The sequence below is a fragment of the Methylobacterium sp. E-012 genome, from assembly GCF_057836545.1.
This window is the reverse complement of sequence record NZ_JBYQEY010000001.1, coordinates 2597298-2652770: the sequence shown is the minus strand read 5'-3', so window position 1 is coordinate 2652770 and position 55473 is coordinate 2597298. Positions and strand designations below refer to the sequence as shown.

Annotated in this window: 54 protein-coding genes and 1 tRNA gene (2 of these 55 running past the window's edge); 18 read left to right on the top strand and 37 right to left on the bottom strand. The window is 70.7% G+C overall.

Features of this window, described 5'->3' with window-relative positions:
* Positions 1–1135 carry the 3' portion of a putative bifunctional diguanylate cyclase/phosphodiesterase gene (locus AC3IF1_RS12630; RefSeq protein ID WP_243967152.1) on the top strand. It extends 536 nt beyond the left edge of the window, so the window shows 1135 of its 1671 coding nt (coding positions 537–1671); its start codon lies off the left edge, out of view; the stop codon is at positions 1133–1135.
* A gap of 157 nt (positions 1136–1292) precedes the next feature.
* Here the strand turns inward: AC3IF1_RS12630 and AC3IF1_RS12625 are convergent.
* The 3 genes from AC3IF1_RS12625 to AC3IF1_RS12615 form a co-directional block, all read right to left on the bottom strand.
* A tRNA-Gly gene (locus AC3IF1_RS12625) sits at positions 1293–1367 on the bottom strand.
* 108 nt (positions 1368–1475) lie between these two features.
* Positions 1476–1940: an NUDIX domain-containing protein gene (locus AC3IF1_RS12620; protein WP_489217795.1), complete on the bottom strand. Its 465-nt coding sequence runs from the start codon at positions 1938–1940 to the stop codon at positions 1476–1478.
* Between the two features lie 20 nt (positions 1941–1960).
* Positions 1961–2656, bottom strand: a complete 696-nt coding sequence (locus tag AC3IF1_RS12615) for a fumarylacetoacetate hydrolase family protein (protein ID WP_489217793.1) — start codon at positions 2654–2656, stop codon at positions 1961–1963.
* A gap of 136 nt (positions 2657–2792) precedes the next feature.
* Between AC3IF1_RS12615 and AC3IF1_RS12610 the strand changes: the two genes are divergently transcribed.
* The 3 genes from AC3IF1_RS12610 to AC3IF1_RS12600 all read left to right on the top strand — a co-directional run bounded on the left by AC3IF1_RS12610 (position 2793) and on the right by AC3IF1_RS12600 (position 6474).
* A complete protein-coding gene (locus tag AC3IF1_RS12610) occupies positions 2793–4244 on the top strand; it encodes an FAD-binding oxidoreductase (protein WP_489217792.1) in 1452 nt (483 codons plus the stop codon).
* A 256-nt stretch (positions 4245–4500) separates the two neighbouring features.
* Positions 4501–4794 carry a DUF2218 domain-containing protein gene (locus tag AC3IF1_RS12605; protein ID WP_243967148.1) on the top strand — a complete coding sequence of 98 codons (294 nt, stop codon included), beginning with the start codon at positions 4501–4503 and terminating at the stop codon, positions 4792–4794.
* Positions 4795–4881: 87 nt separating this feature from the next.
* Positions 4882–6474 (top strand): ABC transporter substrate-binding protein, encoded by a 1593-nt coding sequence (locus tag AC3IF1_RS12600; RefSeq protein ID WP_489217791.1) that lies wholly within the window; start codon positions 4882–4884, stop codon positions 6472–6474.
* A gap of 15 nt (positions 6475–6489) precedes the next feature.
* Here AC3IF1_RS12600 and putA read toward each other — a convergent pair whose 3' ends face one another.
* A complete protein-coding gene (putA, locus tag AC3IF1_RS12595; RefSeq protein ID WP_489217790.1) occupies positions 6490–10161 on the bottom strand; it encodes a trifunctional transcriptional regulator/proline dehydrogenase/L-glutamate gamma-semialdehyde dehydrogenase in 3672 nt (1223 codons plus the stop codon).
* A 111-nt stretch (positions 10162–10272) separates the two neighbouring features.
* Positions 10273–11082, bottom strand: a complete 810-nt coding sequence (locus tag AC3IF1_RS12590; RefSeq protein ID WP_489217789.1) for a polysaccharide deacetylase family protein — start codon at positions 11080–11082, stop codon at positions 10273–10275.
* A 107-nt stretch (positions 11083–11189) separates the two neighbouring features.
* Here AC3IF1_RS12590 and AC3IF1_RS12585 point away from each other — a divergent pair, with 107 nt between their 5' ends.
* The 3 genes from AC3IF1_RS12585 (at position 11190) to AC3IF1_RS12575 (ending at position 13825) form a co-directional block, all read left to right on the top strand.
* Positions 11190–12236 carry a saccharopine dehydrogenase family protein gene (locus tag AC3IF1_RS12585; RefSeq protein ID WP_489217788.1) on the top strand — a complete coding sequence of 349 codons (1047 nt, stop codon included), beginning with the start codon at positions 11190–11192 and terminating at the stop codon, positions 12234–12236.
* 111 nt (positions 12237–12347) lie between these two features.
* Positions 12348–12998: an RraA family protein gene (locus AC3IF1_RS12580; protein WP_489217787.1), complete on the top strand. Its 651-nt coding sequence runs from the start codon at positions 12348–12350 to the stop codon at positions 12996–12998.
* Positions 12999–13003: 5 nt separating this feature from the next.
* Positions 13004–13825: a YdcF family protein gene (locus AC3IF1_RS12575; RefSeq protein ID WP_489220385.1), complete on the top strand. Its 822-nt coding sequence runs from the start codon at positions 13004–13006 to the stop codon at positions 13823–13825.
* Here AC3IF1_RS12575 and AC3IF1_RS12570 read toward each other — a convergent pair.
* The 6 genes from AC3IF1_RS12570 to AC3IF1_RS12545 all read right to left on the bottom strand — a co-directional run bounded on the left by AC3IF1_RS12570 (position 13768) and on the right by AC3IF1_RS12545 (position 16828).
* Positions 13768–14070, bottom strand: coding sequence for a DUF3253 domain-containing protein (locus AC3IF1_RS12570; protein WP_489217786.1), 303 nt, complete (start codon positions 14068–14070; stop codon positions 13768–13770). The two genes, AC3IF1_RS12575 and AC3IF1_RS12570, sit on opposite strands and share 58 nt — an antisense overlap.
* Positions 14067–14828, bottom strand: a complete 762-nt coding sequence (locus AC3IF1_RS12565) for a DUF599 domain-containing protein (protein ID WP_489217785.1) — start codon at positions 14826–14828, stop codon at positions 14067–14069. Before AC3IF1_RS12565 ends, AC3IF1_RS12570 begins: the two co-directional genes overlap by 4 nt.
* A gap of 84 nt (positions 14829–14912) precedes the next feature.
* Positions 14913–15197, bottom strand: coding sequence for an acylphosphatase (locus AC3IF1_RS12560; protein WP_489217784.1), 285 nt, complete (start codon positions 15195–15197; stop codon positions 14913–14915).
* Between the two features lie 53 nt (positions 15198–15250).
* Positions 15251–16099 (bottom strand): formate/nitrite transporter family protein, encoded by an 849-nt coding sequence (locus AC3IF1_RS12555; protein WP_243967138.1) that lies wholly within the window; start codon positions 16097–16099, stop codon positions 15251–15253.
* 144 nt (positions 16100–16243) lie between these two features.
* Complete coding sequence (locus AC3IF1_RS12550; protein WP_243967137.1) at positions 16244–16675, bottom strand: gamma-glutamylcyclotransferase family protein; 432 nt, start codon at positions 16673–16675, stop codon at positions 16244–16246.
* 30 nt (positions 16676–16705) lie between these two features.
* On the bottom strand, positions 16706–16828 hold the full coding sequence (locus AC3IF1_RS12545) for a hypothetical protein (RefSeq protein WP_279598232.1): 123 nt from the start codon (positions 16826–16828) through the stop codon (positions 16706–16708).
* Positions 16829–16834: 6 nt separating this feature from the next.
* Between AC3IF1_RS12545 and AC3IF1_RS12540 the strand changes: the two genes are divergently transcribed.
* Entirely contained in the window at positions 16835–17044 is a 210-nt protein-coding gene (locus tag AC3IF1_RS12540) for a hypothetical protein (protein WP_489217782.1), read from the top strand.
* A gap of 28 nt (positions 17045–17072) precedes the next feature.
* On the opposite strand, the gene AC3IF1_RS12535 is transcribed toward AC3IF1_RS12540, so the two are convergent.
* The 3 genes from AC3IF1_RS12535 to AC3IF1_RS12525 form a co-directional block, all read right to left on the bottom strand.
* Positions 17073–19076 (bottom strand): acetyl-CoA carboxylase biotin carboxylase subunit, encoded by a 2004-nt coding sequence (locus tag AC3IF1_RS12535; protein ID WP_489217780.1) that lies wholly within the window; start codon positions 19074–19076, stop codon positions 17073–17075.
* Positions 19077–19176: 100 nt separating this feature from the next.
* Positions 19177–19617, bottom strand: coding sequence for a hypothetical protein (locus AC3IF1_RS12530; RefSeq protein WP_243967134.1), 441 nt, complete (start codon positions 19615–19617; stop codon positions 19177–19179).
* Between the two features lie 161 nt (positions 19618–19778).
* Positions 19779–20357 carry a L,D-transpeptidase gene (locus tag AC3IF1_RS12525; RefSeq protein WP_243967133.1) on the bottom strand — a complete coding sequence of 193 codons (579 nt, stop codon included), beginning with the start codon at positions 20355–20357 and terminating at the stop codon, positions 19779–19781.
* A 182-nt stretch (positions 20358–20539) separates the two neighbouring features.
* Between AC3IF1_RS12525 and AC3IF1_RS12520 the strand changes: the two genes are divergently transcribed.
* Positions 20540–21469 carry a histone deacetylase family protein gene (locus tag AC3IF1_RS12520; protein WP_489217778.1) on the top strand — a complete coding sequence of 310 codons (930 nt, stop codon included), beginning with the start codon at positions 20540–20542 and terminating at the stop codon, positions 21467–21469.
* 150 nt (positions 21470–21619) lie between these two features.
* Positions 21620–22237 carry a LysE family translocator gene (locus AC3IF1_RS12515; RefSeq protein ID WP_489217776.1) on the top strand — a complete coding sequence of 206 codons (618 nt, stop codon included), beginning with the start codon at positions 21620–21622 and terminating at the stop codon, positions 22235–22237.
* A 10-nt stretch (positions 22238–22247) separates the two neighbouring features.
* Here the strand turns inward: AC3IF1_RS12515 and ribB are convergent, their stop codons facing one another.
* The 5 genes from ribB to AC3IF1_RS12490 form a co-directional block, all read right to left on the bottom strand.
* The gene (ribB, locus tag AC3IF1_RS12510) at positions 22248–23324 is read right to left on the bottom strand and encodes a 3,4-dihydroxy-2-butanone-4-phosphate synthase (protein WP_243967180.1); all 1077 of its coding nucleotides are present in this window, start codon (positions 23322–23324) and stop codon (positions 22248–22250) included.
* A 34-nt stretch (positions 23325–23358) separates the two neighbouring features.
* The gene (gene aroC, locus AC3IF1_RS12505; RefSeq protein WP_489217775.1) at positions 23359–24459 is read right to left on the bottom strand and encodes a chorismate synthase; all 1101 of its coding nucleotides are present in this window, start codon (positions 24457–24459) and stop codon (positions 23359–23361) included.
* A 213-nt stretch (positions 24460–24672) separates the two neighbouring features.
* On the bottom strand, positions 24673–24942 hold the full coding sequence (locus AC3IF1_RS12500; protein ID WP_243967128.1) for an amino acid transporter protein: 270 nt from the start codon (positions 24940–24942) through the stop codon (positions 24673–24675).
* An 83-nt stretch (positions 24943–25025) separates the two neighbouring features.
* Positions 25026–25655, bottom strand: a complete 630-nt coding sequence (locus AC3IF1_RS12495; RefSeq protein ID WP_489217773.1) for a DUF3578 domain-containing protein — start codon at positions 25653–25655, stop codon at positions 25026–25028.
* A complete protein-coding gene (locus AC3IF1_RS12490) occupies positions 25652–26785 on the bottom strand; it encodes an anhydro-N-acetylmuramic acid kinase (protein WP_489217772.1) in 1134 nt (377 codons plus the stop codon). Before AC3IF1_RS12490 ends, AC3IF1_RS12495 begins: the two co-directional genes overlap by 4 nt.
* A 124-nt stretch (positions 26786–26909) precedes the next feature.
* On the opposite strand from AC3IF1_RS12490, the gene tyrS reads away from it, so the two are divergent.
* Positions 26910–28181, top strand: coding sequence for a tyrosine--tRNA ligase (gene tyrS / locus AC3IF1_RS12485; protein WP_489220384.1), 1272 nt, complete (start codon positions 26910–26912; stop codon positions 28179–28181).
* Positions 28182–28221: 40 nt separating this feature from the next.
* Positions 28222–28908, top strand: coding sequence for a response regulator (locus AC3IF1_RS12480; protein ID WP_489217771.1), 687 nt, complete (start codon positions 28222–28224; stop codon positions 28906–28908).
* 12 nt (positions 28909–28920) lie between these two features.
* On the opposite strand, the gene tatC is transcribed toward AC3IF1_RS12480, so the two are convergent.
* From tatC to AC3IF1_RS12445, 7 genes are all read right to left on the bottom strand, one after another.
* On the bottom strand, positions 28921–29721 hold the full coding sequence (gene tatC / locus AC3IF1_RS12475; RefSeq protein WP_489217770.1) for a twin-arginine translocase subunit TatC: 801 nt from the start codon (positions 29719–29721) through the stop codon (positions 28921–28923).
* Entirely contained in the window at positions 29718–30275 is a 558-nt protein-coding gene (tatB, locus tag AC3IF1_RS12470) for a Sec-independent protein translocase protein TatB (RefSeq protein WP_243967123.1), read from the bottom strand. The genes tatC and tatB overlap by 4 nt, the downstream gene beginning before the upstream one ends.
* Before the next feature lie 119 nt (positions 30276–30394).
* Complete coding sequence (locus AC3IF1_RS12465) at positions 30395–30667, bottom strand: twin-arginine translocase TatA/TatE family subunit (RefSeq protein ID WP_489217768.1); 273 nt, start codon at positions 30665–30667, stop codon at positions 30395–30397.
* A gap of 147 nt (positions 30668–30814) precedes the next feature.
* Entirely contained in the window at positions 30815–31819 is a 1005-nt protein-coding gene (nagZ, locus tag AC3IF1_RS12460; RefSeq protein ID WP_489217767.1) for a beta-N-acetylhexosaminidase, read from the bottom strand.
* A 280-nt stretch (positions 31820–32099) separates the two neighbouring features.
* A complete protein-coding gene (locus tag AC3IF1_RS12455; protein WP_489217766.1) occupies positions 32100–33461 on the bottom strand; it encodes an SPOR domain-containing protein in 1362 nt (453 codons plus the stop codon).
* Positions 33462–33512: 51 nt separating this feature from the next.
* Entirely contained in the window at positions 33513–35264 is a 1752-nt protein-coding gene (argS, locus tag AC3IF1_RS12450; protein ID WP_489217765.1) for an arginine--tRNA ligase, read from the bottom strand.
* A gap of 112 nt (positions 35265–35376) precedes the next feature.
* The gene (locus AC3IF1_RS12445) at positions 35377–36624 is read right to left on the bottom strand and encodes a deoxyguanosinetriphosphate triphosphohydrolase (protein ID WP_489217764.1); all 1248 of its coding nucleotides are present in this window, start codon (positions 36622–36624) and stop codon (positions 35377–35379) included.
* A 154-nt stretch (positions 36625–36778) separates the two neighbouring features.
* Here AC3IF1_RS12445 and AC3IF1_RS12440 point away from each other — a divergent pair, with 154 nt between their 5' ends.
* Positions 36779–37105: a HesB/IscA family protein gene (locus tag AC3IF1_RS12440; protein ID WP_243967117.1), complete on the top strand. Its 327-nt coding sequence runs from the start codon at positions 36779–36781 to the stop codon at positions 37103–37105.
* A gap of 169 nt (positions 37106–37274) precedes the next feature.
* On the top strand, positions 37275–39206 hold the full coding sequence (locus AC3IF1_RS12435; protein WP_489217763.1) for a hypothetical protein: 1932 nt from the start codon (positions 37275–37277) through the stop codon (positions 39204–39206).
* 61 nt (positions 39207–39267) lie between these two features.
* Here the strand turns inward: AC3IF1_RS12435 and AC3IF1_RS12430 are convergent, their stop codons facing one another.
* Genes AC3IF1_RS12430 through AC3IF1_RS12420 form a run of 3 tightly spaced genes read right to left on the bottom strand, consistent with a single transcriptional unit; the run spans position 39268 to position 41755 of the window.
* Positions 39268–40002, bottom strand: a complete 735-nt coding sequence (locus AC3IF1_RS12430; protein WP_489217762.1) for an ABC transporter ATP-binding protein — start codon at positions 40000–40002, stop codon at positions 39268–39270.
* Complete coding sequence (locus AC3IF1_RS12425) at positions 39983–40714, bottom strand: ABC transporter permease (RefSeq protein WP_243967114.1); 732 nt, start codon at positions 40712–40714, stop codon at positions 39983–39985. Before AC3IF1_RS12425 ends, AC3IF1_RS12430 begins: the two co-directional genes overlap by 20 nt.
* A 57-nt stretch (positions 40715–40771) precedes the next feature.
* The gene (locus AC3IF1_RS12420; protein ID WP_489217761.1) at positions 40772–41755 is read right to left on the bottom strand and encodes an ABC transporter substrate-binding protein; all 984 of its coding nucleotides are present in this window, start codon (positions 41753–41755) and stop codon (positions 40772–40774) included.
* A 187-nt stretch (positions 41756–41942) separates the two neighbouring features.
* Between AC3IF1_RS12420 and AC3IF1_RS12415 the strand changes: the two genes are divergently transcribed.
* Positions 41943–42320 carry a 4a-hydroxytetrahydrobiopterin dehydratase gene (locus AC3IF1_RS12415; RefSeq protein ID WP_243967111.1) on the top strand — a complete coding sequence of 126 codons (378 nt, stop codon included), beginning with the start codon at positions 41943–41945 and terminating at the stop codon, positions 42318–42320.
* 8 nt (positions 42321–42328) lie between these two features.
* Here AC3IF1_RS12415 and AC3IF1_RS12410 read toward each other — a convergent pair whose 3' ends face one another.
* From AC3IF1_RS12410 to AC3IF1_RS12395, 4 genes are all read right to left on the bottom strand, one after another.
* Positions 42329–42550, bottom strand: coding sequence for a hypothetical protein (locus AC3IF1_RS12410; protein WP_243967110.1), 222 nt, complete (start codon positions 42548–42550; stop codon positions 42329–42331).
* Between the two features lie 176 nt (positions 42551–42726).
* Positions 42727–45786, bottom strand: a complete 3060-nt coding sequence (locus tag AC3IF1_RS12405; RefSeq protein WP_489217760.1) for an efflux RND transporter permease subunit — start codon at positions 45784–45786, stop codon at positions 42727–42729.
* Positions 45787–45808: 22 nt separating this feature from the next.
* Positions 45809–46906, bottom strand: coding sequence for an efflux RND transporter periplasmic adaptor subunit (locus tag AC3IF1_RS12400; protein ID WP_489217759.1), 1098 nt, complete (start codon positions 46904–46906; stop codon positions 45809–45811).
* Positions 46903–48033, bottom strand: a complete 1131-nt coding sequence (locus AC3IF1_RS12395) for an efflux RND transporter periplasmic adaptor subunit (RefSeq protein WP_489217758.1) — start codon at positions 48031–48033, stop codon at positions 46903–46905. Before AC3IF1_RS12395 ends, AC3IF1_RS12400 begins: the two co-directional genes overlap by 4 nt.
* Positions 48034–48103: 70 nt before the next feature.
* On the opposite strand from AC3IF1_RS12395, the gene AC3IF1_RS12390 reads away from it, so the two are divergent.
* Positions 48104–48667: a TetR/AcrR family transcriptional regulator gene (locus tag AC3IF1_RS12390; RefSeq protein WP_489217757.1), complete on the top strand. Its 564-nt coding sequence runs from the start codon at positions 48104–48106 to the stop codon at positions 48665–48667.
* 9 nt (positions 48668–48676) lie between these two features.
* Here AC3IF1_RS12390 and AC3IF1_RS12385 read toward each other — a convergent pair whose 3' ends face one another.
* The 3 genes from AC3IF1_RS12385 to AC3IF1_RS12375 are packed head-to-tail and all read right to left on the bottom strand — an operon-like array spanning position 48677 to position 52079.
* Positions 48677–49741: a sensor histidine kinase gene (locus tag AC3IF1_RS12385; protein WP_489217755.1), complete on the bottom strand. Its 1065-nt coding sequence runs from the start codon at positions 49739–49741 to the stop codon at positions 48677–48679.
* Entirely contained in the window at positions 49738–50190 is a 453-nt protein-coding gene (locus AC3IF1_RS12380) for a response regulator (protein ID WP_243967105.1), read from the bottom strand. Before AC3IF1_RS12380 ends, AC3IF1_RS12385 begins: the two co-directional genes overlap by 4 nt.
* Entirely contained in the window at positions 50187–52079 is a 1893-nt protein-coding gene (locus AC3IF1_RS12375) for an MHYT domain-containing protein (RefSeq protein ID WP_489217754.1), read from the bottom strand. Before AC3IF1_RS12375 ends, AC3IF1_RS12380 begins: the two co-directional genes overlap by 4 nt.
* 1009 nt (positions 52080–53088) lie before the next feature.
* Here AC3IF1_RS12375 and AC3IF1_RS12370 point away from each other — a divergent pair.
* Positions 53089–53790 carry a hypothetical protein gene (locus AC3IF1_RS12370; protein WP_489217753.1) on the top strand — a complete coding sequence of 234 codons (702 nt, stop codon included), beginning with the start codon at positions 53089–53091 and terminating at the stop codon, positions 53788–53790.
* Positions 53791–53796: 6 nt separating this feature from the next.
* On the opposite strand, the gene AC3IF1_RS12365 is transcribed toward AC3IF1_RS12370, so the two are convergent.
* Positions 53797–54081 carry a hypothetical protein gene (locus tag AC3IF1_RS12365; protein ID WP_489217751.1) on the bottom strand — a complete coding sequence of 95 codons (285 nt, stop codon included), beginning with the start codon at positions 54079–54081 and terminating at the stop codon, positions 53797–53799.
* A gap of 440 nt (positions 54082–54521) precedes the next feature.
* Between AC3IF1_RS12365 and frc the strand changes: the two genes are divergently transcribed.
* On the top strand, positions 54522–55473 hold the 5' portion of the coding sequence (frc, locus tag AC3IF1_RS12360) for a formyl-CoA transferase (protein WP_489217749.1). The gene runs 326 nt beyond the window's last position; the window shows 952 of its 1278 coding nt (coding positions 1–952); its start codon is at positions 54522–54524; its stop codon lies off the right edge, out of view.

Here is a 55473-nt window from a genome sequence, read left to right as displayed (position 1 = left end):
CGACATGCTCGCGCGCATCGGCGGCGACGAGTTCGTGCTGCTGCTCAACCCGGTCACCGACCGGGACGCGATCCTGGCGGCGGTGCTCGACATCTCGGAGCGCCTGAAGCAGCCGTTCTTCATCGACGACCACGAGATCTTCGCCTCCGCGTCGATCGGCCTGAGCCTGTTTCCGGAGCACGGGACGACCTACGAGGTCCTGCGCCGCCAGGCCGACAACGCCATGTACCGGGTGAAGGGCGGCGTGAAGGGCGGCGTCAGCGTCTTCGAGGAGACGATGAGCCACGCCGCCACCGCCCGCATGGCGGTGGAGCAGCGCCTGCGCCTGGCGATCCGCGACCGGTGCTTCTGCTGCGCCTTCCAGCCGAAGGTCGACATGCGCACGCACGCGGTGGTGGGCGTCGAGGTGCTGCTGCGCTGGCGGGACGAACTCGGGATGATCCAGGCGCCGGGCGACTTCATCGAGCTGGCCATCGAGCTCGGACTGATCAACGAGATCACCCTGCAGGTCCTGAGCGAGACCGTGCGGACCATGCCCGACATCGACGAGGTGTTCGGGCCGGAGGTGACGGTGAGCCTGAACATCGCCGCCAAGCAGGCCTGCGACGTGCCATTCATGTCGGCCTTCTGCGACGCCCTGGGCGCGACGGGTCTGGCGGGCCGTTTCGTGCTGGAACTCACCGAGGAGGCGTTCTTCACCAAGGGCCGGTTCCAGCGCGAGGTGCTGCCGCGCATCCGAGCCATCGGCGCGCGGGTCTCCATCGACGATTTCGGCGTCGGCTACTCGTCGCTCGCCGCGCTGGCGGAGATCACCGCCGACGAATTGAAGATCGACCGCTCGTTCATCACCGACATCGACAAGCGGCCGCGCAGCCAGATCGTCCTGAAGGCGATCGAGTCGCTCGGGCTGGCCCTGGGCATGTCGGTGGTGGCCGAGGGCGTCGAGACCTTCGAGGAGGTCGCCTACCTGCTGGGCGCGACCCAGATCCGCTGCGCGCAGGGATTCTACTACGCCAAGCCGCTGCTGATCGAGCAGATCCTCAAGGCGGACCAGCGGGTGTCGGCGCCGCGCGCGGCCGTCGCCCAGAGCCGCGGCTCGGATTTCCGCTCACCGAGCCTGCTGAGGCGGGCCTAGCACACCAGGGGACTCGCTGCGGTCGTTCCATCGGACGGCCGCGCCCGAGCGACCGCGACGCCGCGGTCGGGTCCGGCGAACGCAGCCGCCAGGGCAGCGCGACGATCCGCACGGCCCTGGAGGGGTCCGTCCATATCGGAAGAAGAATTGGGAAAACTGGAGCGGGCGAAGGGATTCGAACCCTCGACCCCAACCTTGGCAAGGTTGTGCTCTACCCCTGAGCTACACCCGCTCACTAGTGCCGCGCCGCCTGGACTTTCGTGCCGGCGGCCCCGGCGGCGCTCTCTAAACACCATTCCGCCGGGCGACGCAAGCGTCTCTTTTGCCCGCTCAGGACGATTCACCAGTTCGGGTCCGGCGGGAGGCTCCGGCGGATCTCGCTCAGGCGGGCGCGGGTGCCACGGGTCGTCCCCTCGGGGAGCGCATCCGCCGGAAAGAACGCGCAGGCGGCGATCTCCCGGTCGGGTGCCTTCGGACGCAGCACCGTGAAGGCCGGCAGGACGAACAGCGCCACGTGATCGCGCGGCGCAGCCACGACGTTCCGAAAAAGGCCGAGCAGGCGCGGCGGCGCGTCCGGGACGATCTCCGCCTCCTCGCGGAACTCGCGGATGATCGCCTCGGCCGCGGTCTCGCCCCGCTCAACGCCGCCCCCCGGCAGGTGCCAGCCGCTGACATAGGTGTGGCGCACCAGGGCCACGCGGCCCTGCGGGTCGATGGCGACCCCGCGGACGCCCAGGGTCATCCCCCTTGTCGCGAGGGCCCCGAGGTGAAACAGGCGCCGCAGCAGCCGCCGGTCGAGGAGCATGACGATCGCCGCCGCCCGGATCAGACGACGTCGAGGGTGATCGCGCCGAGGCCGGCGATCGAGGCCACCATGCGCTGGCCGCGCTCGACCGGACCGACGCCGGACGGGGTGCCGGTGAAGATGAGATCCCCCGGTTGGAGCGCGAAGTATCCCGAAAGATAGGCGATCTGCTCGGCCACCGACCAGATCATGTCGCCGAGGTCGCCCCTCTGCCGGGTCTCGCCGTCCACCGACAGGGTGATCGCGCCCCGCGCCGGGTGGCCGATCAGCGACACCGGGTGCAGGAGACCGATCGGTCCGGATCCGTCGGCCGCCTTGGCGGTATCCCAGGGGCGCGACAGCTTCTTGGCCTCGTCCTGGACGTCGCGCCGGGTCATGTCGAGGCCGATCGCGTAGCCGTAGACGTGGTCCAGGGCGCTCTCGGCCGGAATGTCGCTGCCGCCCTCGGCGAGCGCGGCGACCAGCTCGACCTCGAAATGGTAGTTGCTGGTCTTGGACGGATAGGGGTGGGCCGTCGGCTCGGAGCCCACGATCTGCAGGGCGTCGGCGGGCTTCATGAAGAAGAACGGCGGCTCGCGGTCCGGATCGGCGCCCATCTCGCGGGCATGGGCGGCGTAGTTGCGCCCCACGCAATAGACGCGGCGGACGGGGAAGAGATCGCCGCTGCCGGCGACCGGGAGCGCGATGCGGGGCGGGTTCTGGATGACGGAGAGCATCTCAGCCTCTGCGATGGAACGTCCGGGGGTCGGGCATTGGGAGACCCGGGATCGACGCGACCGTTGTAAGGTCCATGGTGCCGCGCGCCATACTGTCGGTTGCTGTTCGCGCCCTCTGGTCTACAAAATCTTCGCGATGATCCCGACCGCGCCCGCCCACGACACCCTCCTCGCCGCGCTCCGCGACGGACTCGGCCCGCGCCACGTGCTCACCGAGCCTGAGGATCTCGCGCCTTATCTGGTCGAGAGCCGGAAGCTGTTCACGGGCACGGCCCTGGCGGTGCTGCGGCCCGGCTGCACCGCGGAGGTGGCGTTCGCCCTGCGTGCCTGCACGCAGGCGGGCCTGCCGGTGGTGCCGCTCGGCGGCAATACCGGGCTCACCGGCGCCGGGATCCCGCAGGGTGGATTCGTCCTGTCCCTGGAACGGATGACGCGCCTGCGCGCCGTCGACCCGGTGGATGCCACCATCACCGTGGAGGCCGGGATGATCCTCCAGGACGTCCAGGACGCCGCGGAGGCCGCCGGTCTGCTGTTCCCGCTTTCCTATGCGTCGCGCGGCTCGGCCCGGATCGGCGGCGGGATCGCCACCAATGCCGGCGGCATCGCCGTCCTGGCCTACGGCAATGCCCGGGATCTCGTCCTCGGACTGGAGGTCGTCCTGGCGGACGGCCGGGTGTGGAACGGCCTGAGAGCCCTGCGCAAGGACAATGCCGGCTACGACCTGAAGCAGCTGTTCATCGGCTCGGAGGGGACCCTCGGCATCGTCACCGCGGCGGTGCTGAAGCTGTTCCCGCGGCCGCGCGCCACGAGCGTCGCCTTCGTGGGGCTGGATTCGGCCCGCGCCGCCCTCGACCTGTTCGTGGCCCTGCGGGGCCGGATGGACCGGGACCTGACGGCGTTCGAGTACCTGCCGCCCTTCGCGCTGGAGATCGTCCTGCGCCATGTCCCGGGTACGGTCCCGCCGCTCGCGGGCACGCACGGCGCCTACGCGCTGATCGAGGTCGCCTCGGCCCGCCCGGACGCGGACGTGCGGGGCGCGCTGGAATCGGCGCTCGGCGTGGCGCTGGAGGACGGGCTGATCGCCGATGCCACGATCGGCGCGAGCGGCGCGCAGAACGACGCCCTCTGGCGGCTGCGCGAGGGCGTCCCCGAGGCGCAGACTCGCGAGGGTGCCTCGATCAAGCACGACGTGTCGGTCCCCCTGTCGCGCCTGCCCGAATTCCTGGAGCGGGCCGGCGCGGCCTGCACGGCGGCGATGCCGGGCCTGCGCCCCTGCGGCTTCGGCCATTTCGGGGACGGCAACATCCACTTCAACCTGTCGCAGCCCGTCGGCATGGCGCCCGCGGACTTCCTGGCCGAATGGGGTCGGTTCAACCGCATCGTTCACGACATCGTGCACGGGCTCGGTGGCTCCATCGCGGCCGAGCACGGGGTCGGTCTGATCAAGCGCGACGAACTCGAACGCTACGGCGATCCGGTCGGCCTCGACCTGATGCGCAGGCTCAAGGAAGCCCTCGACCCGCAGCACCGCCTCAACCCCGGAAAGGTCATCGCCGGGCGCACCCGCGAACCGGACTCACAGGGATGAGGATTTTGTGCAGCGCGCCATAATTCGGCACCGAGGCCGGTGCAGGACAGCCACGCCCCGCCGCCATCCGCGGCGCCGGCCCGTCGCGTTAAGCCCCTGCTAACGCGGCGGACACACCCTTCTCGACAACGGCGCGGACCGGTGCGTCGGAGCCCGGCATAGCAATTGCTCTGGACTCTTCCTATCTCGCAGATGCGAGATCGACTGACGAACCGTCAACGACAGGCTGTATCACACCCATCTGGAGATCGACGGAATGCCTACCTCACTGGCCCGCGTGCAGACCACGGAAGCGAGCCGCTACCTGCAGCAGCTCTGCCGGCACTGGAGCCACAAGTTCAAGGTCGAGGCGACCCCCGAGCACGGCACCGTGCCGTTCGGCGAGGATCGCGTCTGCACCTTCGACGCCGAGCCGGACGCCCTCGTGATGCGCATCGACAGTTCCGATCCGGTGAATCTCACCCGGCTGGAGAACGTCGTGGCCGATCACCTGGCCCGCTTCGCCTTCCGCGAGAGCCTCGGCGACATCCGCTGGTCGCGTGCGGCCTGATCGGCCCCCCGCCCCGTTGCCCCGCCTGATCGCGCCGATGGCGTACCCCTTGCAGGGGTCGCCGGCCTAGGCGACGGGAACTGGCTGATGGAGCGACGCAGGCTGCTCGGAGGCGCCGGGGCCCTGATGGCCGCCTCCCTGGCGCGGCCGGCGCTGGTCCGGGCGGCCTCGGCCACGACGCTGCGCTTCGTGCCCTACGCCGATCTGGCGCTGCTCGATCCGATCATCACCACCAACTACGTCACGCGCACCCATGCGCTGATGGTCTTCGACACCCTCTACAGCCTCGATGCCGCCTATCGCGCCCAGCCGCAGATGGTCGCCGGGCACGCGGTTGCAGATGACGGGCTGACGTGGCGCCTGACGCTGCGGGACGGCCTGCGCTTCCACGACGGCACCCCGGTCCTCGGCCGCGACGTGGTGGCGAGCCTGGCGCGCTGGTCCAAGCGCGATGCCTATGGCGGCGCCCTGTTCGCCGCGGTGGACGAGCTGTCCGCCCCCTCCGACACGGTGGTGCAGTTCCGGCTCAACCGGCCCTTCCCGCTGCTGCCGGACGCCCTGGCGAAGCCGACCTCCTACATCCCGGTGATCATGCCCGAGCGGCTGAGCACCACCCCCGCCACGCAGGCGGTGCCGGAGATCGTCGGCAGCGGGCCGTACCGCTACGTCGCCGCCGAGCGGGTGCCCGGCGCGCTCAACGTCTACCAGCGCTTCGCGGATTACCGGCCCCGCCCGGAGGGCCGCCCGAGCTTCACGGCCGGCCCGCGGATCGCCCATTTCGATCGCGTTGAGTGGCGTACCATCCCGGACGGCGCCACCGCCGCGGGCGCCCTGCGCTCCGGCGAGGTCGATTGGTGGGAGCAGCCCCTGGTCGATCTCGTCCCCGACCTGATGCGGCAGCCGTCCCTGCGGGTGGAGCTGGTGGAGACCGCCGGCCTGATCGGCCAGATCCGCCTCAACCACACGCTGCCGCCCTTCGACAACCCGGCGATCAGCCACGCCCTGCTCACGGCCATCGACCAGACAGAGATGATGGATGCGGTCGCCGGCAGCGATCCGTCGATCCGGCGCGGCCCGGTGGGCGTCTTCACCCCCGGCGGCCCGATGGCCTCGGAGGCCGGGATGGCGGTGCTCACCGGGCCGCGCGACCTCGACGCGGCGAAGCGGGCTTTGTCCGCGGCGGGCTATCGCGGCGAGCGGGTCGTCCTGCTCTCCGGCACGGACGTGCCGCGGATCAACGCGCTCTGCGAGGTGATGGCCGAGCTCTGCCGCAAGCTCGGGATGAACCTCGAATTGGTGTCCACCGACTGGGGCACGGTGAACCAGCGGATCCTGAGCCCGAAGCCCCTCGATCAGGGCGGATGGTCGATGTTCGGCATCTTCTCCGGCGGCCTCGATCACCTCTCGCCGGCCTACCATCTGGCGATCCGCGGCAATGGCCGGGCCGGCATCCCGAGCTGGCTCACCGACGCGCCCCTGGAGGCCTTGCGCGCCGATTGGTTCGCGGCGCCGGACCTCGCGGCTCAGAAAGCGCTGGCGGCCCGGATCCAGGCCCGGGTCCTCGCGGTCGGCGCGTATCTCCCCTGCGGCCAGTATTTTCAGCCGACCGCCTATCGGCGCGACCTGGAGGGCATGCTGACCGGCCTGCCGCTGTTCTGGAACCTGCGCCGCTCGGCCTGACGGGGACACCCGCGCTCAGCCGACGCTCATCAGGCTGGCATTGCCGCCGGCCGCGGCCGTGTTGACCGAGGTCGAGACCTCCCCGACGAGGCCGGCCACCCCGTAGAGATCCCCGGCCGCCAGCGCGTCCGGCCGGCAGGCCTGGACCGTCAGGATCGCCCCCGGCCGGGCCGCGACCGCCCGGACCAGGGCCTGCAGCCCCGCCGCCTCGCCCTCGTACAGGATCGCCCCGAGCTCGCCCGCTGCGTCGAGGTCGGGCGCGTGCCCGATCCGCGCCGCCAGCTCGGCCGGAAGGTCGCGCAGGACAGCGCGGCTGACCTCGGCGCCGATGACGACCGCGCGGTTCCCGCAGGCGAGGATGGCGCCGAGCTGGAGCAGGAGCCCCGCCTCCGTCTCTGCAACGGCGGCGACGCGTCCGCGCGGCCGCAGGGCGTAGAGGTTGCGCTCGCCGACCGGACCGGCCAGGGCGATCTCCGCTAGGGCGGGGGAGCGCGCCGCCGCGAGGCGCGCGGCCAGGGGGCCGTGCCGGTGTGCTCTCAGCCATTCCAGATAGGAGGGGACCGGGAACGCGGCCGCCGCGATCCCGTCCAGGGCGGCCTCCGGCGCCCTCCGGACCAGCCGCCCGAGATAGAGCGGCCCGCCGGCCTTCGGGCCCGTGCCCGACAGGCCGGAACCGCCGAAGGGCTGCACGCCCACGACGGCGCCGATGATGCTGCGGTTCACGTAGCGGTTGCCGGCCGGGACGCCAGCGAGGGCCTGGGCAATCGTCTGGTCGATGCGGCTGTGGACGCCGAAGGTCAGGCCGTAGCCCGTGGCCGCGATCGCCTTGAGGAGGCGGCAGAGATCCGCGCGCCGGTAACGCAGCACGTGCAGCACCGGTCCGAAGACCTCGTGCTCGACATCGGCCACGCCGTCGATCTCGATCAGGGTCGGCGGCACGAAGGTCCCGGTGCCGGTTTCGGCCGGGAGAGCGCAGTGATGGACGGCAAAGCCCCGGGCGCGCATCGCGGCCACGTGCGCGTCGATCCGCTCGGCGGCCGCGGCGGTGACGACCGGGCCGATATCGGTGGCGAGGCGGCGGGGATCGCCGACCGCCAGCTCGTCGAGGGCGCCCTTCAGCATGTGCAGGGTCCGCTCGGCGATCTCCTCCTGCAGGCACAGGATCCGCAGGGCCGAGCAGCGCTGGCCCGCCGAGTCGAAGGCCGAGGCGATCACGTCCGCCACCACCTGCTCGGACAGGGCGGAGGAATCCACCACCAGGGCGTTCTGGCCGCCGGTCTCGGCGATGAGCGGCACGGGCTCCCCGTGCCGGTCCAGGCGCTCGGCGAGGCAACGCTGGATCGCCTGGGCGACCGCCGTCGAGCCGGTGAACATCACCCCCTGCACCCGCGGGTCCGCCACCAGGGCGGCGCCGACCGCGCCGTCACCCGGGAGGATCTGCAGCACGGCGTCCGGAATCCCCGCCGCGTGCAGCACCCGCACCGCCTCCGCGGCGGCGAGCGGCGTTTCCTCGGCGGGCTTGGCGAGGACCGGGTTGCCCGCCGCCAGGGCGGCCGCCACCTGCCCGACGAAGATCGCCAGCGGAAAATTCCAGGGCGCGATGCAGGCCACGGGGCCGAGCGGCGCGTGTCCCGGGCCGAGCGTCCGCTCGGCCTCGGCCGCATAATAGCGCAGGAAATCCACGGCCTCGTGGATCTCCGCGACCGCGTTCGCATACGACTTGCCGGCCTCGCGCACGATCAGTCCGATGACCGGCGGCATCCCCGCCTCGAAGGCGTCGGCGGCGCGCCGCAGGGCGGCGGCCCGCCCGGCCGGCGCCGTGTTCGCCCAGGCCGGGGCCGCGGCATCGGCGCGCGCGAGGGCCCGCTCGATATCGGCGGGCGCCGCCGCGCGGACATATCCGACCACGTCCCGGTGATCGGCCGGGTTGCGCACTGGCGTCCCGGCCGGGTCCGCATCGCTCTCCGGGGGCATTGCCCGCCACGCGGTCCGGCCGCTCGCCGCCAAGCCATCCCCCAGACGGACGAGCGCCGCCTCGTCGGCGAGATCGAGGCCGGCGGCGTTGACGCGGGCGGATCCGTAGAGGGCGCCGGGCAGGGCGATCCGCTCGTGCGGCGCCCCCGGCACCGGCATCGCCTCCACCACCGCGACCGGATCGGCGATCAGCGCCTCGACCGGCACCGAGTCGTCGGCGATCCGGTGGACGAAGGAGGTGTTCGCTCCGTTCTCCAGGAGCCGGCGCACCAGGTAGGCGAGCAGGGTCTCGTGCGTCCCCACGGGCGCGTAGATCCGGCACGGGCGCTGGAGGGACGCGCCGGACACCACGGCCTCGTAGAGCGGCTCGCCCATCCCGTGCAGGCACTGGAACTCGTACTGGCCGAGCCGGAAATCCGGCCCCGCCATCTCCACGATGGTGGCCAGGGTCTGGGCGTTGTGGGTGGCGAATTGCGGGAAGACCGCGTCGGGGGCGTCGAGGAGCCGGCGGGCGCAGGCGAGGTACGACACGTCCGTGTGGACCTTGCGCGTGAAGACCGGGAAGTCGGAAAGCCCGTCGACCTGCGCGCGCTTGATCTCGCTGTCCCAGTAGGCGCCCTTGACGAGGCGCACCATCAGGCGCCGGCGGCTGCGCCGGGCGAGGTCGATCAGCACGTCGATCACGACGGGGCAGCGCTTCCCGTAGGCCTGGACCACGAAGCCGAGCCCGTCCCAGCCGGAAAGCTCCGGATCCAGAGCGAGCCGCTCTAGGATATCCAGGGACAGGTCGAGCCGGTCGGCCTCCTCGGCGTCGATGTTGAGCCCGATCCCGTAGCCCCGGGCCAGCCGGCAGAGGTCCCGGACCCGGGGCAGCAGCTCCGCCAGGACGCGGCCGCGCTGCGACCGGACATAGCGCGGGTGGAGCGCGGACAGCTTGATCGAGATGCCCGGCCCGAGCAGCCATCCCCGCCCGGCCGAGGCCGCCCCGATCGCCCGGATCGCGTCCACGTAGGCGCGGAGATAATGCGCCGCATCCTCGGCGGTGACGGCGGCCTCGCCCAGCATGTCGTAGGAATAGGTGTAGCCCTTCGCCTCCAGCCGCCCGGCGTTGCGCAGGGCCTCGGCGATGGTCCGGCCGGTCACGAACTGCTCGCCCATCAGGCGAACGGCGAGATCCACGCCCTTGCGGATCAGCGGCTCGCCGCCGCGGGCGATCAGGCCGGTGAGCGCGTGGGAGAGGCCCGCCTCGTCCCGGGTGGCGGCGAGGCGACCGGTGACCAGCAGGCCCCAGGTCGCCGCGTTCACGAAGGGCGACGGGCTGTGGCCGAGATGGGCCGCCCAGTCCCCGCCGGCGATCTTGTCGCGGATCAGCGCGTCGCGGGTCGCCGCGTCGGGGATGCGCAGCAGGGCCTCGGCGAGGCACATCAGCGCGACGCCCTCCTGGCTCGACAGGGCATATTCGTGGATGAGCCCCTCGACCCCGCCGCGGCGGGCCTTGCTCCGGAGCGCCTCCACGAGCTGCCGGGCCGTGGCCGCGACACGCGCCGCAGCTTCGGCGGGGAGCCGCGCCCGATCGAGGAGCGCGGCGACGCAGTCCGCCTCGGGCTGCCGGCAGGCCGCGACCACGGCCCTACGCAGGGGCGACAGGCTCGGCCGGTCGGCCCAGGATCCGAACGGGTCGGCTGCGTTCGCGGCGCTGCGAGATGCGGGCAAGGATCATCCCCCGGGGATGCCGGGCCGGCTCTTACGCCAGCCATGGCGCACGCTACGCCCTCCGCCGCCGCGGTTGAAGTCACGACGACCACATGCCCGCCCTTCAGGCGCTCACGGCTTGGCATGCGCGGCGTCGAGCGCGTCCGTCAGAGCCGGCTTGGCGCCCTCGCGGCGCAGCACCGCGGTGGGAATCACCACCGTGTCGGCGCAGGCTTGAACGACGTGCGCCAGGTCGAAATGGACGGCGAGACCGCCCGCCCCGGCATCCAGCCATGCCATCATGGCCGGTGGCCCGTTGAGGGACGTATCCGACACGGTCTCCCGGCATTCGTCGTCGTCGCCGTCGCGCTTCGCATCGCCCGTCTTCGGGCGATACCCTTTGAGGTACAGGGCGTGCAGCCTCTCGGAGGCGAGCGTCACCATCTTGGTCCCATCCGCACCTGTCTCGAGGGCGGCCTTGCCGGTCAGGGACGGCGGCAGTAGCGCGGCCCAATCCACCGGCGCTCCGGCCGTGAGATCGTAGACGATCGCCATGAGCGCGGCATTCGGGTGGGGCCCGCCGCAATAGGTGCTGTCGGCGATCTCGACGCTCAGGAAGCGCGGGCCGCGCATCGGGGTCGTCACGGTCCGCCCCCAATCGCTGTGCGTCCCCCCCTCGGCCCGACAGGCCTCGGCGGCCTTGCGGACTTTCTCGTCGAGCCGCCGGAGCGCGGCGTTGATTTGCCGCTCCGCGTCGTCGGCGGGCGCCTCGATCTGCGGCATCGCCTCAATACCCGGCATCAATTCGGGCTGCGCCTTCAGGCCGACCGTCCGCTCGGCCGCCGCGGCCGGGCCTGCCAGGGCGACGAGGAGCGCGCCGACGCAGGCGCCGCGCCGACGTACCGCCCGGTCGGCTGGCGTGGGTCGAAGGACACGGTTCATCGTCTCATGGCTCCTGAGCCAAGTCCCGGCTGGGCAAGCGATGCCGCGAACCCGCCCGGCGCGCAGCGCGCTTTGACACCCGCGGAGGCGGTGGCAGAAGCCCGGTCATGAGCACGATTCTTATCTACGGCGCCACCGGCTATACGGGCCGGCTGATCGCCGAGCACGCCATCGCGCAGGGCCTGCGGCCGATCCTGGCCGGGCGTGATCCGGAGAAGCTCCGTCCGCTCGCCGCGCGGCTCGGCCTCGAATCGCGGGCCGCGCGCCTCGACCAACCGGGTCCCCTGCGGGCCGTGCTGGCGGGCGTCGCGGCGGTGATCCACGCCGCCGGCCCGTTCTCCCGGACGGCCCGACCCATGGCCGAGGCCTGTCTCGCCGCGGGCGCGCATTACGTCGACATCACCGGCGAGATCGACGTGCTGGAATCGCTCGCCGCCCGGGACGCGGACGCGAAGGCGGCGGGCATCGTCCTGCTGCCGGCGGCCGGGTTCGACGTTGTGCCGAGCGACTGCCTGGCCGCCCACGTGGCCGGCCGGGTGCCCGGGGCCACGCATCTGCGGATCTCGATCGGTGGCTTCGGCGGCTTCAGCCGGGGCACGGCCCGCACCATGGTCGAGGGCATCGCCTGGGGGACGCGGGTGCGCCGGGCCGGCCGCATCGTCGAGTTGCCGAGCCCGCCCCGCGGCCGCGCCGATTTCGGCCGGGGCCCGCGGCGCACCGTCGGGCTCGGCTGGGGCGACGTGTCGAGCGCGTGGTACTCCACGCGCGTCCCGAACATCGCGGTGTATTTCGAGGCCTTCCCGGCCATGGCGGCGGCCGCGGGCCTGCCGGCGGGGATCCGGCGGCTCATCGCCGGCGGGACGGCGCAGCGCCTGATCAACCGCGGCATCGACAGGCTGCCGGAAGGCCCCTCGGACTCGGCCCGGGCGTCGGCGCGCAGCACCTTCCTGGCCGAGGCCTGGGACGGTGCCGGCGCGCGCGCGGCGAGCCGCATGGAGACCCCCGAGGGCTACAGCCTCACGGTCCTGACCGCCCTTGAAATCGCCCGGCGCGTGGCATCGGGCGCGGTCCCGGCCGGCTTCCAAACTCCGGTCACCGCCTTCGGGGCCGATTTCATCCTGGGGTTTCCGACCGTTATCAGGACGGACCTCTGAGCTTCCCGGCGACGGATCTCTATTCCGGGACGAACGGTTGCCGTCCGGCGCCCGGGATCCACTTGGCAGAACGCGCGGCGCGGATTGGACCGCCGCATCGAGGAAGCCCAGATGGCGATCGACCCGACCTTGCGCGACGCGCTCTCCGCCGTGACGCCGGCGAGCCTCGCCCGCGCTCTGACGCGGGCCGGCGTGAAGGCCTTCAGCCCCAGGGGGCTGTCCCCGGGCGCCAGCGGCAGCGCGATCGGCATCGCCTACACGCTGCGGATGATCCCGGCCCGCGACGATGCCGCGGGCGACCTCGCCGCCGCCATCGACGCCGTTCCCGAGGGGTCGCTGGTGGTGATCGATGCCGCCGCGACCGGCCTGGTTCTGCCGTTCGGGGCGATCCTGGCGGCGCGGCTCGATCAGCGCGGCGCCGCCGGGCTGATCACCGACGCGGCTCTGCCGGAAGCGATCGGCCTGCCGAGCTGGAGCGCACCGCAGGGGGCGGGCGGCGCCCTCGCGCTGGTCGGCACGCAACAACCCGTCACCTGCGGCGGGGCGGCGATCCATCCGGGCGACATCGTGGTCTGCGCGGGCGACGGGATCGTTGCCCTGCCGGCCGGGATCGCCGAGCGGATCGCCCTCGAAGCCGTGGAGCAGCAGCGCCTCGACCTCTGGATCCAGCGCGAGGTGGAGCGGGGCGAGAGCCTCGCGCGCCTGCTGCCGCCGGATGCCGCCGCCCTGGCCCGGTTCCAGGCCGAGACGAAGCCGGCGTGAGCGCCGTGTTCTTCCCGCTGTCGAAGCTGATCTACTTCCTGATCACCCCGTCGAACTTCCTGATCTTCCTAGTCCTGGTGGGGCTGCTCCTGCTCTCGGCGACGCGGCTGCGCCGGACCGGGACCGGCCTCGCGCTCCTCGGCGCCGTGGGTCTCGGCGTCGGCGGCCTGTCGCCCCTTGCGGAGACGATGCTCCTCCCCCTTGAGCAGCGCTTCGCGCCCTTCCCGGCGGACGGTCCGGCGCCCGCGGGCATCATCGTGCTCGGCGGCGGGATCGAGGCCGGCCTGTCCGAGGCGCGGGACCAGATCATCGTCAACGATGCCGGCGAACGGCCGATCTATTTCGCGGATCTGGCCCGGCGCTTCCCGGCGGCGCGACTCGTTTTCTCGGGCGGGAGCGGCTTCATCGGCGGCGGCATCGCGGAGGCCGACATCGTCAGTCGCCAGGCGGACACGATCGGCGTTCCCCGCAGCCGGCTGATCCTGGAGAACCGGTCGCGCAACACCCACGAGAACGCGGCCTTCACGGCGGCCCTGGTCCACCCGAAGCCCGGGGAGCGCTGGCTCCTCGTCACCTCGGCCTGGCACATGCCCCGGGCCGTCGGCTGTTTCCGGCAGGCCGGCTTCACGGTCGATGCGGTCCCGGTGGATTACCGGACGCGCGGCTGGGGCGACGTGACCCGGTTCAACGGCTTCGCCTCCGACGGCCTGTTCCAGCTCGATCTCGCCTTGAAGGAGTGGATCGGCCTCGCGGTCTACCGGTGGGCCGGCTACACGCCGGACTGGCTGCCGGGCCCCGAATCCCCCGCGGGCAGCGCCAGCCGGTAGATGCCGCGGAAATCGTCCGGATCCACCGGCTTGCCCTTGCGCAGGATCGCGACACGGCCCGCATGGGCGAGGCGGACCGCGACCCGCCGCACCGGCTGCATCAGGGGCCCCCAGCCATCCGGATGCGGGCCGCCCAGTGCCCGGGCGACCTCCGACGGGCAGACCGTCTTGTCCGCACCGCGCGCGGCGACGAGGCCGAGCATCGCCGTCTCGATCGCCGCATCGTCGGGTCTCGTGTCGGTCATGTCCTCGCCTCTTCCAGGGGAGGCAGGAGCGGACCCTCGTGGGGACCCTCCCCCGCTTCGAGCAGCGCCGCGCGGATCTCGGAGGCGAACTGCCGACGCCACATGATGATCACCACCGCCGATGTCGAGGCGATGAGCACGTAGGGGCTCACGAACCAGCCGAGATAGGCGAGCGCGAAGAAGAACGCCCGCTGCCCCCGGGCGAAATGCCGGCCGGCGCTGACGTTCATCGCCGCGAGCCGGCGCACCGCCCGCATCATCTCGGCCTCGCTGGCCCCGGACCCCTTCGGCGGCACCGCGCCGAGGAGAATCGCCGCGTAGTTGAACAGTCGATAGGCCCAGGCGAACTTGAAGAAGGCATAGACGAACACCAGCGCGAGCCCGGCGACCTTCAGCTCCCAAGTCAGGCGGGTCGCCACGGTGCCGAAGGGCAGGGTCGCGAACAGGTTCAGCACGTCGTCACCCGAGCGCGACAGGGTGAGGACCGACCCGAGGGCGATCAGGGAGGTCGAGGCGAAGAAGGCGGTCCCGTTCTGCAGGGAGGCGTTGATCTGGGTGTCGACCACCCGGTTGTCGCGGCCGATCACCTGCCGGGCCCAGTTGGACCGATGGCCGTTCATGATCTGGCTGAGGGGGACCATCCGGCCCCGCAGCCGCCCGACCGACAGCCCGTACGCCACCCAGGCGACGATGAAGTAGAGGAGGGCTCCGAGATCCAGGGGCGAGAACGCGGCCTGGCCGGCGGATAGGTCGTTCATGATCGACGAGAGGCGGCTTCACGAGGGCCGCGATGCCATAACAGCCCGACGGCCGCCGCAGAAGCCGTCCGCCCGTCCGCCACCTCAGCCGCGCAGGATCTCGAAGCCGGGCAACGCGGGACCGTCGTCAAGCGCGCGGATGGTGATGTCGGAGACGCGGGCGCCCGGCGGCCCGGATCGGCACAGGACCACCATCCGGTCCACGGCCTCCGGACTGCCGCTGAACACCGCCTCCACCGCGCCGTCGTCGCGGTTGCGCACGGAGCCGGCGAGGCCTTGGGCCCGCGCCTGATCCCGCGTCCAGGCGCGATAGGATACGCCCTGCACCCGCCCCTCGATGAGGAGGGAGACCGTCCGTCGCTCGCTCATGCCGTCCACACGCGTCGATCGGGCCCGCGCGTGCGACGCGGGCCCGGTTCGCCTCACTCGGCCGCGATCGGGCGACGCACGCCCGCGTCGACGGCCGCGATCCGGGTCGCCCCGGTCCGCACATGGGTCGAGTAGAGCATGAGACCGGTGAAGGCGAGGCCGCCGACGATGTTGCCGAGCAGGGTCGGGATCTCGTTCCAGAGCAGGTAATCCATCACGGTCAGGTGGCCGCCCATCAGGATCGCCGAGGGGAACAGGAACATGTTCACCACCGAATGCTCGAAGGTCATGAAGAAGAACACCGTGATCGGCATCCACATGGCGATCACCTTGCCGGGCACCGAGGTCGACAGCATCGCGCCGATCACGCCCGTCGAGACCATCCAGTTGCACATCATGGCGCGGACGAAGAGCGTCAGCATGCCGGAGGCGCCGTACTTCTCGTAGCCGAGGGTGCGCGCCTCGCCGATGCCGGCGATCAGCTTGCCGACGGCGTTCGGCTCGGTGGCGAAGCCGAAGGTGAACACGATCGCCATCATCACCGCGGTGGTGAGCGCGCCCGCGAAGTTGCCGAAGAAGACCAGCACCCAGTTGCGGGCGACGCCGGCCACGGTGACGCCCGGCCGCTTGTCGATCAGCGCCAGAGGCGTGAGCACGCAGACGCCCGTGAACAGGTCGTAGCCAAGCAGGTACAGCATCGAGAAGCCGACGGGGAACAGCAGCGCCCCGATCAGCGGCTGGCCGGTGGTCTGGTTGATGGTGACCGCGAAGGCGGCGGCGAGCGCCAGGATCGCGCCGGCCATGTAGGCGCGGATGAACGTGTCTTTGGTGGCCATGAAGACCTTCGATTCACCGGCATCGACGGCCTTCTTCACGAAATCGGCGGGCGCCAGATAGGACATGCAAACCTCTCCCTCGCAGGCCGCCGCCGATCGCCGTTGACCGTAGGGCGCGCCGCGCAATCACGACAGCTGGCCGGGGCGCCTGTCGATGTCGCGGCCCCGGTCGGTCGCGAGCAAGCAGGTTGCGTACCAGTTGCCGGCCGTTCAGACGGGCTGGCCACGCGTCCAGGTACTGATCTCGCGGATATAGGCCGGCGGCAGCTGGGCGGCCCGGGCGGCCGCCAGCACGGCGTCGAGGTAGCCCGGCCGTGGCCGGCCCGGCGCGGTCGACCGTCCGAGATAGATCAGGGCGCGCTTGACCCCGCCGGCAGTCGTGACGGGAAGCGTCGCCTTGGCGTAGAGGCCGCCGGCGACGCCCTCGTAGCGGTCCAGCGCCGGGATATCGTCGAGCGCCAGGTCCCACAGCACGCCGTGGACGATCCGGACGGGATCGCGCACCACCGAGGCATAGCCTTCGCGCATGATGATGAAGCGGTGCCGGGGCAAGTGCCCGCCGCCGATCAGCCGCGAGACCGGGCAGCGCAGCGCCATCGCGGCGGCATCCATGTTGGCGCCGTAGGCGAAATAGAGGGGCATGGTGCCGAGCTCAGCAGCCGCTCGGCGCTGTCACTTGCCCGCTTTGCGCTCCTCGCGCTGGATCGCCCATTCGTTCGCGCGCATCGCTGCGTAGGCAACCGCCAGGGTTACGGCGGGTATCACAAAGGTGACGAAGATCTCGCCCGAACTCATGGCCTGATGCTCCGCAGCACGCGCCGCCCGATCCAATGTAATCCGATCGCCGCGCAAAGCCAGATCACCACGAAGAAGGCGGTTGCCGACTGCAATGCCGGCGCGCTCGCGACCCCGAAACTCATCGCGGTGATCGGCGTCACGAAGCCGATCACCGCGAACGCCACTGCTACGTTGTTCACCGCAGTGGCCAGCAGCTTCGTCTGCTCGTTGTGAACCGCACTCACGACGAACGCGATTTGGCTCAGGCGAATTCCAGGATCACCGCGTCGACCGCGAGGCTGTCGCCCTCTTTGGCGTGGATCTTACCCACCGTGGCGTCGCGCTCGGCCCGGAGCATGTTCTCCATCTTCATGGCCTCGACCACGGCGATCGGCTCGCCGGTCTTCACCTCCTGGCCCTCGGTGACCAGGATCTGCTTCACGAGGCCCGGCATCGGGCAGAGCACCTGCTTGCCCGAGCCGGCCTGCTCCTTCACCGGCATCAGCGCGGCGAGTTCGGCCTCGCGGCGGGTGTAGACCCGCGCCTCGGCCGCCGCGCCCGCGTGCTGCAGGAACACGCCGTTCAGCAGGCCGCGCACCTGGAGGGCGACCCGCTCGGATCCGATCGTGCCGATCCAGACCGGCTCGCCGGGACGCCACCCGCTCGCCACGGTCACAGACGTCCCGCCGTCCTGGGTGACCAGCAGATCCTCGCCCTCCGGCGCCACCGTGACGGGATAGGATTGACCGGCCAGGACCACCACGCGGTCGTGCTCGAACGCGAACAGGCCCGGCGCCCGCATCTGGCCGGAGATGCCCCGCTTGCGCTGGTTGAGCTTGTGGTCGATCGCCGCCGCGGCCGCCATCATGCGGAGGGCCACCGCCCCGGCCGGCTCCGGGGCGACGAAACCGTTCGGAAATTCCTCGGCGATGAAGCCGGTGGACAGGTGGCCCTCCTGCCAGCGCGGATGCGCCATCAGCGCCGACAGAAACGGGATGTTGTGGCGGATGCCGTCGATGGCGAAGGCGTCGAGCGCCTCGGCCTGCGCGGCGATCGCCTCGGACCGGCTGGGGGCCCAGGTCACCAGCTTGGCGATCATCGGGTCGTAGTGGATGGCGATCTCGCCGCCCTCCTCCACGCCGGTATCGTTGCGTACGATCGCCTTGCCCTGGCGCCCCTCCTCCGGCGGCCGGTACGTGGTCAGCCGCCCGATCGAGGGCAGGAAGTTGCGGGTCGGATCCTCGGCGTAGACGCGGCTCTCCACCGCCCAACCGTTGAGCTTCACGTCGTCCTGGGTGATCGGCAGCTTCTCGCCAGCCGCGACCCGGATCATCAGCTCGACGAGGTCGAGGCCGGTGATCATCTCGGTCACCGGATGCTCGACCTGGAGCCGGGTGTTCATCTCCAGAAAGTAGAACGACTTGTTCTGCCCGGCGACGAACTCTACCGTGCCGGCCGAGTCGTAGTTCACTGCCTTGGCGAGCGCGACCGCCTGCTCGCCCATCTTGCGGCGCGTCTTCTTGTCGAGGAGCGGCGACGGCGCCTCCTCGATCACCTTCTGGTTACGACGTTGGATCGAGCATTCGCGCTCGCCGAGGTAGACGACGTTGCCGTGCTTGTCGCCGATCAGCTGGATCTCGATGTGGCGCGGATCGGTGATGAACTTCTCGATGAAGACGCGGTCGTCGCCGAAGGAGGAGGCCGCCTCCGAGCGGGCGCGGGCGAAGCCCTCGGCCACCTCGTCGCCCGAATGGGCGATGCGCATGCCCTTGCCGCCGCCGCCCGCGGACGCCTTGATCATCACCGGGTAGCCGATCTCGTCGGCGATCGTCTTCGCGTGCTCCGGCGATTCGATCACGCCGAGGAAGCCCGGGACCGTGGAAACGTCGGCGGCGGCCGCCGCCTTCTTGGATTCGATCTTGTCGCCCATCGCGGCGATGGCGGCCGGGTTGGGGCCGATGAACACGATGCCGGCGGCTTCGAGCGCCTTGGGGAAGGCCTCGCGCTCGGACAGGAAGCCGTAGCCGGGATGGACCGCCTGGGCTCCGGTCTGCCGGCAGGCCTCGACGATCTTGTCGATGACAAGATAGGACTCGGCCGCGGCGGCGGGCCCGATATGGACCGCCTCGTCGGCCATGGCGACATGCACGGCGTCGCGATCGGCGTCCGAGTAGACCGCAACGGTCCTGATGCCCATCTTCCGAGCGGTCTTGATGACCCGGCAGGCGATCTCGCCCCGGTTGGCAATCAGGATCTTGTCGAACATAGCTGGCGCACTGCTTTCGAGATCGCCGGATTGCAAACCGGCTTGACGGTCCCGATAGATCAGATGCGTCGCGGACGGAAGCTGCGCCTGTGTCGAACGCTCAGGCCGCCAGCGCGAAGCTCGTGCGCGCGGGCTGGACCGCGTCGCGGATCCGGCGGTTGGCGTCGAGGGCGAACACCATCAGCGATTCGGCGCTGCCCTGGGCCTCGCGGACGATCGCCATGGCGATCCGGGTGCCGACCGGGCTCGGGCCGTCCCGGCCGCTGAGAGAGGCGGCGAGCCAGGCGGCGGTGTCCCGGTCGATATAGCCGGTCGGACGGCTGCCCCACACGGCGAAGTCGACGACGGAGGCCACCAGGAAGTCGGCATAGGCGTCGGAGCCGATCACCGCCCGCTCCAGGGCGATCAGCAGATCGGCATCCTCGCGGGTCATGAGGCCGTCCGGGACAACCTCGCGCTTGAGGACGAGCAGGTCCTCGTCGCTGATCGTGCCGGCCGAAACCGCATGGTTGCAGAATTGTTGAACGGTGATCACGGTCATGGTTGCCTGCCTCCCCGACCTTTCTGCGGTCGGCGCTAGTCCCTGTGTGTCTTCAACTTACGGGACGGCTTCCCTGCCGGAAGTTAATGGCCAGATCTGAACGAGAGTTCAGGTAAACACGCGGCGAGCAAGCAGGCTTATTGGGACGTTGACCGGTTGCGTTACCGGACGATGACCGTGGCGCCCACGGGGACGCGGTTGAAGAGGTCGACCACGTCGATGTTGCGCATGCGGATGCAGCCCGACGAGACCGCCTGCCCGATCTTCTCGGGCTCGTTGGTGCCGTGGATCCGGTAGAGCGTGTCCTTGCCGTGGTCCGACAGGTACAGGGCCCGGGCGCCGAGCGGGTTCATCGGCCCGCCCTGCATGGCGTGGACATGCGGCCAGCGCTTGATCATCTCGGCCGGCGGGTTCCAGGCCGGCCATTCGGCCTTGCGGTCGACCGTGGCGTTGCCGGTCCAGCCATAGGCCTCGTCGCCCACGGAGACGCCGTAGCGGATCGCCTTCCCGTTCGGCAGGACGAGGTAGAGCTGGCGTTCCTTGGTCTCGACCACGATCGTCCCGGGCGGCTGCCGGGTCGGGTCGCTGATCTCGTAACGGGCGAAGTGGGGATCGAACTCGGCATCCGGCACGAGCGCCATGAAGGCCGTGTCGCGGGCCGAGAGCGCAGGGTCGGGCACGCCCTTGAAGGTGCAGCCCGCCAGGAGACCTACACTGGCGATGATCGGGATGATGCGCATGTCGCTAATCTCGATAGGCAATCCCGACCCGAAGACCGGACCGGCGACCGGGACATTCACCGGAAGATCGGGACAAGCCTAATCGCGGTGGGCACGCCGCCGTAGTCCACGCGTTGCGCCCGTGGCACATTGCCGGCTCCTGTTGCAGGCGCGCGACAGGATCGGACCCGGGAGCGACCGTCGTGACCACTCTGTACGTCAGCCATCCCGCCAGCTTCGATCACGCGGTGCCCGAGGGTCACCCGGAGCGACCGGCCCGGATGCGGGCCGTGGAGCGTGCGCTGGAGGACGAGCGCTTCGCCAACCTCGTGCGGGCCTCGGCGCCCCGGGCGGAGGTCGAGACCGCCACGCTCGTCCATCCGCGCAGCTACGTCGACGCCCTGGTGGCGGCGGTGCCGGAGCAGGGCATGGTCGGGATCGATTCGGACACGATCCTGTCCCCCGGCAGCCTGGAGGCGACCCTGCGGGCCATCGGGGGGGCGACGCACGCCATGGACGCCGTCGTCGCGGGCGAGTGCCGCAACGCCTTCGTGGCCATGCGCCCCCCCGGCCACCACGCCGAGCGGACGCGGTCCATGGGGTTCTGCCTGTTCAACCACGCCGCCATCGCGGCCCGCTACGCCCGGACGCGGCACGGTGCGGAGCGCGTGGCGCTGGTCGACTGGGACGTCCACCACGGCAACGGCAGCCAGGACATCTTCTGGGACGACGGCTCGGTCCTGTACTGCTCCACCCATCAGATGCCCCTCTATCCCGGCACCGGCTCCGCCTCTGAGCGGGGCGACAAGGACACGATCGTCAACGTGCCCCTGCGGCCGAACGACGACGGGGCGGTTTTTCGCGAAGCGTTCGAGGTCGGCATCCTGTCGCGCCTCGAGACCTTCCGGCCGGACGTGATCGTGATCTCCGCGGGGTTCGACGCCCATCGCCTCGATCCGCTCGCGAACCTGCAGCTCGAGGCGGAGGATTTCGGTTGGGCGACGCGCCGGTTGATGGAGCTGGCGGACCGCTGCGCGGGCGGGCGCATCGTCTCGGTGCTGGAGGGTGGCTACAGCCTGGAGGGCTTGGCCAAGTCGACCGCCGCGCATGTGGACGCGCTGATGGGGCGGTAAGCTTCCTTCCGGTTCTCCCGATTGCCGCCGGTGCCAGAGCGGACATAATCGGCGCGTTCACTGAGCATCGAGAATCATGCGAGCGGGCGGGCGGGTGAATCTGATCAACCGGGTTTGGGCCCGCGCGGCGGTCGCCCGGAATATGGCGCGATGACCCTCGCCGGCTTCCTGACCTACGCCCTGGCGCTCGGCGTCGCCGCCGCCGTACCCGGTCCCGGCGTCGTCGCCCTGATCGCGCGCGCCCTCGGTTCCGGCTTCAGGGCCGCCATGGCGTTCTCGGCCGGGTTGATCCTCGGCGATCTGACCTTCCTGTCGGCCGCGGTGTTCGGGTTGGCCCTGATCGCGGAGACGTTGGGCGAGGTCTTCATCCTGGTTCGGCTCTGCGCCGGCCTGTATCTCGCCTATCTGGCGGTGCGTCTGTGGCGCTCGGCCGGGCAGACCGATCGGGTGGAGGGCGGCCCGGCCGACCGGCCGCTGGCGAGCTTCGTCGCCGGGCTCACCATCACCCTGGCCAACCCCAAGACGATCGTCTTCTATCTGGCCGTGCTGCCGACACTGGTCGACCTTCGCGCCGTCACGCCCGGCGATTACGCCACCCTCGTGGGCCTGACCGCGTCGGTCCTCGTCCTGGTGATGACGCCCTATGCCGCCCTGGCGGCGCGGGCGCGGGACTCGCTGCGCAAACCCCGCTTCCGGGCGCGGCTGAATCGGAGTGCGGCCGCCATCATGGCGGGCGCCGCGATCTGGACCGTCGCGCGGCGCGCCTGACGCGCGTCGCTCACCCCTCCAGAGGTTCGTCGCCCAGGAGCTCGATGCCGAAGCCCGAGAGGCCGACATACGCCCGCGACGACGTCGCGAGGTTGCGGATCGAGACCACGCCGAGGTCGCGCAGGATCTGGGCGCCGAGGCCGACCTCGCGCCATTGGCGGGCGCGCTGCGCCTCCGTCCCCTCCTCGGTCACGCTCATCACCGGCACGCCCGCGGTCCCGTCGCGCAGGTAGACCAGCACCCCGCGCCCGGCGGCCGCGAACCGCTTCAGCACCGCGTCGATCTGCCGGCCCCCGCCGATCACGTCGGCGGCGACGTTGGATCGGTGGAGCCGCACCAGCACGTCGCGGCCGTCGCCGATCTCGCCCATCACGAAGGCGAATTGCTGGATCGATTCGAACGGCGTCGAGAACACGTAGGCGGTCATGTCCCCATGATTCGACCGGACCGGGAAGTGCCCGACCCGCTCCACCAGCCGGTCGCGGGCCTGCCGGTAGGCGATGAGATCGGCCACCGAGACCTGCTTGAGCCCGTGCGTCGTCGCGAAAGCCTCGATCTGCGGCCCCTTCATCACGGTGCCGTCGTCGTTGGCGAGTTCGCAGATCACCCCGACCGGCGGCAGCTCGGCGAGCTTGCACAGGTCGACCGCGGCCTCGGTATGGCCCGAGCGCATGAGCACGCCGCCGTCCCGGGCGATCAGCGGGAAGACATGGCCGGGCCGGACGAAGTCGCCCGCGCCCATATTGCCGTTGGCGAGCGCCCGCACCGTGTTGCAGCGCTGCTCCGCCGAGATGCCCGTGGTCAGCCCGTGCTTGACGTCCACCGTGACCGTGAAGGCGGTGCCCAGCGGCGCGTCGTTCGAGGCCACCATCGGGGCGAGGTGGAGGCGCCGCGCCTCGCTCTGCGACAGCGGCGCGCAGACGATGCCGCAGGTGTTGCGGATGATGAACGCCATCTTCTCCGGCGTGCAGAGCGAGGCGGCGACGACGAGATCGCCCTCGTTCTCGCGGTCGTCGTCGTCGGTGACGACCACGATCTCGCCCTTGGCGAAGGCCGCGATGGCCTCGGTGACGGTGCAATGGGGCACGGGCATTCTCGAATCGTTGGGGCCGGTCGCGGGATCAGGGCTGCTGCCCGACCTGTCCGCGATGGCGCAGATAGTGATCGGCGAGCACGCAGGCCATCATGGCCTCCGCCACCGGGACGGCGCGGATGCCGACGCAGGGATCGTGGCGGCCCTTGGTGACGAGGTCCACCTCCGCGCCGTCGCGGGTGACGGAGCGCCGCGACGTCAGGATCGAGGAGGTCGGCTTGACGGCGAAGCGGACCACCACGGGCTCGCCGCTGGAGATGCCGCCGAGGATCCCGCCCGCGTGGTTGGCGAGGAAGCGCGGATGCCCGCTATTGCCGGCGCGCATCTCGTCGGCGTTGTCCTCGCCCCGCAGGGCGGCCGCCGCGAACCCGTCGCCGATCTCGACGCCCTTCACGGCGTTGATCGACATCATGGCGGCTGCGAGATCCGCGTCAAGCTTGCCGTAGACCGGTGCGCCGAGACCCGGCGGCACGCCCTCGGCCACGACCTCGATCACCGCACCCACCGACGAGCCGTCCTTCCGGATCCCGTCCAGATAGGTCTCGTAGAAGGCGGCCGTCTCGGCATCGGGGCAGAAGAACGGATTGTTGCCGGTTTCCGCCCAGTCCCAGCGCGACCGGTCGACGGCGTGCGGACCCATCTGGACGAGAGCGGCCCGGATCATGATGCCGGGGATGACCTTGCGCGCCACGGCCCCGGCGGCGACCCGCGCCGCGGTCTCCCGGGCGGAGGAGCGGCCGCCGCCGCGATAGTCGCGGATGCCGTACTTGGCCTCGTAGGTGTAGTCGGCGTGGCCGGGCCGATAGCTGTCGCGGATCTCGGAATAATCCTTCGAGCGCTGGTCGGTGTTCTCGATGGTCAGCGCGATCGGCGTGCCGGTGGTGAGTTGGCGTCCGCCGGTGCGGTCGTCGGCGAACACGCCGGACAGGATCTTCACCTGATCGGGCTCGCGGCGCTGCGTGGTGAAGCGCGACTGGCCGGGCTTGCGGCGGTCGAGCTCCGCCTGGATCTCCTCAACCTCCAGCGGCAGGCCGGGCGGGCAGCCATCGACCACGCAGCCCAGCGCGACCCCGTGGCTCTCGCCGAAGGTCGTGACGCGGAACAGGTGGCCGAAGGTGTTGTGCGACATGGCGCGGCTGACTTAGCGCGGGAGCGGCGGGGGCACAAACGTTTGACTACCGTCTTATTCCGCCTCCTGCTCGAGCCGATCGGCGGAACCGGATCACATTCACCCTGCGTGATCCTCAGCGACCATCGGCCCGCCGCGCATAACGGATGGCCCCAAGTCCGAGAACGAGAGCCGCTGCCGGGACGCTGAGCACGACAATGACATTCAGGAGGCTCATCCTTGCAGCTCCTTCAGGTAGCGCCGTGCCGCATAATGTAAGGTGCCGCTCGTGATCCAGCAAATCACGGCGAGACCAACGATCACCGGTACCGGCAGGCTCGGAGGGCCTGACGTGTATAGCACTGCGAAAATCGGTGCCAAACCGCCCACCGTGAAGATCGAACCAGCTATCGCGTTGACGTACATCGCCGTCAGCTTCGTACGTTCATTCGCGATCAACACGGAACGCGCCGTCGGTTTCGAGGGGAAAAGTGCGTTATCCACCTGCGCGACTCATTCGAGATTCGCGAAAAGCGTGGCGTAATTCGCTTCGATATGGAAGGCGCGAGACCAGCGCGCATCCGTCGTCACCCCCTGCTGTCGACGGTCGTGACAAGCCGGCTTCCCAGCGCAAGACCGCCCCGCGCCTTGAGCGCCCGGTAGGCAGCCACGGCCACGGCAAGATCGGTTCGCAGCCGCCGTTCGTCCCCGAGGGCATCGTGGTCGTAGGTCGTGCCGAGGATATGTGCGGCCTCGTAGCCCTCTGGCAACTCGCCCAATGTGCCGAGGCTGATCGTCCGGTTTGGGAGCCGGTCTGCGAAATCCTCAAGGTGTGCCCGGAGCATCGAGCCGCTCGCCCTGAGATGATCGCCCGCGCCTATCCCATGTGCGCGGATCGCCGCCACGGTCCCCTGCGCCAGCGACAGGTGAACGACTTCGCGGTGCGCTGGGAACAGGTAGACCAGATAGTAGCCGCGCGTCGCGCTGGCGGTGACGGCCGGGTCGAACACGGCCAGCCAGGGAACGGCAGCCCAGTGGATGCCGCGCCCGGGACTGCCCTTGACCAGGAACGGTCCATCGATCGGTTCGAGGGCGGCGCGCAACTCGTCCGGCGCCCCTTTCCGGATGACGGCCGCGAGCGGATGCCCGGCCGGCGGGTCGAGGCGGGCGAGCGGGTATTCCTCGATGATTCGCCGCAGCGCGTAGCCCAAACTCACGGTCGCGCCAGAATCCCGCCCGTCATCGGCTCGCGCACCCCGGTGGTGGACGGGAAGGTGATCGGGAGGCCCTTCAACGAGCGCACCGCGAGATACGCGAAGGCCTGCGCCTCCAGATAGGCCGAGGACCAGCCGATCGCGTCCGCGGTCGTGATCTCGGCGCGCAGGTGGTAATTCAGCAGCCGCACCAACTCACCGTTGCGGGCGCCGCCGCCGGCCACGATCCAGCGGGTGGGGATCTCGGGGGCGTGGTCCAGCGCCCGGGCCACCGCCCGCGCCGTGAAGGCCGTGAGCGTTGCGGCGCCGTCCTCGGTGGAGAGCTGGCCCGCCAGCTTGTGCGAGAACCAGTTCCGGTCCAGCGACTTCGGCGGCCGGCGGAAGAAGAACGGGTGCGTGAGCAGCCAAGCGAGCAGCGGCTCGTCGGCCCGGCCCCGGGCGGCGGTGCGGCCGCCATCGTCGAGGTTCTTGCCCTCACGCTCCTGCATCCACTCGTCGATGAGCGCGTTGCCCGGTCCGGTATCGAAGGCGATCACGCCGCCCCGGGAATCGATCAGCGTCGCGTTGGCGACGCCGCCGATATTGAGGATGCCGAACGGCCCGTCGAAGCCCGAGGCCTCGGCGAGCGCCTTGTGGAAGACCGGCACCAGCGGCGCCCCCTGGCCGCCCGCCTCGATATCGGCCCTCCGCAAGTCGGAGACCACCGGGATGCCGAGCCGGGTGGCCATCGCCTGCCCGTCGCCGATCTGGATCGAGATCCGTTGGTCCGGCCGATGGATGACGGTCTGGCCGTGGAAGCCGATCACGTCGATGTCGGCCGCGGCAAGGCCGTTCTCGGCCAGGAAGCGCTCCACGGCCTCGGCATGGGCCCGCGTCACGAAGGCCTCGGCCTCCGGCAGGCGGCCGGGCCGGTCGCCGGGGTGGAGAACGGATTCGGCGTCCTTCGTGGCGGCGCGCAGGAGCGTCTTCTCGTCGTCGCTGTAGCCGCGGTAGCCGGTCGGCCCCAGCGGCTCGAGGAAGTTGTTGTGGCCCTTGACCACGTGGACCCCCTCGCCGTCGGTCTCGATCAGGGCGATGTCGACGCCGTCCAGCGAGGTGCCGCTCATCAGCCCGATCGCGCGCATCATCGCCATGCCGTCCTGCCCCGTGCCTTTCCGCGAACGCCCTGCTAAGAGCGCGCCGTATCCTGACCCCAGCGCGAGCTAGCACGCGGAGCCTCGGCCTGTCGCGCGACGCGAGCGACCCGAGATGGCATCCATGACCGCCGAGAGCTTCGCGCCGAAATCCGATTTCCTGCGGATCCTGACCGAGCGCGGCTACATCCACCAGACCTCGGATCTCGCCGGGATCGACGCCGCGGCCGTCGAGGGCCGGCTGACGACCTATGTCGGCTACGATTGCACGGCGCCCTCGCTCCATGTCGGGCACCTGCTCTCGATCATGATGCTGCACTGGCTCCAGGCCACGGAGGGCAAGCCGATCGCCCTGATGGGCGGCGGTACGACCCGGGTCGGCGACCCGTCCGGGCGCGACGAGACGCGCAAGATCCTGACCGTCGAGCAGATCGACGCCAACAAGGCCGAGATCCGCAAGACCTTCGACCGCTTCCTGCGCTTCGGCGCAGGCGCGGGCGATGCCGTGATGGTCGACAACGCCGAATGGCTGACGAAGCTCAACTACATCGAGATGCTGCGCGATGTCGGGCGCCATTTCTCGGTGAACCGCATGCTGTCGATGGACAGCGTCCGCCTGCGCCTGGAGCGCGACCAGGAACTCTCGTTCCTGGAGTTCAACTACATGATCCTGCAATCCTACGACTTCGTAGAGTTGAACCGCCGCTACGGCTGCGTCATGCAGATGGGCGGCTCGGACCAGTGGGGCAACATCGTCAACGGCATCGATCTCGGCCGGCGCATGGGCACGCCCCAGCTCTACGCCCTGACCTGCCCGCTCCTGACGACCTCGTCGGGCGCCAAGATGGGCAAGACCGCCGCGGGTGCCGTCTGGCTCAACCCGGAGATGCTGAAGCCCTACGATTACTGGCAGTTCTGGCGGAACACCGAGGATGCCGACGTCGCCCGCTTCCTGAAGCTGTTCACCCTGCTGCCGATGGCGGAGGTGGGCCGCCTCGCCGCGCTCGCCGGCTCCGAGATCAACGCGGCCAAGATGGTGCTGGCCACGGAGGCGACGGCGCTGATGCATGGCCGCGACGTCGCCGAGGCCGCCGCCGAGACCGCGCGCAAGACCTTCGTGGAAGGGACGCTGGCCGCCGATCTGCCGAGCGTCACCGTGCCGGCGGCGATTCTGGAGGCCGGGCTCGGCGTGCTGACGGCCTTCGGCCCCGAGATCGCCAAGCTGGTGCCCTCCACCAGCGAGGCCCGGCGCCAGATCAAGGGCGGCGGCCTGCGCGTCAACGACGTGCCGGTGACGGACGAGAAGGCGATGCTTCGTCCGGGCGATCTGACCGACGACGGCGTCATCAAGCTCTCCTTCGGCAAGAAGCGGCACGTGCTGCTGCGGGTGGGATGAGGCCGATGCCCCCGGATCGGGCCTGCGAGGAGAGCGCCGCGTGACTGCCTCGGCCAGCATCCTGGTGATCGACGACGAGCCGCCGATCCGGCGCCTTCTCCGGACCGGCCTCGGCACCCAGGAGTACAGCGTTGTCGAAGCCGGCGACGGGGCGGCGGCGCTCGCCGCGCTCGCGGCGGGGGGCATCGACCTCGCCATCCTCGATCTCGGATTGCCCGACATGTCCGGCCACGCGCTGCTCGCGGCGATCCGCGAGCGCTGGCCGGACCTGCCCGTCCTGGTCCTGTCGAGCCGCGACGACGAGCGCGGCAAGGTCGAGGCCCTGGATCTCGGGGCGGACGATTACGTGACGAAGCCCTTCGGCATGAACGAGCTGCTCGCCCGCATCCGCACGGCGCTCCGGCACCGGCTGGCCATGCAGGGGGAGCGGCCGGTCTTCCGCCTGGACGACCTCTCGGTCGATCTCGTGCGCCGGATCGTGCGCGTGGGCGAGCGGGAGGTGAAATTGTCGCCGCGGGAATACGACTTCCTGCGGGTCCTGGTGCAGCATGCCGGCAAGGTGCTGACGCACGCCCAGCTCATGCGCCACGCGCCGGCCACCTCGGACCCGCAATACTTGCGGGTCTACATGCGCCAGTTGCGCCAGAAGCTCGAAACGGATCCGGAGCGCCCGCGCTACCTGCTCACCGAGACCGGCGTCGGCTACCGCCTGCGGGCACCCGACTGAGTCGGTCGCCCCTCACGGATCCAGGCCTTCCGCCGCCCGCCGCGCCGCGCGCAGCTTCTCGACGCGGGACACCGAGAAGACCGAGGCCTCGTAGAGCAGCAGCATCGGGACCGCCAGCGACAGCTGCGAGATCACGTCCGGCGGCGTCAGCACGGCGGCGGCCACGAAGACCAGGACGATCGCGTAGCGGCGCTTCTCGCGCAGGAAGGCCGCGTCGATGATCCCGATCTGGCCGAGCAGGGTCAGGACCACCGGCAGCTGGAAGGCGATGCCGAAGGCGAAGATCAGCGTCATGATCAGCGAGAGATACTCGTCGACCTTGGGCAGCAGCTTGATCGTCGGCTCCCCGGCGACGCCGACCTGCTGCAGCGACACCGAGAATTTGATCAACAGCGGCATCGCCAGGAAGAACACCACCAGCGCGCCCAGCACGAAGAAGATCGGCGTCGCCACCAGATAGGGCAGGAATGCCTTGCGCTCGTTGCGGTAGAGGCCCGGCGCCACGAAGGCGTAGATCTGCGTGGCGATCACCGGGAAGGCCAGGAAGGCCGCCCCGAAGACGCTGAGCTTGATGTTGGTGAACACCTGTTCGAGGAAATGCGTGGCGATCAGCTCGGCATTCTGCACGCCGACGATCGAGACATACGGATAGACCAGGATATTGTAGATATCCCGCGAGAAGAAGAAACAGCCAAAGAACATAATCACGAAGGCGATCAGCGACTTGATCAGCCGCGCGCGCAGTTCGATCAGATGCTCGAGCAGGGGCGCCCGGGAGGCCTCGATCTCAGCCTCGTCCGCGTCGGTGATCATCGGACGACGGCGCCGTTCTTCGGATCGACGGAGGTGGGATGCACGACGGGCGGGTCGGGCGGCGGCCCGAACGGATCGTCCACCGAGCCGGATACCGGGAGCGGCGCCTCGGCATGCGCGACGGCCGGCGGCGGCTCCGGGGAGTTCGGCTCTGCCGGCGGCACGGCGTCCTGTTCGGCCTTCAGCTGCGCCGTCGCGTCGGCGAGGGAGCGCGTCTCCCCGGCCGGCAGTTCGGGGCCGAGCTTCTCCGGCCCGACCTTGGCCCGGCCCTCGACCGCGCCCTTCAGCTCGTCCCGGATGGTCTGGACGGGATTGAAGGTCGAACCCGCATTCCGCACCGTATTGCGAATGCCGTCGACCTCCTTGCGAACCTCGTCGAGCTCGGCCTCGCGGATCGCCTCGTTGAACTGCATCTGGAACTCGCCGGCCATGCGGCGCAGCTTCGAAGTGATCTGCCCGACGGTGCGCAGCGCCTTCGGCAGATCCTTCGGCCCGATGACGATGAGGGCGACGCCGCCGATCAGCATCACCTCGCCCCAGCTCATGTCCAGCATGTCGTCGACGGTCCTGCTGCCCTGGGAACCGAACCGAAGCCCGGGCCCCGCCAGGCTCTACACCAGCGCACGTCCCCTGACAGTCCCTCAGAGGGGCTTCCCCTCAGAGGAGCTTGCCCTCAGACCGTCTTGCGTTCGCCGCCCGGAATGTGGCTCGCCGGGATGGCGGTGCCGGGGCTGGGCTCGGCGGTATGGGGGATGGTGCGGACCGGCTCGCCGGGCACCACGGGGGCCTGTGTCGCCTGGGGCGTGTCGTCCTCCGCCATGCCCTTCTTGAACGCCTTGATGCCCTTGGCGACGTCGCCCATCAGGTCGGAGACCTTGCCGCGTCCGAAGAGCAGCATCACGATGACCGCGACGATGACCCAGTGCCAGATACTCATGCTGCCCATGGCAACCTCCTGCGTGCGCCCCGAGGAAGCGGGAGCGGGACGCTACGTCCGGTTGAGGATTTCGGGGCGAACCTAGGGATCGCGCCGCCCGAACACAAGCACGGGCGGTGCCAGGGGTGGTGGAAGGCCGCGGGTCAGGACCTCGGTTCAGGCCGCCGCCAGGGCCGCCGCGAACCGCGCCCGGGCCTCCGGCACGTCCAGGTCGTCGCCGGCCGGATCGAGCCGCGCGAGCGCCGCGGCGGCCCGTTCCGCAGCGCGGCCGTCGAGCGCCGGGGCCGCTTCGGCCACCGACCGCATCTCGTCCATCGCGCCGTTGCAGTGGAGGCCGAGATCGATGCCCGCGGCGAAGGCCCGCTCGGCCCGCGCGCGGAAGGTCCCGGTCAGCGCCTGCATCGACAGATCGTCGGTCATCAGCAGGCCGTCGAACCCGATCTCGCCGCGGATCACCTCCCCGATGACGGTGGCCGATTGCGTCGCCGGACGCTCGGGGTCGATGGCGGTGAAGACCACGTGGGCGCTCATCGCCATCGGCAGGTCGGCCAGGGCCCGGAACGGCCGGAAATCCTGCGCCGCCAGCGCTTCGCGGCTCGCCTCGACGACCGGCAGCCCGAGATGGCTGTCGCAGGCGGCGCGGCCGTGCCCCGGGATGTGTTTCATCACCGGCAGGACCCCGCCGGCCATCAGGCCTTCGGCGACCGCCCGGCCGATCTCGGCGACCGAGGCCGGGTTCGTCCCATAGGCCCGGTCGCCGATGATGTCGTGGGCGCTGGGGGCCGGAACGTCGAGCACGGGGGCGCAATCGACGTTGATGCCGACATCGGCCAGATCGTGCGCCATCAGGCGGGCGCCGAGACGCGCGATCGCGGTGGCGCTGCCGTTCAGCCGGCCGTAGCGTCCGCCCGCCGGATAGGCCGGCCAGTGCGGCGGTCCCATCCGCTGGACCCGGCCGCCCTCCTGGTCGATCAGGATCGGCGCGGTCGCGGAGCCGAGGCAGTCGCGCAAGGCGGCGGTCAGGGCGCGCACCTCGTCGGGCGTGCCGATGTTCCGCTTGAACAGGATGAACCCCCACGGCCGCACGTCGCGGAAGAAGGCCGCCTCCTCGGCGGAGAGCGACTTGCCGGCACAGCCGAGGATCAGGGCACGGGAGGTCATCGGGACGTCTCGGGGACTACTCGGGGATGCACGCGGAGCGAAGGCTGTTTCGGGCGGGCCGAATCGATGCGCGCAGAGTCGGGCGGGAACAGGGAGCCGGCAAGACGAATCGGCGGCGCGGGGCGGCCGTCCCGGTTCGTGGCGGGCCTGTGTTGCCGCCGGGACTCGCCAGCGGCGGCTGCGCGGGGGCGAACCGGTGGGTCGAGGCCCCCGCCGATCAGCCCGTCGCTCGCTCCGGGGCCGTCACCGCAGTGACCGGCCGGGAGGTGGATTCAGCGGCTCAGTTCTTGGCCACGAAGCATTGGCCGCCTGCGCTTTGCAGGGTGCTGCACAGGCTGGACGCCTCGGCCTTCTCCAGCGGCCCGACGCGGACGCGGAAGATGGTCTTGCCGTTGACCTCCGCCTGCCGGATGAGTTCGGGCTTGCCGGCGAGTTCGCTGTACTTGCCCTGCATCTGATGCAAGGCCGCCCGCGCCTCCGCGGCCGAGCCGCGCACGCCGAGCTGCACCGAGAAGCCGCCCACGGGGCCGCTTCTCAGGCCGGCATCGTCGGAGGTCGTGGTGCTGGCGGTCGTGTCCGGGGCCGCGCTGGCGACCCGCTGAACCGCCTTCGGCGCGGGCTTGACGGCCACGGGCCGGGGCGGCGGCGCCTCGACCGGCGTCGGGGCCGGCGGCGCCTCCACGGAAGCGGGCGTCGCGGGCGCCAGGGAGGCCGCGGCCTGCCGGACCGGCCTGGTCTTGGCGGCGGGCGGTGCGGGCGGTTCGTCGGTGGGCAGAACCATGGTGGGGATCGGGCTCGGGCCAGCATCGGCCTGCGCCTCCCGGGCCGGGGGCGCGGGCGGCGCCTCGGGTTTCACCGCGACGGTCCGGACCCTGCGGGGCTCGCCGAACGCCTCGAACGGGCCGTTGCCCGGCGTGGTGCCGCCCTGGCTGGTTCCGGCCGGTGCGGGACCCTGGGCGGCGCGCGCCGCCTCGGCCACGTCGAGGGGCTGCTCCTCGCGATTGACGATCTTGATCTGGCCGTCCTTCTTGCCCTTCGGATCGTAGATCTGCCGGTTCTGATCCGGGATCTCGACGCCGTCGGCGACCTTGGGCGCAACCTTGAGGGGCGTCGCATCGGCCTGGACCACCGGCACGCCGCCGGGGCTCGAACTGTGCAGGCCCTTGTAGGTCAGCGCCCCCGTGACCGCGACCGCCACGACGGCGATGCCGGCCCCCACCGAGACGAGCCGCCGGCGCGGGTTCACGCGCCGGAGGGGGCGGTCCTCCGCGTAGCCGTCCTCGGCACCGTGCTCCGCCGCATCGGCCCCGGCGCCGTACGGGGCCTCCTCGTGATGCGTGTCACGCTCCACAGAGGCGAGGTATTGGTCGAAGGCGTCGGCCGGATTCGGCTTGGCCGGCTCGGGGGCGAAGCTCGGCTCGACCCGGCCGTTCCAGCCCGCCTGCGGCTGCGCGGGCGCCACCGCGCGCATCTGATCGCGGGCCGCCAGCAGGGCGCGGAACGGATCGTCCTGCCCGACGATCCGGGCCAGTTCGGCCAGCGGATCGGGCTTGGCCCCGTCCTGCGATCCGCGTGTCGTATCGTGACGCAGATCGCGCGCGAGGGCGTCCAGATCGACCTGAGCGCGCGAAGCGTTCGTCATGGCAGCATCCTCACATCAGCGCCGGTCACAGGCCCGATGGTCTCGGGTCCGTCATCGCATCTCGTCCGGCGCGGTCACACCGAGCACCGCGAGGCCCGCGGCAAGCGTGCTCCGCAGAGCTTCGGCGAGCGCCAGCCGGGCCCAGGTCGACTTTCGATCGGTTGCATTAACAAACCGTAATTGCGGCAAGTCTTTGCCCTTGTTCCAGAAACTATGGAGCGCCGAGGCGGTCTCATAGAGATGGAACGCGATCCGGTGCGGTTCATGCGCGGCGGCGGCGGATTCGAGCACCCGCGGGTACTGGGCGATGAGCCGCATCATCTCGCCCTCCCCCGAATCAGTGAGCAAGCCGAGATCCGCCTCGGCGAGCAGGGCGGGGCCGGACAGGTCGGCCGCGGGGAAAGCCTCGCGGGCCTGACGCTGGACCGAACGCACCCGGGCGTGGGCGTACTGCACGTAGAAGACCGGATTGTCCTTCGACTGCTCGACGACCTTGGCAAGGTCGAAGTCCAGGGTCGCGTCGTTCTTGCGGTAGAGCATCATGAAGCGGATCGCGTCGCGCCCGACCTCGTCGATGACGTCCCGCAGGGTCACGAACTCGCCGGCCCGCTTCGACATCTTCACCGGCTCGCCTGCGCGCAACAGCCGCACCAGCTGGCAGAGCTTGACGTCGAGGGTCGCCCTGCCGTCGCTCACGGCCTTCACGGCGGCCTGCATGCGCTTCACGTAGCCGCCGTGGTCGGCGCCCAGCACGTCGATGAGCTCGGTGGCACCCGCCAGGTACTTGGCCCGGTGATAGGCGATGTCGGAGGCGAAGTAGGTGTAGGACCCGTCGGACTTGAGCAGCGGCCGGTCGCTGTCGTCCCCGAACTCCTTGGTGCGGAACAGCGTCTGCTCGCGATCCTCCCAATCGTCGGGGAGCTGGCCCTTGGGTGGCGGCAGGCGCCCCTCGTAGACGAGCCCGCGTTCGCGCAGTTCCTGAAGGAGCGCCTTCACGGCGCCGCTCTGCTGGAGCGTCCGCTCCGAGAAGAACACGTCGTGCCGGATCCCGATCGCCGCGAGATCGGACTGGATCATGTCCATCATCATGCCGAGCGCGGTCTCGCGCACCAGAGGCAGCCACGCGGCCTCGGGCTGATCGAGCAGGCTGCGGCCATGGGCCTCCGCCAGCGTCACGCCCACGGGCTTGAGATAGTCGCCGGGATACAGGCCCTCGCCGATGGCGAAGGGCTCGCCCAGCGCCTCGCGGTAGCGCTGGAAGGCCGAGCGGGCGAGCACGTCGACCTGGGCGCCCGCGTCGTTGATGTAATACTCCCGGGTCACCGTCCGGCCGGCGGCCACCAGGAGATTGCACAGGGCGTCGCCGAACACGGCGCCGCGGCCGTGGCCGACATGCATCGGTCCGGTGGGATTGGCCGAGACGTACTCGACGTTGATCGCGCCGCCCTGCATCTGCGCCCGGCCGAACGCCTCCGGCTCCGAGAGGGCGCTGCGCAGGACCGCGTGAAAGATTGCCGGCGCGAGTCGCAGGTTGATGAAGCCGGGACCGGCGACGCTGGCCTCGACGACCCGCGGATCGCCCCGCAGCTCCGCCGCCAGGGCCTCGCCCAGCGCCTTCGGGTTGGTCCGGGCCTCCTTGGCCAGGACCAGGGCGGCGTTCGTGGCAAGGTCGCCATGCGACGGGTCGCGCGGCGGCTCGACGACCACGCGGCCGAGATCGAGGCCCTCGGGCAGCTGGCCGGCGCGCGTCAGCGCCTCGACGGCCTCGCGCACGCGCGCCTCGAACAGGGCGAAAATGTTCATCGGTCTCGGTCTCGCTCGCGCGCAATCGCGTCGCCCGGCCCGTCCGGCCTGCGCCCGCCCGGGCCGTCTAGCAAGGGGGCGATAGGGTGTCACGGCACCGGTGGGATGCCGCTCAGGGCTCGGCGAGGGGCAATCCCCGGCTCGGCAACGCCCAGTGCAGGTCCGGGGTCGTGTCGTGGAGCTTGCGATGCGCCAGCACCGCGTAGGTGTCGGTCATGCCGGCGATGTAGTCGGCGACCCGGCGGGCGATGCGCGCCGGCCCCGCGCCGTCGAGGCCGGCGCTCCACTCCTCGGGCATCCGCACCGGGTCGGCGGTGAAACGCGCGAACAGGTCGTTGACGATGATTTCGGCCTTCTTGCGCACGGCGACCACCCCGGGATGCCGGTACATCCGCCGCCAGAGGAAGCGCATGATGTCGGCATCCGCCGCGGCGATCTCCGGCGAGAACGCGATCACCGGCTCACCCGCCCGGCGGATATCCGCGACGCTGCGGGGTTCGAGCGCGGCGATCCGGCGGCCGCCCTCGCGGATCACGTCCTCGACGAAGCGCGTGATCACGCGCCGCGCCAGCTCGTGGATCTGGCGGGACGGCTCCAGGTCCGGGTGGAGCCGGTCGATCTCGTCCAGGAGTTCGGCCAGGAACGGGACCTCCCGCAAGTCCGGGATCTCGAACAGGCCGGCGCGCAGGCCGTCGTCGAGGTCGTGGGCCGCGTAGGCGATGTCGTCGGCGAGCGCGGCGGCCTGTGCCTCGGGACCGGCCTGGCTCCACAGGTCGAGGGGGTTCAGCGCGTCGTATTCCAGGATCGCCGCCGGGATGCCCCGGTCGGCGTAGCGCGGCGTCGGCCGGCCGTCGGCATCGAGCAGCGGGCCGTTGTGCTTGACCAGCCCCTCCAGGGTCTCCCAGGCGAGGTTGAGCCCGTCGAACCCGGCGTAGCGCCGCTCCAGGCGCGTGACGATCCGCAGGGTCTGGGCGTTGTGGTCGAACCCGCCATGGGCGGCCATGCAGGCGTCGAGGGCGTCCTCGCCGGTATGGCCGAAACAGGTGTGGCCGAGGTCGTGGCTGAGCGCCAGCGCCTCGGCGAGATCCTCGTCGAGCCCCAGCGCCCGGGCCAGGGCCCGGCCGATCTGGCTGACCTCCAGGGTGTGGGTCAGCCGGGTCCGGTAATGGTCGCCCTCGTGATGCACGAAGACCTGGGTCTTGTGCTTGAGCCGCCGGAACGCCGTGGAGTGGATGATCCGGTCGCGGTCGCGCTGGAAGTCGCTCCGGGTCGGCGAGGCGTCCTCCGGGATCAGGCGTCCGCGGGTCCGGGCCGGATCCGTGGCGTAGGGCGCGCGCCAACGCTCGCCGTTAGCCCGCACGGCATCCGCCCGCTGTGTCGCGCATCCCGATCATGACCCCTCCCCCACCCGACGCGTTGCGGCGCAGGCTCAGGACCCATATCTTGTCGGTCATGACGTCCAGGGCAACGGCCCGGCGGTGGCGTCCACCGAACGAATGCGTGGCCAGAGACCGATGGCTGAAATCATCCTGACCGACCGCGCCGCCAAGCGCATCAACGAGATCATGGTCTCAGAGCCCTCCGGCTCGTCCCTGCGGATCAGCGTCAACGGCGGCGGCTGCTCGGGCTTCTCCTACGCCTTCGACATCGTCCGGAGCCGCGAGGCCCAGGACATCGCGATCGAGCGCAACGGCGCCACCGTGATCGTCGACCCGGTCTCGCTGGAATACATGAACGGCTCGATCATCGATTTCGTGAACGACCTGATCGGCCAGTCGTTCAAGATCGAGAACCCGCTCGCCACGGCGTCCTGCGGCTGCGGCACCTCGTTCTCGCTGTAGGGCGACCGCCCGCCTCCGGCGCCGCGTCCGCTCCGACGCGCGCCGCCCGCCGTTGCTCCCTTACGACACTCGTTGCGGCGCGACGCCCTGCGCCGGCGCGTGCGATTGCCTCGCCTGGGAAAACGCGGCACGCCTACGGGCTTCACCCGAGAGCTCAGGTCCGGCTGCCATGATCCACCCGAAGGCTCGATCCCGCCTCCGGTCGGCCCTGGCGGCGGCCGGGGTGTCGGTGCTGCTCGGCCTCGCCGCCTGCCCCGGGCCGCTCGCCGCGCAGGAGGGCGCCGCCGCCGTTCAGGACGTGACGGTCACCGACGTGGTCCTGCCCCTCGGGGGCACGCTGCTCAAGGCGCCCAAGCTGACGGCGAGCGGGACGCGCCTGTCGAAGGAGGATCTCGAAGCGATCCTCCGGCCCGACTCCGCGGTCCCGTGGAACGAGCGCCTGGTGCGGCTTGATGCCGGAAGCCTGACCGTCCCGGTCCTCACCTCCGAGAATGCCGGGCCCGGGGAGAACCGCCAGACCGTCACCTACCGCGACGTCGTCGCCCGGGACGTCCGGGCGGGCCGCGTCGGCGAACTGACGGCCGCGGGCGCGACCGTCAGCGTGGTCTCCGGGCCGAACCGCGGCTCGGGCACCTACGGGGCCGTACGGGCGACCGACCTCGACCTCGCGGCACTCAGCCGCCTCTACACCGTCCCGGGGGACGGCAAGGGACCGGTCCAGCGGGTCTACGGCACGATCCAGGTGTCGGACGTCACCTATTCGGACGCGCGCGGGACCACCGTGAAGATCACGAGTCTGAACGGACGCGACCTCGGCGGCCGGCAGATCCCGGACGGCTGGAACGGCGCCTTCGCCATCGTGGGTGCGGGCTTCGCGGAGCCGAACGACCGTCGCGTCTTCGCGGGCGCCGCGGCGGACCTGATCGGCGCGACGATGCTCGGCAGCCTGGAGATGCAGGGCCTGAGCGTCAGCGATGCCGACCCGAAGGGGCCCCTGCTGTTCGAGATCCGCCGGGTCGCCTACGCATCGTCGGGGCCGGAGGCCGGCACGCGGCTCGAGGACCTAGCGCTGACCCGGGGCAGCCTGCGCGCCCGGATCGGTCGCCTCACCCTCCGCGGGACCTCGCTGGCCCCCACGGTGGCGGCCTTGCAGGCCATCGCCGCCGAACCCGGCCCCGGGGCCGGCCTGTCCGACGCGGAGATGCGCCGCCTCACGCCGCAGGTCGGCGACCTCAGCCTCAACGACCTGTCGATCGAACTCCCCCCGGAGGCCGAAGCCGACCGCGTTCCCCCGCGGGACGGACGGCTGCCCGGTCGCGGCCCGGCCCTTGAGCCGAACCGGCCGGTCGTCGGGAGGCTCGGTGATCCCAAGGCCCCGGAGCCGCGGGCCGGCGATCCCCTCGCGGTCACGGTCGCTCCGCACCCGTCGCGCCGGATCGCCCTGCGCGTCGCGACCCTCGCCGTCGGTCCGCCGAGCGACGGCGTGCCGAGCAGCAGCCGCCTGACTCTGTCCGGCCTGAGCCTGCCCGCGGATCTGCTCGCCGGCCAGCCGATCGTCGGCATGCTGCCGGCCTATGGCTATCGCGACCTCGACCTCGACCTCGTGGCCGACGCGACCGTGGACGAGACGGCGCGCGAATTGTCCGTGCGCGAAGTCGTGCTCTCCGGACGGGATGTCGGCACGGTCCGCCTTGCCGGGACGCTGGGCGGGATCGGACCCGAACTGCTGTCCGGGACGCTCCCGGCGGCGACGCTGCTGATGTTCTCGGGGAGCGCCAAGAACCTCGACTTGACGGTGGAGAATGCCGGCCTGTTCGAGCGCTTCCTGGCGGCGCAGTCGAAGGATCTCAGCCTCAAGCCGGAGGAGCTGCGCAAGGAATACGTCACCGCGAGCCTGCTCGGCGTGCCGATCATCCTCGGCAACGGCCCCGCCGCCAAGGGGATCGGTGCCGCCATGGGGCAGTTCGTGCTGAAGCCCGGCAAGCTGGTCCTGCACGCCAGGGCCAAGGAGCCCGCCGGCATCGGCTTCATCGATCTCGGGGCGGCGCGCTCCCCGGCCGCCGTGCTCGACCGGCTGGACGTGGACGCGAAGGCGAACTGAGCCGCGCCGACGCCGCGCGTCGGTGCTTCCCGAAAGCCGGCGCCCCTCCGGAGCGGGGCCTCTACACCGCGATGATATCCGGGTGCTGCGCTGCGAGGCCGGCTCGGGTCTCCTCCGCCCAGGCGCGGTCGCGGGACTTGCGCGGCCGATCGAGGGGGACGTCCGCGATCAGGCGGGCGGGCCGGCGTGAGACGAGGAGCAGCCGATCGGCGATGCCGATCGCCTCGGCGACGTTGTGCGTTACCATCAGGACGCTCATGCCGGCCCGATCGACCGTGTCGACCACCAGCGCGCGCAGCTCGGCGGCGGCGGCATCGTCGAGGGACACGAAGGGCTCGTCGAGCACCAGCACCCGCGGCCCGTCGGCGAGGGCGCGGGCGAGGGCCACGCGCCGCTGCATCCCGAGCGAGAGCGCCTTCGGATAGCTGCCGCGCCACGCGCTCAGCCCGAGCCGCGCGAACAGGTCGTCGAGGTCGCGACCACGCCGTGCCCGCGGCAGGCCGAGACGAACATTGTGCTCGACGCTCCGCCAGGGCAGGAGCCGCGGCTCCTGGAACACCATCCCGGCCCCCTCCGCCCCGGCGACGCGACCCTCGAAGGCCGGATCGATCCCGAGTAGGATCCGCAGGGTCGTGGTCTTGCCGGCGCCCGAGGGGCCAATCAGGCAGACGATCTCGCCGGCCCCGACCGCGAAGGCGAGGTTGCGGACCGCCTCGACCGGCTCGCCGCCCCGGGGGCGATACCACTTCGAATCGATCGCGACGCGCAGGACGGGGTCAGCGCCAACGGCGGACATGGGCTTCGAGCCGCTGGAGCAGGAGGACGTCGATACCGATCATCACCGCCATGAAGACGAGGCTGTAGCCGATGATCGCGGCCACATCGGTGCTCTGGACGAAGTAGTAGTTGATCGCGAAGCCGACGCCGTCGGGGCGGCCGAGCAGCTCCACCACCAGCACGATCTTCCAGGCGAGCGACAGGCCCGAGCGCGCGGCGGTGACCATGTAGGGCTGGAGCTGGGGGATCAGCACATCGCCGACCCAGTCGCGCCGGTCCAGCCGGTAGACTTTGGCCATCTCGTCGAGGCCGGGATCGAGGTTGCGGGCACCCTCCCGCACGATCACCGCGACGTTGGGGAGCTTGTTCAGCACCACGGCGAGGATCGCGGCCGTCTCGGTCAGCCCGACCCAGACATAGGCCAGCACGGTGATGACCAGCGCCGGCGTATTGAGCAGCACGAGGAGCGGCGTGTCGAGGGTCAGGTCGGCGGCCTTCGAGCGGCCGAGCGCCACCCCCAGGGCGATGCCGAGCGCCATCGCCACCGCGAAGGAGATCGCCACCCGCAGCAGGGTAACGCCGACATTGTGGAGGAGGTCGCCGCGCTCGGCCTCCTGCCCGATGAAGCGCAGCACCGCCAGGGGCGCCGGCAGCAGGCGGGACTTGGCCTCCAGCGCGGCGGCCTGCCACGCGGCGACGAGCACCAGCAGGGATGCGATCCGGGTCAGCACGCCCGTGCGGTTCCGGCGATCCGGAGCCACATTGCGGGACCGCGGCGGCCGGCCGCCTCAGCCATTGCGGCCGGTGTCGTAATAGAGGCCGGGGGGCAGGCCGGTGCCCTTTCCGACGAGGCGCGAGCCACCAAGCCGTGCCATCACGGCGTAGAGCGTCTCGGCGTCGGCCCGCTCCTCCGCGACGGGCCGGCGCGGGATCCCGGCCAGGAAATCGCGCTTCAGCGCCTCGAAGGTCGCGTCGTCCTCCGCGGCCATCAGCGGGCGCACGATCTCCCAGGTCGACGGGTCCTGGGCGAGCATGTCCTTGGCGGCACGCGAGGCCCGGGCGAAACCCGCCACCGCGTCGGGCTTCTCCTTCACGATGGCATCCTGGAAGAGGTAGCCGATCAGCGCCACGTCCCCCGTGACCCCGAGGGCGTGCATGATGTCCTCGGCGCCGACGAGCCGGCGGAACTTCTTGGCTTCGAGGCGCGCGCAGTAGGTCCAGTAGGTCAGCGCCGCGTCGAGCGCCCCCTGCTCCAGTTTCAGGGTGATGAGCGGCGGCGCGCCGTAGGCGATCTCGGCGGCGTGCTCCAGATCGATGCCGGCGGCGTCCTTGGCCTGCGCCCGGAGCAGCAGCCAGTTCTTGTCGAGGGGCCCGCCGGCTACGCCGAGGCGCTTGCCGTCGAGGTCCTTGAGGCTCCGGATCGGACTGTCGGCCGGCACCATCACGGCGCCCTCCGAGGTGGAATAGGGGATGAAGCGCACCGCCTGCCCGTCGTTGCCGAGGCGGGCCGCCCAGAGCAGGTCGCCGATGATCGTGTCCACCTGACCGCCGATGAAGCCGATCCGCGCGGCGTCGTTGCCGGCGAGCTTGACGGCGTCGAGCTGGAAGCCGTTGGCGGCGTCGAGGCCGCGGGCCTTGATCACCGCCGCCTCCCAGGTCGACGTGCCGAAGGGCAGGCTCCCGAGGCGGATCACCGGCGCGTCGGCCCGCGCCGCCCGCAAGCCGAGGCCGCCGAGCAGACCCGCGGCGAGCATCGCGCGCCGTGACAGCATCACGCCTTCTCCCATCGTATTGCGCAGTCTTGAAAGCCGGCAGACTGGGGTGCGGACTTGTCCCGGCGCCATTGGAAAAAGGTCATAGGGCCCGCATAGCGCGGCGTCCACCGGATGGGACCGCTTGCGCAGGACAGGATGCGGCGGCACCCTGCCGCGCGGGACCGACTTGAGAGGGACGCCGGACATGACCGAGCGACGTGAAGGCGCATTGGACGACGCGACCGTGGAGGCGCGGCTCAAGGCCGAATTGCCCGCCTGGCGGCTGGAGGACGGCTGGATCCGCCGGACCTACAAGACCTCCGGCTGGAAGAGCACGCTCATGGTGATCAACACCGTGGGGCACCTCGCCGAGGCGGCCTGGCACCACCCTGACCTGACCGCGTCCTACGCCTGGGTCGAGGTGCGGCTGATGAACCACGCCGCCAAGGGCATCACCGACAAGGACTTCGCCCTGGCGCGGAAGATCGAGGAGGTCGTGTCCTGGCAGCCCGGGCTGGAGGGCCAGGGCCTCGAAGGGACGCCCACCGATCCGCGCTTCGCCTACATCAAGTACGAGCGGTAGCGCGGCCGTCACGGCTCTGCCTTCACCCGGCGGCACTCCGTCTTGAGATAGGCGCTCTTGCCGATCTCGTCGCGCCGCTCGGTGCGGGCGATGATCTCCTGCCAGCCGGTGGCGCAGCCGAGTTCGTTGGCGACGCGGACCTTGCGCACCTCCAGGGCCTGATCGTCCGTGCAGGCCTCCTGGGCGAGGCCGTTGGCGCAGACCAGGACCACGGCGATGAAGGCGTTCATGCGGATGGGACTCCTCGTTCCACACCACCCTATGCGCGGCGCGGCGATTGGTTGCCGCGCTGCGCGACCGGAGCCGTCCGAATCCGATGACGGTCGACCCGCCCTGAGGGGGCGAATGGGCGGGTCGACCGCGTCTCGCAGCGCCCTGTGCGCGCTGCGATCCCGTCCGCCGGTGATCAGGCGGTGTGCGAGGCCCCGCCGCTCTTGGGCCGGATGCGGTAGCAGCCGACATAGAGGGCGGGCAGGAACAGCAGCGTGAGGAGCGTGGCCGCCAGGATTCCGCCGATCATCGCGAAGGCCATCGGCCCCCAGAACACCTCGCGGGCGATGGGGATCAGCCCGAGGCTCGCGGCCGCGGCGGTGAGCAGGATCGGTCGCATCCGGTGGTGCGTCGCCTCGTAGACCGCGTCCCAGGGCGCCATGCCCTCCGCCCGGAACTCCTCGATCTGGCTCACCAGGATCACCGCGTTGCGGATGATGATGCCGACGAGCGCCAGGATCCCCAGGATGGCGACGAAGCCCATCGGCTTGTCGAACAGCAGCAGCGCCGGCACCACGCCGATCAGCCCCAGGGGCGCCACGGCGAAGACGAGCAGCATCCGCCCGACGCTCTGGAGCTGCACCATCAGGAAGAACGCCATGGCGAGCAGCATCACCGGGACCACGGCGGCGATGGGACCCTGGCCCTTGGCCGACTCCTCCACCGCTCCGCCGGTCTGGAGGGTGTAGCCCTCCGGCAGCGCCTTCACGTAGGCGTCGATCCCCGGCTGCAGGGCGGCGACGATGGTGGCGGGCTGGGTCGAATCGTGGATCGTCGCGCGCACCGTCACCGTGGGCAGCCGGTCGCGGCGCCAGACGATCGGCTGTTCGAGGTCGTAGCCGATCCGCGCGAAGGCGAGGAGCGGCACCACGGACCCGTTGGCCAGCCCGACCTGGAGCGATTGCAGGGTGTCGAGCGAGGACCGCTCGGCCGCCCGGGCCCGGCCGACGACGTTCACGAGGTAGATCGAGTCGCGCACCTGCGTGATCGACTGGCCGCCCTCGATACCGTTGAGGATGCCCGCGACGTCCTGGCTCGATACGCCGAGCTGGCGCGCCTTGTCCTGGAGGATCTCGACCCGCAGGACCTTGCCGGGCTCGTTCCAGTCGAAGGTCGGCACGTCCAGGCGCCGGTCGGTGGCGACCACGTTGGCGAGGTCGAGGGCGAGATGGCGCACCGTCTCCATGTCGGGCCCGCTCAGACGGTACTGGACCGGCCGTCCCACCGGCGGCCCGAGGCTGAGCGGCTGCACCAGCACGTCGGTGCCGACGAAGTCGCGCTGGGCGAACTCCTGAAGGCGCGCCATCACCCGGTCGCGGATGCCGAGGGATTTCGTCACGATCACGATCTGCCCGAAGAACGCGTTGGCGAGCTGCTGGTCGAGGGGCAGGTAGAAGCGCACGGCGCCCTGCCCGACATAGGAGGACCAGCTCGACACGTCGGGATCGTCCTTCAGCGTCGCCTCGAAGCGATCCATCTGCGCCCGGGTCTCGGCGATGGTGGCGTTCTGCGGCAGGGTCAGATCGACCAGCAGTTCGGAGCGGTCGGAGGACGGGAAGAACTGCTGCTGGACGTGGCCCATGCCGACGATCGCCACGGCCATCACCGCGAGGCAGGTCACGACCGTGGTCCAGTGCCAGCGCATGGCGATGCGCAGGGCCGCCGTGAACAGGCGGGTGAACAGCCCACGCGACTCGCTGTGGTGCTTCATGGTCTTCGGCAGCAGCGTCACGCCGATGAGCGGCGCGAACAGCACCGCCACGACCCATGAGACCAGCAGCGCGGCCGCGATCACCACGAAGAGCGAGTAGGTGTACTCCCCCGCCCCCGAGCCGTTGAAGCCGATCGGCAGGAAGCCTGCCACGGTGACCAGGGTCCCGGTGAGCATCGGGAACGCCGTGGAGGTGTAGGCGAAGGTCGCCGCCTTCCGGAGCGTGTCGCCCCGCTCCAGGCGCGCGACCATCATCTCCACGGTGATCATGGCGTCGTCGACCAGCAGGCCCAGCGCGATGATCAGGGCACCGAGCGAGATGCGCTGCAGGGTGACGTCCATGATCTGCATGACCACGAACACGATCGCCAGGACGAGCGGGATCGACACGGAGACCACGAGACCGGCGCGCACGCCGAGGCTGACGAAGCTCACCGCGAGCACGATGATCACCGCCTCGACCAGGGCCTCGGTGAAGCCGCCGACCGCGTGCTCGACCTGTCTGGGCTGATCGGAGACGAGATGGACGCCGACACCCACGGGCAGCTTGGCCTCGATCAGCCGCATCCGCTCCTTCAGCGCGTCGCCGAAATGCAGCAGGTTGGCACCGGGCCGCATGGCGATGGCGAGGCCGATCGCGGGCTTGCCGTCGACCCGGAACAGCGGCGACGGCGGATCCTCGTAGCCGCGGCTGATCTCGGCGATGTCGGCGAGGCGGAAGAAGCGATCGTTCACCCGCAGATTGAAGTCCTGGAGCGCGGCCTCGGACGCGAAGGAGCCGCTGACCCGAAGCGAGACGCGCTCGGGACCGGCCTGGACGACGCCCGAGGCCGAGACCGCGTTCTGCGCCTGGAGCGCCTTGATCAGGGCGGAGAAGTCGAGGCCGTAGCCGGCGAGCTTGCGCGTCGAGAAATCGAGGAAGATCGTCTCGGCCTGGGTGCCGATCAGCTGGGTCTTGCCGATGTCGGGTACCCGCAGCACCTCGGTCCGGACGCCCTCGACGTAGTCGCGCAATTGCCGATAGGTCAGGCCGTCGGCCGTGAAGGCGTAGATGTTGCCGTAGACATCGCCGAACTCGTCGTTGAAGAACGGACCCTGCACGCCGTCCGGGAACTGGCCCTTGATGTCGGCGAGCCGCTTGCGGACCTGATAGAAGGCCGGCTGGATCTCGCTCTTCTTGAGCGTGTCGCGGAACTGCACGAAGACCGTGGACGAGCCGGGCGTCGTGTAGCTGCGCACGTAATCGAGGCCGTTGAGCTGCTGCAGCTCCTTCTCGACCCGGTCGGTGACCTGATCGAGGGTGTCCTTGATGGTCGCGCCCGGCCACGTCGTCTGGACCACCATGGTCTTGATCGTGAAGGGCGGATCCTCCTCCCGGCCGAGGCGGGAATAGGCCATCACGCCGGCCACGAGGGCGACGAGCATCAGGAACCAGACGAACGAGCGGTGCCCGAGCGCCCAGTCGGAGAGGTTGAAGTTCGTCACTGGGAAAGCCCCTGCCGCCCGCTCAAACGGCGCCGTCGCCCAGGCGCACGGCCTGACCGTCTCTCAGCGCGTGGACGCCGGCGATGACGACGCGCTCCCCGGCCTGGAGGCCCTCGATGACCGCGACGCGGCTCGGATCCGCGTGGTCGCGCCCGGCGGCCAGCATCACCGCGCGGCGCGCCACCGACTTGCCGTCGGCCGAGACGACCCAGACCGCGTGATGACCACCCTCCTCCAGCAGCGCCGAGGGCGGCAGCAGGAAGCGGCGCTGAACCGTGCTGGTGAGCGCCACGTCGACCGTCGCGCCCAGGCGGAAGGCGGGCCCCGGATTGTCCAGGGCGATGCGGATCCGCTTCGAGCGCGTGCCCGCTTCGGCGAGCGGCGCGATCTCGCGCACCCGGCCCGTCGCGGTCAGTTCCGGGGCGCTCTGGAGCGCAACGGTGAAGGTGCAGTCCGGCGGCAAGGCGCCGACATAGGCTTCCGGGATATCGACCACGGCCTCGCGCACCTCCGGCCGGGCCACGGTCACCACGGCCTGCCCGGCGCTCAGCACCTGCCCGATCTCGGCTTGGCGCTGCGTGACGACGCCGTCGAACTCGGCCTTGAGCTCGGTGTAGCCCATCTGGTCGCGGGCCTTCTGGAGACTGGCCTGGGCTTGATCGACCCGCGCCCGCGCGGTCTCGCGCTTGGCCACCGCCTGATCGAGGGTGGCCTGCGCGACGCTGTTGCCCGCCATGAGGCGGCGGGTCCGCCCCTCGGCGGATTCCGCGTTCTCGGCCTGGGCGCGGGCATCGACGAGGTCGGCCTCGGCGCGGGTCAGGTCGAAGCGCGTGACGATGACGTCGAGCGCGGCGAGGCGCTGGCCCTTCGTGACGATGTCGCCGACCGTGACGTCGCGCGCCACCATCCGGCCGGGGATCTGGAAACCGAGCTGGGCCTGATAGCGCGGCTCCACGGTGCCGGCGAAGGGGCCCAGGGTGATCCTGTCGCTCGGCTCGGCGACCTGCGTCAGCACCGGCCTGACGGGCGCGGCGGCATGGGGATCGGCGCCGCCGGCGCGATCGTTGCAGCCGCCGAGCGCCGCGACGGCGCCGAGGGTCAGGATCGCGCGCGTTCTCATCGGCCGCCCTCGATCTCGGCGGCCGCCACGGTCTGGCCGGGCCGCAGGAACTGGATGCCGGCGACGACCACGCGCTCCCCCGGCTCGACGCCGCGCTTCAGCGCGATGATGTCGGGCCCGAACCGGTCGATCTCCACGGCGCGGACCGACACGGTCCGCGCCCCCGGATCGAAGATCCACACTGCGGGGTGGCCGTCGTAGCGGTAGAGCGCCGACCACGGCAGGACCACCGTGTCGTGCGGGGCGAACCGCCCGCGTCCGACCACCACGGCGCCCAGCCCCATGGCGGGCGGCGTCGCCCGAAGCCCGATCTTCACCCGGACCGTGCCGCTCGCGGAATCCACGGTCGGCGACACTTCGCGCACCGTCCCGGTCGCCGTGACCGTGGGATCGGCCTGCAGGGCCACCGCGATGGTGCTGTCGGCCGGCTTTTGCGCGAGCAGCGACTCGTAGACGTTGAACACCGCGTCCCGCGGCCCGTCCTGCGCGAGGACCAGCACGGTCTGGCCCGACTGGACGACCTGACCGACCTCGAAGCTGCGGCTGGTCACGATCCCGGCGACGCCGGACCGGAGTTCCGTGTAGGCGAACTGCTCCTGCACGGTGCCGAGGGCGGCCCGCGCCGAATCGACGGCGGCTTGGGTCGTGCGCAGTTCCTGCTCGGCGTTGTCGTAGGTTGAGCGGGTGGTGAAGCCCCCGGCCAAGAGCTGCTTCTGGCGCTCGAAGGACATCTTCGCCTGGGTCAGCAGCGCCTCCGCCGAGTTCAGCGCGGCCCGGGCGTTGTCGAGATTCGCCTGCTGGGTCAGCGGCTCCAGCACGGCCAGGACCTGGTCGGCCGCGACGTGGTCGCCGACCTCCACCCGCCGCTCGGCGACCTTGCCGTTGGTGCGGAACGCCACGTTGACCTGGGCCTGGGCCTGGATATCGCCCGTGAGCACCACCTCGGAGGCCATCGGCGTCCGGCGGGCCTCGATGACCCTGACACGCGCCAGCGTCGGGCCACCGATGACGATCGGCTCGGCGCGGGCGCACCCGATCCAGCCGAAGACCGTTATCGCCCAGAGAAGTCGGGCAGGATCGTGGGCGGAGGGGCGGGTCATGCGGTCGACCGTGGTGGCCGGGCTCATAAGATCGGCGTGGCGCGTTCCTAGCCCAATCGTTACATACCGTCCAGTCGGTTTTTAATGCAGGTGTTCGATGCAGGCGAAGCGCAAGCGGCTGGCGGAGCGGCCCGGGATCATCCTCGAAGCGGCCGCCGCGGTCCTCCTGAAGGGGGGCTCACGGGCCCTGACCATCGACGCGGTCGCGGCCGAGGCGGGGTTGAGCAAGGGCGGCGTGCTGCACCATTATGCATCGAAGGACGCCCTGATCGCGGCGCTGGTCGCCCGGAAGCTCGCCCAGTTGCGGGAGGAGATCGCCGCCTGCGAGGCCGCGATCCCGCCCGGCCCGTCGCAGCTTCCCCGGGCGATGGTCGCGCATGTCCGCGGGCATTACGGCAACGACGACGAATCGTCCCGCGCCCTGCTCGTCGCCTCGATCGAATCCCCGGACGCCCTGCAGGATTACCGCGCCTTCGTGGCGGATCAGCTCGGCCGTCTCGGCCGGATCGAGGGCGCCTGCCCGGGCGAAGGCTCCGTGCTGTTCTTCGCGGTGCTGGGCCTGTTCATGGGGCGGGCCCTCGGCTTCCACGACCTCGGGGAGGCGGACCTGCAACCGATGCTGGCCGCCCTCGAGCGCATCGCCGGCCGTTCGGAGTCCTGATCCGCCGGGTCAGGCCCGGAACGCCAGGACGGCGCGGGTGCCGGGACTTCCTGGTGCGTAGGAGAGGGCGGAGCGCAGGTTCGTCGCCATGGCGCGCACGATCCGCGAGCCGAGTCCGGTTCCGCGGATCTCCCCCTCCCCGGTCCAGCCGATCCCGTCGTCCTCGACCGCGAGGCGGACGTTGTCGGCCCCGTCCTGATCCACGGCGACCCGGATCTCCCCCGGCGTCCCGAGGGGATAGGCATACTTGTAGGCGTTGGTGACGAGTTCGGTCACCACCACGCCCACCGACACCGCCTTGTCCGGGGAGAGCCGCACCGGCGCGGCGGTCAGGCGGATCGCGTGGTCCCGCCCGTCCGCCCGCATGGCCGCCTGCAATTCCTCGACGAGGCTGCCGAGATAGGCGTCCAGCGCGACGGATTCGACGTCGTCCGACGTGTAGAGGCGGCGATGGATGCCGGCGATCGCCGAGATCCGCGCCTGCATCTCGTCGAGGGCCGCCTTGGCGGCCGGATCGGTCACGGCATTGCGCTGCATGTGGGCCAGGGCCGCCACCAGGGCCAGGGAATTGGCAACCCGGTGATTGACCTCGCGCAGCAGCAATTCGGCCCGGTCGCGGGCCTCGCGCATCTCGGCCTCGGCACGCTCCTTGTCCCGCCGCAGCGCCTCCTGCCGGAGGGCGGTATCGACGGCCTCGCCGAGGAGCTCGCGGAACTGGCCCTGGACGTCCTTCCAGACGTAATCGACCGCCCCCGCCTTCAGGGCGGCCACGGCGACGCGGCTGTCCTCGGAGCCGGTCACGTAGATGACCGGCGGCGCCCCCGGAAGGGCCCGGATCTCCGGCAGCAGGTCGAGCCCCGTCTGGCCCGGCATGTGATGATCGAGGGCCACGGCGTCGATCCCGCCCCGCGCGAGCCGGACCAGTCCCTCGGCGCCGTTGGGGCAGAGTTCCACCGCGTAGCCGCGCGCCTCCAGCGCCCGCCGGACCAGGCGGCCGAGGCCCGGATCGTCGTCGATGTACAGGATCCGCGCCCCCGCGGCGGCCCGGTCCGCGCCGGCGTGCTCCGCGGTCATGGGTTCTCAGGAACCTCCATCACCGAGAAGAACAGGCCGAGCTGGCGGATCGCGTTGGCGAAGCCCTCGTAGTTCACCGGCTTCGTGATGTAGACGTTCGCGCCGAGGTCGTAGCAGCGCTGAATCTCACGGCTGTCGTCGGTCGTGGTGAGCACCACCACCGGCGAGCGCCGCGTATGGGGGTTCGCCTTGACCTTCTCCAGGATGTCCAGGCCGGTCATGTCCGGCAGGTTCAGGTCGAGGAGGATCAGCAGGTGGCGCCGGGCGCTCGCCTCGCCGGACCCGTCCGGCCCGAGCAGGTACTTGAGCGCCGAGGTTCCGTCCTGGAACGGCACGATCTCGTTGTTGACGCCGGCCCGGCGGATGTTGCGCTCGATCAGCCGCGCATGACCCTCGTCGTCCTCGATCATCACGATGCTGACGGGGTGCACGGGGCGCTCCACGCTCATGCGGCGGCGAGGGGCGCCGGTTCGGAATCCTCCCGGACCGCTGTAGACGCACCGCGCGGCAAGGTCACGTCGAAGGTCGTGCCCGCGCCGAGTTGCGAACGGACTTCGATCCGGCCGCCGAAGGAGCGCACCAGCGCCTTGACGTGGGCGAGGCCGATGCCCTCCCCGGGCCGGTCCTGCGCCCCGGACCGGCGGAACAGTTCGAACACGCGGGCATGGTCCCGGGCGGCGATGCCGCGGCCGTTGTCGGTGACGGAGAAACAGATGCCCCGGCTGCCGGCCGCGCGGGCCGTCACGGCGATCTGCCCGGGGCGGGACGGGTCGAGGTACTTGAGGGCGTTGTCCAGCAGGTTGCCGAAGATCTGCTCGATCGCGAGCCGGTCGGCGACGATCCGCGGCAGGTCGGGCGCCACCGTCACGATCGCGCGGGCCGCCTCGGCTTGGTGCCTGTGCGCGTCCGCGAGGCCCTGGAGCAGGGCCGTCATGTCCAGGGATTCCGGCATGAACTGCCGCCGCCCCTCCCGGGACAGCTTCAGGATGGCGGCGATCAGACTCTCCATGCGGTTGACCGCCGCCTTGATGAAGCCGAGCGCCTCGCCGAAATCCGCGTCGATCCGCTCGGCCTGCGGGTGCCCGGACAGGGCCGCGCGCAACTCGACCCGCGTCGCCTCCAGCTCGCTGGTGAAGCCCATGACGTTGACCAGCGGCGCCCGCAGATCGTGGCTGACGATATAGGCGTAGCGCTGGATCTCCTCGTTCGACTCCCGAAGCTCGGCCTCGGCCTCCCGCTGCTCGGTGATGTCCGTGTGGACCCCGACCCACTCGCGGATGGCGCCGCGCGCGTCGAGCACCGGGATGGCGCGGATCGCGTAGTGACGCCAACTCCCGTCCGCCATGCGCACCCGATGTTCGTGGTTGAAGGTCGTCCGGGTTCGGACGGTCTCGTTCCAGGCATGGACCGTGGCCTGGGCATCCTCCGGATGAACCGCGTCGGCCCAGCCGTAGCCCTGATACTGGGCGCGGGTCTGACCGGTGAGGGTGCTCCAGCCCGGCTGTTCGCCGATCATCCGGCCGGCGGCATCGTTGGTCCAGAGCACGCCGCGGACGGCCTGGATCGCGGCCCGGAACCGGGCCTCGCTGGCCTGGAGGTCGCGCTGGACCCGCTGCTGGTCGAGGGACGACCCCAGCATCGCCAGGAACAGGATGAAGAAGGTCGCCCCGGCGACGTAGAGCGCGAGGTTCTGCTGTCCCTGCGGCAGCATCGCGGCATGGGCGGCGGGGGCACCGGCCGCCACCGCCGTGACGGTCGCCGCCGCCATGCCGGTATAGTGCATCCCGGCCACGGCCAGCCCCATGACGCCGGCCGCGAGCAGCCTCTGCCCGACGCCGTGCTGGCGGAACGCGAGGCGCAGGGCGGCGGTGGCCGCGGTCACCGCGATCGCGACGGAGACCGCGACGATGGACGGGTTGTAGGCGAGGTCCCCGGGGATCTGCAGCGCCGCCATGCCGGTGTAGTGCATCCCGGCGATGCCGAGGCCCATGAGCGGTCCCGCGACTAGGACGGCCGCCGGCTGCGCGTCCTTGTCGGCGACCCACGCGAACGCCATCCCGGTCGCCGCGACGGCGATCACCAGGGAGAGCAGAGTCAGGCCGAGATGGTAGGTGGCCCGAACGCCCATGTCGAAGGCGAGCATCCCGACGAAGTGCATCGCCCAGATGCCGCCGCCCATCGCCAGGGCGGAACCCGCGACCCAAGACCAGCGCGGTCCCGGGGCCGCCCCGCGGATGCGCGCCGCGAGTTCGAGCGCCGTGTATGAGGCGAAGACCGAGAGGCCGATCGACAGGGCGACGAGCGCCGGATTGTAGCCGGTATGGATCATGGGATGCATCGCCGCGCGACGGGCGCACGCCCCGGTTTAGCCCGCGTCCGTGACACGCGCCACACGATATGAGCCGGCATGCGGAGCATCGATTCCGGCGCACCGTCGCGCACCCGGGAGCCGGCGTTTTTCCGGGCAACGCTTCGGGCGGAGACAGCCGGCGGTGGGCCGATCGGAACCGGATTTCGGGTTTCGGTCCATCGCCCGGTCGACGGGTACGGCAGTCCAGACCTGCCACGCGCCCTCCCCCGCAGAGGCTACCGGATTCACGCTTCTCCGGCTGACACTAAAATTTTGAAAGGGTGCGCTTTTCCCCTCCCCCTTGCGGGGAGGGGTCAGGGGTGGGGGTGGCTCAGGATCCGTTGCTGCGGTGCTTTCTGTGCCACCCCCACCGCCAACGCCTCCCCGCAAAGCTACAGGCGACACAGGTTTACGGCACGCGGCTCATGACGCAGCGCGACAGGCCCCCTCTCCCGCTCGGAAGAGGGAACCCGAGCCCCGCCGATCTGACCGGCGCGCTCGCTGAGACCTCAGACCTGTGTCGCCCGTAGTCGCAACGGGGAGGAGCGCGCGTCGCGCCTTGCAGCAGGAGATCTCGGAACTTCGTAGCCCGCAGAGGAGGGAGCGAAACGCGCGAGGGTCCGCCCATTGCCTGCATCCGGAAGCGCTGTATGAACATCCCTGTGCGGCGGACCGGGGAGCGTGACCTGCCTCGACGGCATCGGCACCGCACCATGATCTCACGCGTTCGCGCGAAGAACGCCGTGCGTTCTCGGATCTCGAGATGCGCTTTGCCCAAGACCTGCAGCGGCGGTAGCCGAGCGGTGATCTGTCGAATCGGCGCTGTCTTTTTTACCCAAGCGTCGGAACGCTCAGGTAAGGCAGCGATTCGACGCGTCTCGCGGCGCGCATCGATGACGGCGTGTCGAAAAATTCATCCCCGCGGCGCCGTCCTGGTCTCTTTATTCGCCCCGCCGCGTTGTAAGCTGTGTCGATCGCCCTTCGCGAATGCAGGTTCATGAACGAGCACGCTGCGGCGCCGCTTCCGGACCCTCTGCGCAATGCCCTGGCACGCGCCCTGTACGAGTGCGATCGCAGCAGTCACCCTGATCGTCCGGCCTGGGACGATGAGGCCTTAGAAGACGGACTTTCGGGCCGGCGCGAGCGCTATCTTCAGCGCGCCGACGCCCTGGCCGCCGGTCCCCTCGCCCCGCTGCTCGCCGCCGCGGCGGAAGAGGCTGCTCGGGAAGAGGAGCTGCGCGTGCTCCGGCGCCAGCGGATGGCGCCGGAGCGGGAACGGGAGTTGCTCGAGGCCAACAACCGGATGCTGAGCCGCGCAGAGGCCGCCGAATTGGCCCGGGACGCGGCCGAGGCGGCGCTCGCGCGGATGGGGCGTGAGCGTGACGTCGCGCGGGAGGCCGAGGCGTTCTGGCAGCAATTCGCCTTCGACGCGGACGACCTCGCCACCCGGCGCCTCGTCGAGCAGGCGGAGGTCCGGGCCGCGGCGGAGCGGGACGCGATCCGCGAGCGCTGCCGACGGGAGCGGGCGGAGGCGGCTCTGCGCCTGTTCGCCGATCGGGCGGAGGTCATGCCCAAGGAGGGCTGGGCCTCGGAACTGACGAAGGCCAATCGCGATATCCCGCTCTGGTGGTTCCACGCGGCCCGGGTTGCCCTGGAATCGTCGGGGATCACGGGCGGCGCGGCCGCAGAGGAAACCTGACCCGTCTCAGGCCGCTGCGGGCTGCTTTGCCGTCACCGGCGCCTCGCGGAACAGGGCCGTGCAGCCGGAGCCGCGGTGCATGCTCAGGATCGACGCGCGGTCGATCTCCGGGTGGGTCTTGAGCACATTCTGTACGCAGGCGAGCACACGCTCGTATTGTGCCGCGTCGAAATTGGGTTCCAGCGGGCTGACCGCGATGTACGTCTCGACCACGAGCACCCGCTCGGCCCGGTCCTGGGCGACGTCGACGGCGATCCAGGACGATTTGATCAGGCTGGTGCTGGCGAGCATGGGCGTTCCTCCTGCAGCATCGCGTCGTTCGGCCGGCTGCGGATTTTGTCGAAATCATGAACCGCTTCGGCTCAAATGCCAAGGGTGTGCCGCCATCCCCGGGTTGGGTCCGCCAGCGCGCTGGGCCCGGCACCGGGCCGGCTTACCGTGCGTAGCCGGCCACGATTGCGCCAGCCAGAATGGCTCTCGCTTCGGCCAAATGGCATGTGGTATACATATCGTCGGACCCGTAACCCGGGGGTCGGCATGACGGTCTCGCGTTCACGACGGGACTGCGCGTCGGGAGGGAGTGCAGACATGACCCGTTCGAGGATGGGACGAGCCGGCCCAGATACCCCGCGCCGCGCAACGCGCCCCCGGGGAACCCGCCGGCCCTCCGCGCCCGCGGCCTGATCCGCGCCTCCAAATCCCGACGACCGCCCCCAGCTCCGAGACCGATCATGACCAAGGCCCTCGAAGGCGTCCGCATCCTGGACTTCACCCACGTTCAATCCGGCCCGACCTGCACCCAGCTCCTCGCCTGGTTCGGTGCCGACGTGATCAAGGTCGAGCGGCCCGGCGTGGGCGACGCCACGCGCCAGCAGCTCCAGGACCTCCCGGACGTGGACAGCCTCTATTTCACGATGCTGAACCACAACAAGCGCTCGATCACGCTGGATTCGAAGAATCCGAAGGGCAAGGAAATCCTCTGGCGCCTGATCGCGGAATGCGACGTGCTCGTCGAGAATTTCGCCCCCGGGGCGCTCGCCCGGATGGGCCTGACCTGGGAGAAGATCCACGCGGCCAACCCGCGGATGATCCTGGCCTCCGTCAAGGGTTTCGGGCCCGGCCGCTACGAGGATTGCAAGGTCTACGAGAACGTCGCCCAATGCGCGGGCGGTTCGGCCTCGACCACCGGATTCCGTGACGGCATCCCGATGGTCACCGGCGCGCAGATCGGCGATTCCGGAACCGGGCTGCACCTCGCCCTCGGCATCGTGACCGCCCTCTACCACCGCACCCAGAGCGGCCTCGGCCAGAAGGTCGACTGCGCCATGCAGGACGGCGTGCTCAACCTGTGCCGGGTGAAGCTGCGCGACCAGCAGCGTCTGGAGCATGGCCCGCTGAAGGAGTACAGCCAGTTCGGCGAGGGCATCGCGTTCGGCGAGGCGACCCCGCGGGCGGGCAACGATTCCGGCGGCGGCCAGCCCGGCCGCATCCTGCGCTGCAAGGGCTGGGAGCAGGATCCCAACGCCTACATCTACGTGATCACCCAGGCCGCGGTCTGGGAGCCGATCTGCGACATCATCGGCGAGCCCGGCTGGAAGGCCGATCCGAACTATGCGACGCCGAAGGCGCGCCTGCCGCACCTCAACGAGATCTTCACGCGGATCGAGGCGTGGACGATGAAGG

Coding starts and splice junctions, on each gene's coding strand:
- AC3IF1_RS12615 (WP_489217793.1), bottom strand. CDS start 2,656: ATGCTCTCCGTCATCCAGAACCCGCCCCGCATCGCGCTCCCGGTCGCC.
- AC3IF1_RS12455 (WP_489217766.1), bottom strand. CDS start 33,461: ATGACGAACGCTTCGCGCGCTCAGGTCGATCTGGACGCCCTCGCGCGC.
- tatB (WP_243967123.1), bottom strand. CDS start 30,275: ATGCTGGACATGAGCTGGGGCGAGGTGATGCTGATCGGCGGCGTCGCC.
- AC3IF1_RS12525 (WP_243967133.1), bottom strand. CDS start 20,357: ATGCGCATCATCCCGATCATCGCCAGTGTAGGTCTCCTGGCGGGCTGC.
- AC3IF1_RS12570 (WP_489217786.1), bottom strand. CDS start 14,070: ATGACCGACACGAGACCCGACGATGCGGCGATCGAGACGGCGATGCTC.
- AC3IF1_RS12600 (WP_489217791.1), top strand. CDS start 4,882: ATGGAGCGACGCAGGCTGCTCGGAGGCGCCGGGGCCCTGATGGCCGCC.
- AC3IF1_RS12430 (WP_489217762.1), bottom strand. CDS start 40,002: ATGTCCGCCGTTGGCGCTGACCCCGTCCTGCGCGTCGCGATCGATTCG.
- AC3IF1_RS12540 (WP_489217782.1), top strand. CDS start 16,835: ATGCTCCGCAGCACGCGCCGCCCGATCCAATGTAATCCGATCGCCGCG.
- AC3IF1_RS12365 (WP_489217751.1), bottom strand. CDS start 54,081: ATGCTCGCCAGCACCAGCCTGATCAAATCGTCCTGGATCGCCGTCGAC.
- AC3IF1_RS12420 (WP_489217761.1), bottom strand. CDS start 41,755: ATGCTGTCACGGCGCGCGATGCTCGCCGCGGGTCTGCTCGGCGGCCTC.
- tatC (WP_489217770.1), bottom strand. CDS start 29,721: ATGATCACCGACGCGGACGAGGCTGAGATCGAGGCCTCCCGGGCGCCC.
- AC3IF1_RS12490 (WP_489217772.1), bottom strand. CDS start 26,785: ATGGCGATGATGCGCGCGATCGGGCTGATGAGCGGCACCTCGCTGGAC.
- AC3IF1_RS12410 (WP_243967110.1), bottom strand. CDS start 42,550: ATGAACGCCTTCATCGCCGTGGTCCTGGTCTGCGCCAACGGCCTCGCC.
- AC3IF1_RS12380 (WP_243967105.1), bottom strand. CDS start 50,190: ATGAGCGTGGAGCGCCCCGTGCACCCCGTCAGCATCGTGATGATCGAG.
- argS (WP_489217765.1), bottom strand. CDS start 35,264: ATGAACATTTTCGCCCTGTTCGAGGCGCGCGTGCGCGAGGCCGTCGAG.
- AC3IF1_RS12550 (WP_243967137.1), bottom strand. CDS start 16,675: ATGCCCCTCTATTTCGCCTACGGCGCCAACATGGATGCCGCCGCGATG.
- AC3IF1_RS12560 (WP_489217784.1), bottom strand. CDS start 15,197: ATGAGCGAGCGACGGACGGTCTCCCTCCTCATCGAGGGGCGGGTGCAG.
- AC3IF1_RS12400 (WP_489217759.1), bottom strand. CDS start 46,906: ATGAGAACGCGCGCGATCCTGACCCTCGGCGCCGTCGCGGCGCTCGGC.
- AC3IF1_RS12395 (WP_489217758.1), bottom strand. CDS start 48,033: ATGAGCCCGGCCACCACGGTCGACCGCATGACCCGCCCCTCCGCCCAC.
- AC3IF1_RS12515 (WP_489217776.1), top strand. CDS start 21,620: ATGACCCTCGCCGGCTTCCTGACCTACGCCCTGGCGCTCGGCGTCGCC.
- AC3IF1_RS12390 (WP_489217757.1), top strand. CDS start 48,104: ATGCAGGCGAAGCGCAAGCGGCTGGCGGAGCGGCCCGGGATCATCCTC.
- AC3IF1_RS12590 (WP_489217789.1), bottom strand. CDS start 11,082: ATGAACCGTGTCCTTCGACCCACGCCAGCCGACCGGGCGGTACGTCGG.
- AC3IF1_RS12565 (WP_489217785.1), bottom strand. CDS start 14,828: ATGAACGACCTATCCGCCGGCCAGGCCGCGTTCTCGCCCCTGGATCTC.
- tyrS (WP_489220384.1), top strand. CDS start 26,910: ATGACCGCCGAGAGCTTCGCGCCGAAATCCGATTTCCTGCGGATCCTG.
- AC3IF1_RS12620 (WP_489217795.1), bottom strand. CDS start 1,940: ATGCTCCTCGACCGGCGGCTGCTGCGGCGCCTGTTTCACCTCGGGGCC.
- AC3IF1_RS12385 (WP_489217755.1), bottom strand. CDS start 49,741: ATGACCGCGGAGCACGCCGGCGCGGACCGGGCCGCCGCGGGGGCGCGG.
- AC3IF1_RS12585 (WP_489217788.1), top strand. CDS start 11,190: ATGAGCACGATTCTTATCTACGGCGCCACCGGCTATACGGGCCGGCTG.
- AC3IF1_RS12370 (WP_489217753.1), top strand. CDS start 53,089: ATGAACGAGCACGCTGCGGCGCCGCTTCCGGACCCTCTGCGCAATGCC.
- AC3IF1_RS12415 (WP_243967111.1), top strand. CDS start 41,943: ATGACCGAGCGACGTGAAGGCGCATTGGACGACGCGACCGTGGAGGCG.
- AC3IF1_RS12535 (WP_489217780.1), bottom strand. CDS start 19,076: ATGTTCGACAAGATCCTGATTGCCAACCGGGGCGAGATCGCCTGCCGG.
- AC3IF1_RS12530 (WP_243967134.1), bottom strand. CDS start 19,617: ATGACCGTGATCACCGTTCAACAATTCTGCAACCATGCGGTTTCGGCC.
- AC3IF1_RS12375 (WP_489217754.1), bottom strand. CDS start 52,079: ATGCATCCCATGATCCATACCGGCTACAATCCGGCGCTCGTCGCCCTG.
- AC3IF1_RS12435 (WP_489217763.1), top strand. CDS start 37,275: ATGATCCACCCGAAGGCTCGATCCCGCCTCCGGTCGGCCCTGGCGGCG.
- aroC (WP_489217775.1), bottom strand. CDS start 24,459: ATGTCGCACAACACCTTCGGCCACCTGTTCCGCGTCACGACCTTCGGC.
- AC3IF1_RS12440 (WP_243967117.1), top strand. CDS start 36,779: ATGGCTGAAATCATCCTGACCGACCGCGCCGCCAAGCGCATCAACGAG.
- AC3IF1_RS12580 (WP_489217787.1), top strand. CDS start 12,348: ATGGCGATCGACCCGACCTTGCGCGACGCGCTCTCCGCCGTGACGCCG.
- AC3IF1_RS12610 (WP_489217792.1), top strand. CDS start 2,793: ATGATCCCGACCGCGCCCGCCCACGACACCCTCCTCGCCGCGCTCCGC.
- AC3IF1_RS12605 (WP_243967148.1), top strand. CDS start 4,501: ATGCCTACCTCACTGGCCCGCGTGCAGACCACGGAAGCGAGCCGCTAC.
- AC3IF1_RS12545 (WP_279598232.1), bottom strand. CDS start 16,828: ATGAGTTCGGGCGAGATCTTCGTCACCTTTGTGATACCCGCCGTAACC.
- AC3IF1_RS12465 (WP_489217768.1), bottom strand. CDS start 30,667: ATGGGCAGCATGAGTATCTGGCACTGGGTCATCGTCGCGGTCATCGTG.
- AC3IF1_RS12555 (WP_243967138.1), bottom strand. CDS start 16,099: ATGTCCTATCTGGCGCCCGCCGATTTCGTGAAGAAGGCCGTCGATGCC.
- nagZ (WP_489217767.1), bottom strand. CDS start 31,819: ATGACCTCCCGTGCCCTGATCCTCGGCTGTGCCGGCAAGTCGCTCTCC.